Below are 57,671 nucleotides of genomic sequence, written 5' to 3' on the forward strand. Positions count from 1 at the left end.
GTTGATAGGCCGGATATGGAAGCTCGGTGACGGGTGGAGTTGACCGGTACTAATAGGCCGAGGGCTTGTCCTCAGTTGCTCGCGTCCACTGTGTTGGTTCTGAAACCACGAACAGCCCCGCCTACTTGTGTGGGTGGTGTGGCGGTTTGAGTTTCGTAGTGTTTCGGTGGTTATAGCGTGAGGGAAACGCCCGGTTACATTCCGAACCCGGAAGCTAAGCCTTACAGCGCCGATGGTACTGCAGGGGGGACCCTGTGGGAGAGTAGGACGCCGCCGAACTAATTGTGGGGAATCCCCCGTGCTCTTGGGCACGGGGGATTTCTGCGTTTAGGGGTCGGAGCTGACCGTGCCCGTTCTCTGGGTGGATTTCTGGCACGGTACTTGGTCAGAGTCGGCCAGCCGCCTTCAAAGCGAGGTATGCATCCGCCAGTGCCGGGGCCAAGTCGTCCGGTGTGGCGTCGACGATCGTCACGCCGTGACGACGCAGTTGTTCCGCTGTGCGGTGCCGTTCGGCCTGTTCCTGAGCCGCCGCAGCGGCCTCGTAGACCGCGTCGGTGTCTCCCCGGGCGGTCGCCATCTCGGCGATACGGGGATCGGCGACCGAGGCCACCACGACCGTGTGCCGTTGGGTGAGCTGCGCGAGCACGGGAAGCAGGCCCTCCTCGACCGGCGCCGCGTCCAGGGACGTGAGCAGGACGAGCAAGGAACGGCGAGGCGCCGTACGGAGCGCCGTGGCGGCCAGCCCTCGGGCATCCGTTTCGACGAGTTCGGGTTCGAGCGTGGCCAACGCGGCCACCAGGGACGGGAGGGCATCGCTTGCCTTACGTCCCTGGACCAGAGCCCGTACCCGGCGGTCGTAGGCGAGGAGGTCCACACGGTCGCCGGCGCGGGACGCGAGCGCCGCGAGGAGCAGGGCGGCGTCCATGGAGGCGTCCAGGCGCGGGGCGTCGCCGACCCGGCCGGCCGAGGTACGGCCGGTGTCCAGCACCAGCAGGATGTGGCGGTCCCGTTCCGGGCGCCAGGTGCGGACGGCCACGGCTGTGTGGCGTGCCGTCGCCCGCCAGTCGATGGAGCGGGTGTCATCGCCGGGGACGTATTCGCGCAGGCTGTCGAACTCGGTGCCCTCACCGCGGGTCAGGACGCTGGTGCGGCCGTCGAGTTCGCGTAGTCGCGCGAGCTTCGACGGGAGGTGCTTGCGGCTGGTGAAGGGCGGCAGGACCCGCACCGTCCACGGCACACTGTGGGTTCCCTGGCGGGAGAACAGGCCGAGGGGGCCGTAGGAGCGGATCGTGACGCGGTCGGCCTGGCGGTCGCCGCGGCGGGTGGGGCGCAGCCGGGTCGTGATGCGCCGGCGTTCACCCGGGGGCACGGTGAGGCGGTGGCGGGAGGCCGTGATCTCCGTGCCCGGCTGCCAGCTGCTGGGTGGCCAGGCGTCCCTCAGCCGGGCCCGGAGCGGACGGCGCGAGGGGTTGGTGACGGTCAGCGTCACATCAGCGGTCTCGCCCAGACGCGCGGACGTGTCTCCGGAGCGGCTCAGGATCAGGCGTCGTACGGGTGCTGCAAGGGCGAAGTCGCAGGCGCAGGCCACGGCGAGCGGGCCGTTGACCGCGAGGATGCCCGTCCAGCCGGGATCCCAGATACCGACGGGGACGGAGCCGAGGGCCGCCAGCAGGGCGGCGCGTCCGGTGAGCGGCATCAGCGGGGAACCGGGACGTGGGCGAGGATGGCGTTGATGACGGAGTCGGCCGTCACTCCCTCCATCTCGGCCTCCGGGCGTAGCTGCACACGGTGCCTGAGGGTCGGCAGGGCGAGGGCCTTCACGTCGTCGGGGATGACGTAGTCGCGGCCCGTCAGCCACGCCCACGCGCGTGCGGTGGCGAGCAGGGCGGTGGCGCCGCGCGGGGACACGCCCAGGGTGAGGGAGGGCGATTCACGGGTGGCACGGCAGACATCCACCACGTAGGCGATGATCTCGGGGGAGACGGTCGTCTTGGCGACCGCCGCGCGGGCGGCTTCGAGGGCTGCGGGGCCCGCCACGGGGCGCAGGCCGGCGGCGCGCAGGTCGCGCGGGTTGAAGCCGGCCGCGTGGCGGGTGAGGACGTCGATCTCGTCCTGCCGGGCGGGCAGCGGGATCGTCAGCTTCAGCAGGAAGCGGTCGAGCTGGGCTTCGGGGAGGGGGTAGGTGCCCTCGTACTCGACGGGGTTCTGGGTGGCCGCGACCAGGAACGGCTCCGGGAGTGGCCGGGGGGTGCCGTCGACGGTCACCTGGCGTTCCTCCATCGCCTCCAGCAGGGAGGACTGGGTCTTCGGAGGCGTGCGGTTGATCTCGTCGGCGAGCAGGAGGTTGGTGAAGACCGGGCCGGGCTGGAAGGAGAACTCGGCAGTGCGGGTGTCGTAGACGAGGGAGCCGGTGACATCGCTCGGCATGAGGTCGGGGGTGAACTGGACGCGCTTGGTCTCCAGTTCGAGCACGGAGGCGAGGGCGCGGACCAGGAGTGTCTTGGCGACTCCGGGGACGCCTTCCAGCAGGACGTGTCCACGGCACAGCAGGGCGACGACGAGACCGGTCACGGCGGGATCCTGGCCGACCACGGCTTTGGCGATCTCGGCGCGCAGGGTTTCCAGGGTGGCGCGGGCGTCGCCCGGATCCCCGGTGCTCCCGGCGTTGTCAGTGGTCGGGTCCATCATGGACGGCGTACCTCTCTTTCGAGGGCGTCGAGTCGGTCGGTGAGGGCGATGAGGGCTGCGTCGTCGCCGGGCGGGGGCCCGAAGAGGAGGGGGTGCAGGTCCTGTGCGTCGCCGTGGAGGTGGGCGGACAGGGCGGGCAGCAGAGCTTCGGGCGCGTGCGCCTGGGCGACGGGGACGCCGACGAGGGGGGCGAGGCGGGTGCGGGTGGTGAAGCGGAGAGCTGCGGCGGCGCGGTCACGGGCGTCGGCCTTGCGGTAGAGGCGGGCGCGGCCTTCGACGGTCTCGGAGGCACGGATCGCGACCGGAAGTCTTTCGGGTACGAGGGGGCCGAGCCGGCGTGCCCGCCAGAAGGCGGCGAGGACCGCCGCGATGAACAGTTGCAGCGTGCCCCAGAGCCAGCCGGAGGGAAGCAGGTCCAGGAAGTCCTTCTGGTCGCCCGTGCCGGTGGCCGAGGCGTCGGAGAGCGAGGGGAGGTACCAGACCAGATGGGGGCGGGAGCCGAGGAGTTGAAGGGCGAGCGAGGCGTTGCCCTGCTCGTCGAGGCGGTCGTTGTAGAGGATGTCGGGCGCGCCGAGAACGACGGTGTCGCCGCTCCCGGAAGCGGCGGGGACACGTACCAAGGTGGCCAGGCGCCGGCTGGGGTAGCACGTGTCGGCGTCGAGGTGCGTGGTGGTGTAGCGGACGCCGCCCGTGTCGGCCGCGCCGGCGCGGGCGGCGGCGGGCAGGGCGCACTCGGGGGTGAGGGTCGAGCCGAAGCTGGTGGCGGGGTCCGCGGTCACGCCGGGCGCGAGGCGTTCCACGGACGGACTGCCGGCGGCGACGAGGAGGGTGCGCCCGCCGGACCCCGCGGTGGCGGAGTACAGCGCGGTCTGCTGGCCGGGCGTGAGCAGGTCGGGCACGGCGACCAGGAGGGTGGTGTCCGGGCCGGCCGCGGTGCGGGCCTCGTCCAGTGTGGTCACCACCCGCGTGGACACGCCGTGGTCGGCGAGCAGCTCGGCGATCGCGCGGCTGCCGTAGGGGTCGGCGGAGCGGGGGTCGAGGGCGCCGTGCCGGGCATCGGAGCGGACGACGGCGATCACGACGGCGCCCGCGAGCAGCAGGACGAGCGCGAGGACGATGCCCCGCGTGCGGGTCCACACCTGGCGGGTGGTGAGCGAGGCCGAGGTGGACGGGAAGGTGGCCCCGGTGGTCATCCGGCGGCCCCCTGGCGGCTGCTGTGGGCCGTGTTGTGGCTGCTGGTGGCGAGGGCGGGCTTGGTGCGCTCCAGGTCACGGTCGAGTTCGACGAGGCGGTCGTACGTCTGCCGGTGTGCCCGGCGGCCGCCGTACGTGACGTCGTCGAACTCCCGCGCGGCGGCGTGCAGTCGGTCCGTGTGCGCGGGCAGGGCACGACCGGCCTCCGCGGCCGCCTCGTCGGCGGTGCGGCCGGGCCGGGCGTCGAGCAGGGCGCGTTCTTCGAGGGCGCGGACGACGGCCCGCATGCGTTCCTGGACGGCCTGGTTCCAGTGGCCCTGGGCGGCTTGCGCCTCGGCGGCGGCGCGGTGTTCGGCGGCGCTGCGGGGACGGTCGTCGAAGAGGGCGGGGACGGAGACCGGGCGGCGGCGCGGGGTGCCCAGGCGCCACCACAGGGCGGCCAGTACGGCGACGACGGCCAGTACGACCACGACCAGGCCGATCGTCCCTCCCGGTGTCGCCGAGGCGGCGGCGTCGAGCACCCTGCCGAGCCAGTCCCAGAAGGCGTTCAGGGCCCGTTGGAGCAGACTGGGATCGTTCTCGTGGTACATCCCCTTGGACAGTTCGCGCCGGGCGGCCTCCCGCGCCGGATCGCGCGGGGTGGTCACCGGCGGCCCGTCGCCCGAGCCCGCCAGTGACAGCAGGGCCGGGTCGCCCGCTCGCAGCAGGCTGCGGACGGCGGGCCCGGCGGCGTGCGGCACGACCGGCACGGTGCTCGGTACTCCCCCCGGCAGGCTCACCGCGTCAGCTCCCCGGAATGGGGCCCGGCGCGGGCGCGCCGTAGTCCTGGACCCCGGCGGCGCGGGCCAGTTCGAGGTCGAGGGCCTCCCGGCGGATGCGCTGGTCGATGTAGAGGAGGACGCTGACGCCGCCGCTGATCGGGAACGTGACCATGGAGCCGATCACCGAGCCGATGCCGCTGATGATGAGGAACGTCCAGCCGACGCCGCCGGTCCCGCCGAGGAAACCGGAGAGGCCGTCGTCGCTCAGCGCGGAGCCGATCAGGGCGAAGGGGATGATGACGATCGACGCGATGATGTTCGCGATGATCCCGCCGAGCAGTTGGATGCCGAGGACCCGCCACCAGGAGCCGCGGACCAGCTTTGTGGAGCGGCTCATCGACTTCAGGACGCCTTGCCGCTCCAGCATCAGCGCGGGCGAGGCCAGCGAGAAGCGGACCATGAGCCAGATCACGACGACGAGCGCCGCGAGCAGGCCGAGGACGAGGAGCGGGAAGACGGCGGTGTCCCCCGCGCCGGCGATGCCCACGAGTATGCCCGGCAGCGCCCCGCAGAGCATGATGCCGAGGGAGATGAGCGGCAGCAGGAAGATCAGGCCGATCAGCCTGCCGATCCGCGGGCGGGCCTCCCGCCAGGCTTCGCCGGTGGTCACGGGCCTGCCCAGGACGGCCCGGCTGGTCACGGTCGTCAGCAGAGCGGTGGCGACGACGGTGCCGATGGAGGAGATCAGCAGGACGGCGGTGGAGCTGAGCATGGTCTCGCCCATGGCGCGGGAGAGTTCGTCGAAGCTGGCGCTCGGGTCGTTGAGAGTGTCGGTGGTCGCGGTGTCGTTGAGGACGAAGCCCTGGAGGAGGATGACGACGATCTCCGTGACGACCGCGACGGTCAGCGAGATCCCCAGGACGGTGCGCCAGTAGGTGCGCATGGTGGAGACGGCGCCGTCGAGGATCTCGCCCACACCGAGTGGGCGCAGCGGGATGACGCCGGGCTTGGCCGCGGGCGGGGGGCCGCCCCAGCCCACGCCCCAGCCTCCGTAGCCGCCGGCTCCTCCGTACCCTCCGTAGCCCCCCGGGCCTCCGTAGCCGCCGTGACCTCCCTGGCCGCCCGGGTGCGGGGCGCCCCAGCCCGGGCCGGCCGGTGGGGGCGGCGGTGCCTGGCCCGGGGCCGGGGCGCCGGCGGGCGCGGACCACTGGCCGGGTGGCGGCTGCTCCTCGGACCACTTCGAGCCGGGGGCCTGTGGGTCCGCGCCCGGCTGGTCGGCGGGCGGTGCGGGCACCGGCCGGCCGGCGGGGTCGACAGGACCGGACGCGCCCGGTTCCTGCCCGTTGGACGGGGTGGATCCGGGCGAGGCCCAGCCCGGAGTGTCGTTCATCGGTGCTCCTTCTCGGTGCCCGTCCGCGGTCGCGGCGGCAGGTTGGCAGCCATCGTGCCATGGGGCGGAGGCCAGGGGACCGGCTGCGGTACGGGCTGCACACCTTCAATTGTCCGTGGGATACGGGGCAGACTGACCGCATGGCTGATCAGGACGCGCACACCGGCGAGGGCAGGCACGCGACCGAGATACCGGTGATCCGCTGGGAGGAGCCGCCTGAAGGGCCCGTACTGGTCCTTCTCGACCAGACCAGACTGCCGACCGAGGAGGTCGAGCTGGTGTGCACCGACGCGCCGGCTCTGGTCGAGGCGATCCGTACGCTCGCCGTGCGCGGGGCGCCGCTGCTCGGCATCGCGGGGGCGTACGGCGTCGCGCTCGCCGCCGTACGGGGTTTCGACGTGGACGAGGCCGCGGGCGCGCTCCAGGCCGCCCGGCCCACCGCGGTGAACCTGTCCGTCGGGGTGCGCAGGGCACAGGCCGCCCACCGGGCTGCGCTCGCCGAGGGCGGGGACCCGCAGCGGGCGGCGGCGGCCGCGCTGGCCGCCGCGCGGGCGATGCACCGGGAGGACGCCGAGGCATCCGCCCGGATGGCCGGGTACGGGCTGGCCTTGCTCGACGAGCTGCTGCCCGGCGGGGGACACCGGATCCTCACGCACTGCAACACCGGGTCACTGGTGTCGGGCGGGGAGGGGACCGCGTTCGCCGTGGCGCTCGCCGCGCACCGGGAAGGGCGGCTGCGCCGGCTGTGGGTGGACGAGACGCGTCCGCTGTTGCAGGGCGCGCGGCTGACGGCGTACGAGGCGGCCCGCACCGGCATGGCGTACTCCTTGCTCACCGACAGCGCGGCCGGATCGCTGTTCGCGGCGGGAGAGGTGGACGCGGTGCTGGTCGGTGCCGATCGCATCGCGGCCGACGGGTCGGTGGCGAACAAGGTGGGCAGCTATCCGCTCGCGGTGCTGGCGCGGTACCACCACGTGCCGTTCATCGTGGTGGCGCCGGTGACGACGGTGGATCCGGACACGCCGGACGGGGCGTCCATCGAGGTCGAGCAGCGGCCCGGATACGAGGTGACAGAGCTCACTGCGCCGCGGGCACCGGTCGGCGGAGCGGGCGGCGGGGTTGTGGTGGCGCCGTTGGGAACGCAGGCGTACAACCCGGCGTTCGATGTGACGCCGCCCGAACTGGTGACGGCGATCGTCACCGACGCGGGCGTCGTCTCGCCCGTGACGGGCGCCGTGCTCGCGGAGCTGATCTCCGGCTCGGTCGGTCAGCGGACCGGGGCGTGAGAAAGGAGGGGGAGCCGTAGGCGGCGGGGACGGTGGTGACGGTGGTGACTGAGGGGACTGAGGGGATGACGGGGGCGGAACAGGCGGGGTGTCGTGCGGTCGTGCGGTCGTGCGCTGGGTTCGCCGAAGTGGTCCTGCTCGGTCGGCCGAAGTGGGCTGCCGTCTTTCAGCGAAGCGGGGCTGCTCCGGCCGCCGGTACGAGTGGGGCCGTAGCCGTATGACGTCCGTGGCGCGCCGTCGTGGGGGGAGGGCCGCCACCGCCTGTGACCACCGCGCCGCGGCGGCCGGCCGGAGCGGCACGCGCTCCGCCGCTGCCGCGGCGACATCCGCCGTTGCCAGGGGCGGTGTCCGTCGCTGACACCGGTGTCGAAGGACAGGGGCAGACAGTGACGGTCCCGTACGACTATCGTCACTGGCCGGTGAGCCTGCTCACCTGCGCCACCTTCGCCGTTATGAGAATGGGATGATGTCGTTTATGAAGGGACGAGTCCTCGTCGTCGATGACGACACCGCGCTGGCCGAGATGCTCGGCATCGTGCTGCGAGGTGAAGGTTTCGAGCCGTCTTTCGTGGCCGACGGCGACAAGGCGCTCGCCGCTTTCCGCGAGACCAAGCCCGATCTGGTGCTGCTCGACCTCATGCTGCCCGGCCGGGACGGCATCGAGGTGTGCCGGCTGATCCGCGCGGAGTCCGGTGTGCCGATCGTGATGCTCACCGCCAAGAGCGACACCGTGGATGTGGTCGTGGGCCTGGAGTCGGGCGCCGACGACTACATCGTCAAGCCGTTCAAGCCGAAGGAGCTGGTGGCCCGGATCCGCGCGCGGCTGCGCAGGTCGGAGGAGCCGGCTCCGGAGCAGCTCACCATAGGTGACCTGGTCATCGACGTGGCCGGGCACTCCGTGAAGCGGGACGGGCAGTCGATCGCGCTGACGCCGCTGGAGTTCGATCTGCTGGTGGCGCTGGCCCGCAAGCCGTGGCAGGTGTTCACCCGCGAGGTGCTGCTGGAACAGGTGTGGGGCTACCGGCACGCGGCGGACACGCGGCTGGTGAACGTGCACGTGCAGCGGCTGCGGTCCAAGGTCGAGAAGGATCCGGAGCGGCCGGAGATCGTGGTGACCGTCCGTGGCGTCGGTTACAAGGCCGGACCGAGCTGACGTGTCGGGAGACAGTGCCGCTTCGGCTCCCGGCCGTCCCGGGGAGAGCCCGGGGCGGCCTGTCGGCCGGAAGACGGCCGGGTCGGGCTGGGGACGCCTCCTCGAAGGCGGGCTGTTGCAGGGCGGAGTGCGGGGCAGCCCGGTGCTGCGCCTGTTCGTGCGCTGGGTGCGTCGGCCGCTGCTGCCGGTCATGCGGCTGTGGCGGCGCAACATCCAGCTCAAGGTCGTCGTCACGACGCTGCTGATGTCGCTGGGCGTCGTCCTGCTGCTCGGTTTCGTCGTCATCGGGCAGGTGCGCAACGGCCTGCTGGACGCCAAGGTGAAGGCGTCGCAGAGCCAGGCCACCGGCGGGTTCGCGGTGGCCAAGCAGCAGGCCGACGAGGCATCGAGCAGCACCGGGGACGACACCTCGGCGGTCGACGGCCGGCAGTCGCAGAACGTCATCCAGTGGATGAGCGACCTCGTGGAGTCGCTGTCCAGCGGTGGCCAGGGCGCCTTCGACGTGGTGACGCTCCCCGCGGGCGACGACAGCGGCGGCGGGCGCAGCCCGCGCGGCTCCGGATACGTCGACCCGTCCGCCAGCGTGCCCGTGGACCTGCGCGCGCGGGTCCACACCAGTACGACGGCGGCCCAGAGCTACACCCGTGTCGTCTACAGCAACGGCAAGGCGTCCCAGCCCGCGCTGGTCATCGGCAAGCAGGTGAACGACCCGAACGGGGACCCGTACGAGCTGTACTACCTCTTCCCGCTGACGCAGGAGGAGAAGTCGCTGAGCCTGGTCAAGGGCACGCTCGCGACCGCCGGGCTGTTCGTCGTCGTACTCCTCGGGGCCATCGCGTGGCTGGTGGTGCGGCAGGTCGTGACGCCCGTGCGGATGGCGGCCGGGATCGCGGAGCGACTGTCGGCGGGCCGTCTGCAGGAACGGATGAAGGTCACCGGCGAGGACGACATCGCGCGTCTCGGCGAGGCGTTCAACAAGATGGCGCAGAACCTGCAGCTGAAGATCCAGCAGTTGGAGGACCTGTCGCGGATGCAGCGGAGGTTCGTCTCCGACGTGTCGCACGAACTGCGCACCCCGCTGACGACGGTGCGTATGGCCGCCGACGTGATCCATGAGGCACGCGAGGACTTCGATCCGGTGACCGCCCGTTCGGCGGAGCTGCTCGCCGACCAGCTGGACCGCTTCGAGTCGCTCCTCGCCGACCTGCTGGAGATCAGCCGGTTCGACGCGGGCGCGGCGGCGCTGGAGGCCGAGGCGATAGACCTGCGGGAGGTCGTACGGCGGGTGGTCAGCGGGGCCGAGCCGCTGGCCGAGCGGAAGGGCAGCCGGATACGTGTCGTCGGCGACCAGCAGCCCGTGGTCGCGGAGGCGGACGCCCGGCGTGTGGAGCGGGTGCTGCGCAACCTCGTCGTCAACGCGGTGGAGCACGGCGAGGGCAGGGACGTCGTGGTCAGGATGGCCGCGGCCGGCGGCGCCGTCGCGGTCGCGGTGCGCGACTACGGCGTCGGGCTCAAGCCCGGCGAGGCGACCCGGGTCTTCAGCCGTTTCTGGCGGGCCGATCCGGCACGCGCGCGTACCACGGGCGGTACGGGTCTGGGGCTGTCCATCGCCCTGGAGGACGCGCGGCTGCACGGCGGCTGGCTCCAGGCGTGGGGCGAGCCGGGCGGCGGATCGCAGTTCCGGCTGACGCTGCCGCGGACCGCGGACGAGCCGCTTCGGGGCTCGCCGATACCGCTGGAGCCGAAGGACTCGCGGCGCAACGCGGAACAGGGCGGGGCCGGTGTGCCGCACGGTGGCGCGGACAAGCGGGCCATGGTGCCGGCGCAGCCCTCGGGCGGGCAGGCGCCGTCGCTGTCGTCGCGCGCCCCGATCGCGCAGCGGCCGGCCACCGTGGTTCCGGCCGCCGATCCGACGGCGCTGCCCGGCAACGGGGCGCGCGTCGTGCCCCGGCAGTCCGGAACCGTCCGGCGCATGGACGACGCGCCCGCACCCGCGGAGGCCGCGTCGGACGCGAGCCGGGACACGGCGACGGCAGCGGGGGATTCGCACACCTCAGGGGAGGCATTTCGTGGGCGCTGACCGCGAGGGGGGCGTCCGGCGTCGGCCGGTGCGCGCGGTGGCGTACGCCGCCTGTGGTGCCGTACTGCTGGCCGGGTGCGCCTCGATGCCGGACAGCGGTGACCTGCGGGACGTCGAGTCGACGCCCCGGCAGGACACACAGGTGCGCGTGTTCGCCATGCCGCCCCAGGAGAACGCCGCGCCCGGCGAGATCGTGCAGGGCTTCCTGGAGGCGCTGACCAGTGACGACCCGAGCTATGACACGGCCCGCAAGTATCTGACCCCGGCCGCGGCGGGGAAGTGGCGGCCGGAGCAGGGGACCACGGTGCTCGCCGACGGGCCGAGCACCGAGTCCGACCAGGGGGCCGCCGCGCGGGAGGATCCCGGCAGCCTCACCTACGTACTGGCCGGGACCAGGGTCGCCACCGTCGACGCGCAGCAGGCGTACGCGCCCGCCAAGGGGGCGTACGCCAAGCGGCTGCACCTGAGCCGGGACACCAAGACCGGGCAGTGGCGCATCGACACGTTGCCGCAGGGCGTCGTGATGGGCAAGTCCGACTTCCAGCGGAACTACACCCCGGTCAACAAGTACTACTTCGCGTCGCACAGCTCGGTCGGGCCCGGCGGGGAGCCGGTGGCCGTCGCCGATCCGGTCTTCCTGCGCACCCGGGTGGATCCGATGACCCAGGTGGTGCGCTCGCTGCTGAACGGGCCCACGAACTGGCTCGGACCTGTGGTGCGGTCGAGTTTCCCGACGGGGACGGCGTTGCAGAAGGGCGCGAGCGCGCTGACGCCCGACGACCAGAACAGGCTCACGGTCCCGTTGAACGGGCAGGCGGCCCGGGCCGGCGAGCCGCAGTGCGCCGAGATGGCGACGCAACTGCTGTTCACACTGCGGAACCTGACGCCCACCGTGGACTCGGTCGAGTTGCAGGGGCCGGACGACAGGACGCTGTGCGAGCTGAGCGCCGACCGGGCCGAGACCGTCGCCTGGCACGGCGCCGCGAAGGGCCCCGGCTACCTGTACTTCTTCGACAGCAAGCACCGGCTGGTGCGGATCGCGGGCGGCAGCACGAGTACCACCGCCGTGCCGGTGCCGGGCGCCTTCGGCCAGGGCGACAAGGAATTCGGGTCCGTGGCGGTCTCGCGCGACGAGCACACCGCCGCCGGGGTCAGCAGCGACGGGACATCGCTGTACGTCACGGCGCTGACGCCCGGGGGTTCGCTCGGTTCCGCCGTCGTGACCAGTAACGGCACCACCAAGGACGACCGGCTCGCCACGCCGACCTGGGACGCACAGGGTGATCTGTGGGTGGCCGACCGGAACCACCGGGATCCACGGCTGCTCCTGCTGAAGCAGGGCTCCGGGAAACCGGAGTCGGTGCGGGTCCCGGGGCTGTCCGGTCGGATCAAGGACATCCGGGTGGCCGCCGACGGGGCGCGGATGGCGCTGGTCGTGGAGAAGGACGGCCGGCAGTCGCTGCTCATCGGGCGGATCGAGCGCGACGACACCTCGGGCGAGGGACCGGCGGTCGTCGAACTGCGGTCCGCGGCGCCGGGGTTGGAGGAGGTCACCACCATGTCGTGGGCCGGTGACAGCCGCCTGGTGGTGGTCGGGCGCGAGCAGGGGGGTGTGCAGCAGATGTCCTACGTCCAGGTCGACGGCTCCGTGCCGGAGGGCCAGGCGCCCGCGGCGCTGACCGGGGTGAGGGCGATCACCGCGTCCGAGGACGAGCGGGTGCCGCTGGTGGCGTACTCGGAGGACGGGATCGTGCGGCTGCCGTCAGGGGCGCAGTGGCAGAAGGTCGTCAAGGACGGGACGGCGCCGATCTATCCGGGGTGAGGGGGCGGCGCTGTAACTCGTGTGGGTGACCGCCGTTACGGCCTGCGCAGAGTTGTCCACAGGGAGTTTTCCACAGGGGTGGCCGGGTGGCTCCCGCGTTGGCACAGTGGTGCGCATGCCGGGATGGTTGCAGGACCTCACCGACCTGGTGCTGCCGGCCGAGTGCGCGGGCTGCGGCAGGTCTCGCACGGTGCTCTGCCCGGAGTGCCGTGCCGCCCTCACCGGGGCCGCGCCGAGCCGGGTGCGGCCGGTACCGGAACCGCCCGGCCTGCCGGTCGTGCACGCGGCGGCTCCCTACGCGGACGAGGTACGGGCGACCCTCCTCGCGCACAAGGAACGCGGCGCGCTGGCACTGGCACGGCCCCTCGGTGCCGCCCTCGCTCGGGCGGTGCGCGCGGGGTGCGGGCGGCAGGACGCGCCCGTGCTGCTCGTCCCGGTGCCGTCCGCGCGGCGGGCCGTGCGGGCGCGTGGTCACGATCCGGTGCGCCGGATCGCCCTCGCCGCCGCCGGTGAGCTGCGGCGGAGCGGACGGCGGGCGCGGGTGGCCGGCGTACTGCGGCAGCGGCGGGCCGTGGCCGACCAGTCGGGGCTCAACTCCCGGCAGCGTCAGCGCAATCTCGCGGGCGCGCTGGAGGTCATGGCGGGCGGTGCCCGGCTGCTCGCCGGCGGTCACCCGGTGCTGGTCGACGATCTGCTGACGACCGGCGCGTCGCTGACGGAGGCGGCGCGGGCCGTGCGGGACGCGCCGGCTGAGGAGATAGGGAGAAGGATTGTGTACGAGCGCGCAACTCGGGAAGGAAGGGAGGAACGGATCGGCGGATCGCAGGAAGAGAGACGTAACGCGACCTACGAAGGAGCGGGAATGGCGGACACGAACGGCGCCGGACGGTTGATCCGCGCGGCAGTGATCGCAGCCCCGCCGGATTCCTTCGAAATAATCCGGTACTGACTCCAAACTTACGTTGTTGCAGGTAGTAAGAGGGTCTATTCACTTGATCGGAGGTACGCCGCAGTAGAGGGTGACGACATCCGTACGGGCGAGATATGTTCGGTTGTGAGGGAAAGCCGCAGGCTATGCCTCCGATATCCGATTGCCGTGGCTGCGGTTATCCGTAATGAGCCGCGCCGGCCAGGCGGAGATCTTGCCCATGGGGGAGGAGGTGGACGTCACCGAGTCCGAAGTTCCGGGGTTCCGGGTCGACCGGAGCCTGGTGCAAAAGGGAGAAGCTCCGCCCTCGCAGCGGAGCGATCCGGGAACGGAGTTCTGCGTGGACATCGTCGTCAAGGGCCGCAAGACCGAGGTGCCCGAGCGGTTCCGCAAGCACGTGGCCGAGAAGCTGAAGCTGGAGAAGATCCAGAAGCTCGACGGCAAGGTGATCAGCCTCGACGTCGAGGTGTCCAAGGAGCCCAACCCCCGACAGGCCGACCGCTGTGACCGAGTGGAGATCACGCTCCGCTCCCGCGGTCCGGTGATCCGGGCGGAGGCAGCGGCCAGCGACCCGTACGCGGCACTCGACCTGGCGGCGGAGAAGCTGGGCGCCCGGCTGCGAAAGCAGCACGACAAGCGGTTCTCGCGTCGCGGCGCCCGCCGGGTCCCGGCCGCCGAGGTCCCCGACCACGTCCCGGGAGCGGCGACGCTCAACGGGAACGGCCACCCCGTCCACGAGGAAGAGACGGACGGAGTGCTCACGAAGAAGATCGGCCCGCTGGAAGTGAAGGGTGAAGGCCCCCTCGTCGTCCGCGAGAAGACCCACGTCGCCTCCCCGATGAGCCTCGACCAGGCCCTCTACGAGATGGAGCTGGTCGGCCACGACTTCTATCTGTTCATCGACTCCGAGACCAAGGAACCGAGCGTCGTCTACCGGCGGCACGCCTACGACTACGGAGTCATCCACCTCAGCACGGACCCGATGATCGCGCGGGCGGAATTCCCCGCGGCTGGTGGCACGCTGGGCGGCTGACGACCCGGCCGATGGTTGAGCGGGTGCCCCTGGAGCGCGTGTGCGCCCCCAGGGGCACCGGTGTGCGACCACTTCGCGCCCCGCTCGTCACCGCGGCGTCGTCCAGGCATGAAATCATGACCGGACCGGCCCAACCGGTGGGCCGTTGCCTTGGGTTGGCGATGGCACAGGACCACAGGCCACAGCCTCAGGGGGAGGAACGATGGCGGACAGCTTCGGACCGATGCGGGACGCGGACGCCGACGGCGTCGTCGGTACGGGCCCGGAGGCGGGCTCCTTGCGCAAGGAGCCGATCAGAGTCCTGGTCGTGGACGACCACGCCCTCTTCCGCCGTGGTCTGGAGATCGTGCTCGCCGCCGAGGAGGACATCCAGGTCGTGGGAGAGGCGGGCGACGGCGCCGAGGCCGTCGACAAGGCCGCCGACCTGCTGCCCGACATCGTGCTCATGGACGTGCGGATGCCCAAGCGCGGCGGGATCGAGGCGTGCACCTCCATCAAGGAGGTGGCACCCAGCGCCAAGATCATCATGCTGACGATCAGCGACGAGGAGGCCGACCTCTACGACGCGATCAAGGCGGGCGCGACCGGATACCTGCTCAAGGAGATCTCCACGGACGAGGTGGCCACGGCCATCCGTGCCGTGGCGGACGGGCAGTCGCAGATCAGCCCGTCCATGGCGTCGAAACTGCTCACCGAGTTCAAGTCGATGATCCAGCGCACCGACGAGCGCCGGCTGGTGCCGGCACCGCGGCTGACCGACCGCGAACTCGAAGTGCTCAAGCTCGTGGCCACGGGGATGAACAACCGCGACATCGCCAAGGAGTTGTACATCTCCGAGAACACCGTGAAGAACCACGTGCGCAACATCCTGGAGAAGCTGCAACTGCACTCCAGGATGGAGGCCGTGGTCTACGCGATGCGGGAGAAGATCCTGGAGATCCGCTGACGCTCAGCCGAGCAGGCGGGCGAGTTCGCCGACGAGCGGTTCGCGCAGCTCGGCCGCGTCCACCCGTTCCACCCGGACGTCCGTGCAGTCCACCCAGCTCGCCGCCTCCACCAGGGCCTGGGCCACGCCCGGGACCGCCTTGGCGCCGTCCAGGGTGACCTGCTTGGCGACCAGGGTGCGGCCCTCGCGGGCCGGGTCGACGCGGCCGACGAGCCGGCCGCCGGCCAGCACCGGCATGGCGAAGTAGCCGTACACACGCTTGGGCTTGGGGACGTACGCCTCCAGGCGGTGGGTGAAGCCGAAGATCCTTTCCGTCCGGGCGCGCTCCCAGACCAGAGAGTCGAACGGCGACAGCAGTGTGGTGCGGTGACGGCCGCGCGGCGGTGTCGCCAGCGCCGCCGGGTCGGCCCAGGCCGGCTTGGACCAGCCCTCCACCGCGACCGGGACCAGGCCGGAGTCGGCGATCACCGCGTCCACCTGTTCGCCCTTGAGGCGGTGGTAGTCGGCGATGTCGGCGCGGGTGCCGACGCCCAGGGACTCGCCGGCCAGGCGGACCAGGCGGCGCACGCACTCCGTGTCGTCCAGTTCGTCGTGCAGGAGGGGGCCCGGGATCGCGCGCTCGGCCAGGTCGTACACCCGCTTCCAGCCGCGGCGCTCCACGCACACCACCTCCCCGTACATCAGCGCGCGCTCGACGGCGACCTTCGAGCCGGACCAGTCCCACCACTCGCTGGTGCGTTTCGCGCCGCCCAGTTCCGTGGCCGTCAGCGGACCCTCGGCACGCAACTGCTTGATGACCTGTTCGTAGGTGCCGTCGGGGAGTTCGTGGTTCCAGTGCGGGCGGCCGCGGTAGGCGCGGCGGCGGAAGGCGAAGTGCGGCCACTCCTCGACGGGGAGGACACAGGCCGCGTGGGACCAGTACTCGAAGGCGTGCGTGTCGCTCCAGTAGGCCCGCTCCACGGTCTTGCGGCCGACCGCGCCGAGGCGGGCGTACGGAACGAGCTCATGGGAGCGGGCGAGGACGGAGATCGTGTCGAGCTGGACCGCACCCAGATGACGGAGGACACCACGGACGCCTGCTCTGCGGTCGGGGGAGCCGAGGAAGCCCTGTGCGCGCAGGGCGATGCGGCGGGCGTCGTCCGCGGAGAGCTCAGCGGTGGGGGGCGGGAGGGTCGTCATGCTTCCGCACCCTAGACGGCGGCACTGACAACGCGGGCTGACCTGCGCTTTCGCGGCTCTGAGGGCCAACGCCACACTGAGGACCGTCGCCACGCCTGCGCATCGTCGCCACGCCTGCGCATCGTCGCCCCGGCTGCGTTGCTGTGCTGCGCGTCATCGCCGTGCCTGCGCCACGGGTCATCGCCACGGCTGTGGGCCGCCCGCCGCGGTCGCGTCGGCGGATCAGTCCCGCGTCGGCAGGTACGGCGCCGTCGACGGCAGGCCCAGGTCCGAGGGCAGCAGCGAGCCCACCCAGCAGTCGCGGCGTACGCCCTTGTTGTTGATCGCGGAGCGCAGGGTGCCCTCGACGGTGAAGCCGGTGCGTTCGGCCACCGCGCGGGAGGCGTGGTTGCCGACCTCGGCGCGCCATTCGACACGGTCGACGTGGAGGTCGGTGAAGGCCCAGCGGGCGACGGCGGCGGTGGCCTCGGTGATGTAGCCGCGGCCCCGGTGTTCCCTGCTCGCCCAGAAGCCGATCTCGGTCGTGCCCAGGGACCGCATGGTCAGACCGAGCATCCCCACCAGGTCACCGGCGGGGAGGAAGACACCGAAGGTGTACATGGAACCGGTCGCCCAGCCCTCGGGGACCTGCTGCTCCGTGAAGCCGCGGGCGTGCTCGGGGAGGTACGGCGAGGGGATCGTGGTCCAGCGCTGGATGTCGGGGTCCTGCGCGGCGGCGTGGACGGCGTCGTTGTCCCGCGGTCCGACGGTGCGCAGCAGCAGGCGGGCGGTGGTGAGGGTGACGGGGTCCATCGGGTGATTCTGGTCGCGGGGCCCGCCGAAAGCCATCGGTTTGCGGTGCGTGAGCGCGTGATCACAATTCGCGCAATTCACTGACCGGGTACGGCACCATCCACGACCTCCGACCGTTGTTCCTAATTGAAGGCGTTGCCCCACGACAGGGCTCCCGGCTCGACGGGGTCCTCGCATACGATGGCCGTTGCTCAGTTCAAATGGAAACCGACCGTCCCAGGCCCGACCGGCAAGGAGACCAACCCAGTGTCCGTCCTCACGAAGATCATGCGTGCAGGCGAAGGCAAGATCCTGCGCAAGCTGCACCGCATCGCGGACCAGGTCAACTCCATCGAAGAGGACTTCGTCGACCTCTCCGACGCCGAGCTGCGGGCCCTCACCGATGAGTACAAGCAGCGGTATGCCGACGGGGAGAGCCTGGACGACCTGCTTCCCGAGGCGTTCGCCACCGTGCGTGAGGCCGCCAAGCGCGTCCTCGGCCAGCGGCACTACGACGTGCAGATCATGGGTGGCGCCGCCCTCCACCTCGGCTACGTGGCCGAGATGAAGACCGGTGAGGGCAAGACGCTCGTCGGCACCCTGCCCGCGTACCTCAACGCCCTCTCCGCGGACGGCGTCCACATCGTCACGGTCAACGACTACCTGGCCGAGCGCGACTCCGAGATGATGGGCCGCGTCCACAAGTTCCTGGGCCTGTCCGTCGGCTGCATCCTGGCGAGCATGACGCCGGCCGAGCGCCGCGAGCAGTACCTCTCCGACATCACGTACGGCACGAACAACGAGTTCGGCTTCGACTACCTGCGCGACAACATGGCGTGGTCCAAGGACGAGCTGGTCCAGCGCGGCCACAACTACGCCATCGTCGACGAGGTCGACTCCATCCTCGTGGACGAGGCCCGTACGCCGCTGATCATCTCCGGCCCCGCCGACCAGGCCACCAAGTGGTACAGCGACTTCGCCAAGCTGGTCACGCGCCTCAAGCGCGGCGAGGCGGGCAACCCCCTCAAGGGCGTCGAGGAGACCGGCGACTACGACGTCGACGAGAAGAAGCGCACGGTCGCCATCCACGAGTCCGGGGTCACCAAGGTCGAGGACTGGCTGGGCATCGACAACCTCTACGAGTCGGTGAACACCCCGCTGGTGGGCTACCTGAACAACGCCATCAAGGCCAAGGAACTGTTCAAGAACGACAAGGACTACGTCGTCATCGACGGCGAGGTCATGATCGTCGACGAGCACACCGGCCGTATCCTCGCCGGCCGCCGCTACAACGAGGGCATGCACCAGGCGATCGAGGCGAAGGAAGGGGTGGACATCAAGGACGAGAACCAGACGCTCGCCACGATCACCCTGCAGAACTTCTTCCGCCTCTACGAGAAGCTGTCCGGCATGACCGGTACGGCGATGACCGAGGCCGCCGAGTTCCACCAGATCTACAAGCTCGGCGTGGTGCCGATCCCGACCAACAAGCCGATGATCCGCAAGGACCAGTCGGACCTGATCTACCGCACCGAGGTCGCCAAGTTCGAGGCGGTCGTCGACGACATCGCCGAGAAGCACGAGAAGGGCCAGCCGATCCTGGTCGGCACCACCTCGGTCGAGAAGTCCGAGTACCTCTCGCAGCAGCTCAGCAAGCGCGGCATCCAGCACGAGGTGCTGAACGCGAAGCAGCACGACCGCGAGGCCATCATCGTCGCCCAGGCCGGCCGCAAGGGCGCCGTCACCGTGGCCACCAACATGGCCGGCCGTGGCACGGACATCAAGCTCGGCGGCAACCCCGCGGACCTGGCCGAGGCGGAGCTGCGGCAGCGCGGCCTCGACCCCGAGGAGCACATCGAGGAGTGGGCCGCGGCGCTGCCCACCGCCCTGGCCAAGGCCGAGGAGGCCGTCAAGGCGGAGAAGGACGAGGTCGAGGAGACCGGCGGCCTCTATGTGCTGGGCACCGAGCGGCACGAGTCGCGCCGCATCGACAACCAGCTGCGCGGACGCAGCGGCCGACAGGGCGACCCGGGCGAGTCCCGCTTCTACCTGTCGCTCGGTGACGACCTGATGCGCCTGTTCAAGGCCCAGATGGTCGAGCGCGTGATGTCGATGGCGAACGTGCCCGACGACGTGCCGATCGAGAACAAGATGGTCACGCGCGCGATCGCGTCCGCCCAGTCGCAGGTCGAGACGCAGAACTTCGAGACCCGTAAGAACGTCCTGAAGTACGACGAGGTCCTCAACCGCCAGCGCGAGGTCATCTACGGCGAGCGGCGCCGCGTCCTGGAGGGCGAGGACCTGCGCGAGCAGGTGCAGCACTTCATGGACGACACGATCGCGGCCTACGTCGGCGCGGAGACCGCCGAGGGCTTCCCCGAGGACTGGGACCTGGACCGGCTGTGGGGCGCCTTCAAGCAGCTCTACCCGGTGAAGGTCACCGTCGACGAGCTGGAGGAGGCGGCCGGCGACCGGGCCGGGCTGACCGCCGAGTTCATCATCGAGTCCATCAAGGACGACATCAACGAGCAGTACGAGTCGCGTGAGGAGCAGCTCGGCTCCGAGATCATGCGCGAGCTGGAGCGCCGGGTCGTGCTGTCGGTCCTCGACCGCAAGTGGCGCGAGCACCTCTACGAGATGGACTACCTCCAGGAGGGCATCGGCCTGCGCGCGATGGCGCAGAAGGACCCGCTGGTCGAGTACCAGCGCGAGGGCTTCGACATGTTCACCGCGATGATGGACGGCATCAAGGAGGAGTCCGTCGGCTATCTGTTCAACCTGGAGGTCCAGGTCGAGCAGCAGGTCGAGGAGGTCCCGGTCGAGGACGCCCAGCCGGAGGAAGAGGGCGGCGGCGTCCAGGACGCGGTGCCGGCGCAGGCGGGCTCCCGTCCCGAGATCCGCGCCAAGGGCCTCGACGCGCCGCAGCGACGGGACCTGCACTTCTCCGCGGCGACGGTGGACGGCGAGGGCGGCATCGTCGAGGGCGACTTCACCTATGACGACGACGAGCGGGTGCGCTCCGAGTCCGACGGTCTGACCCGTGCGGAGCGCCGCCGCCAGGCTAAGGGCGGCCGACGCCGCAAGAAGTGACGGCGCCCGGAACGCCGTAGCGTCCGGTCCGGAGGGCCGGTCCACCCAGCTTGGGCGGACCGGCCCTCCGGCGTTTGCGGAGGCGGAGTGCTCAGCCGTCGGTGTGCGGGGCGCGGGGGCCGCCCAGTTCCACCGCCGTGCAGCGCCAGCGCAGGTCGGGGCCCCGCTCCAGACGGAAGGCCATGGCGCGCAGCTGGTCGCCGGCGCCGATGCGCGCGAACGCCTCGATGGCGCCCCGGCGAGGGACGTAATAGCCGATGTCCCGGACGACCGGGCGGGTGCCGCGGGTGCGCAGCTGACCGCGCTCCGCGAGCCGGGCCAGCTCGTCGTAGGCGCGGCCCGCGGTGTGCCGGAGCATCCAGTGGACGGGGCGCTGGCCGCTCAGCACGGCCAGGAGCCGGTCTGCGAAGAGATCGGTGGGGCGCGGGGGAGTGGCCGGGACGGGCGTCGTACGGCTCGTGGGCGGGCCGGGAACGGCTGGGGCGGGGGCGACAGGGACGGAGGCGACAGGGGCGGGGGCGGGGGCGGCAGGGACCGCGGGAGTCGGGGCGTGCGGCGTCGCGGCGCGGCCGGCCGGGGTGCGGGTGGCCGCGGTGCCGGCGGTCGCTGCGCGGGGCGAGGGGGTGCGGGGCGGGGCGGTGCCGGGGCGGCGGGAGTCGTGGCGGCCTGGCGGGCGGGTGCCGGGGCGGCGCTGGGCGGTCCTGGTCATGACCTTGTTCATGGGGCTCCCCGTTCGGCGGGCCCGGTGGATACCGGGCGGTAACTTGCTGCTGGGGATCTTGTACGGGGCCCCGGCCGGTACGGGCAAGGCGCCGCGGGCCCGCGGCGAGGGCCCGCGGAATTCACCTATCCGGGTGATCGAGGGGGTGGAGACCCAGCAGTGACGGGGTGGCGCCGGGTGATCCGACGGGCACCGGGTGGACGCGTTCGCGGGCCCCGACGGGGACCCGAAAGGGGACCCGGACGGTGACCCCCACGTATCCTGAAGGCGCTCCGGGAGGCGCGGGACCGCCCTCCTCGGTGCCCCAGCGGAGCGTCCACCACGAAAAGAGCGGCCGGCCATGCGCGTCTACGTCCCCCTGACCCTCCCCGGTCTCGCCGAGGCGCACAGGACGGGTGAACTGGGCAGCGGACCGTTCGTCGCGTACGCCGTGACGCCCGCGCTGCGCGAGTGGTACCTCTCCGACGACATCGAGGAACTGGAGTACGCGGCGCTCAGCCGCGCCGCGCTGGCCTCGCTGCGACAACTGGCGGCGGGGGAGCCGGGGGCCGGGCGGCGCCGGGTCGTGGTCGCCGTGGACGTGCCCGACGGCACCGCCATGCCCGACCCGGACCGCGGGCTCGATCCGGCGGCCCTGGGCGAGGTGCGGGTGACCGGGCCGGTGCCGCTGGCCAAGGCGGCGGCGGTGCACGTCGACGCGGCCGACGCGGAGGCGGACGTGGCCGCGGCGGTCACGGCGCTCCCGGCGGCGGACGACGGGGACGACGACGCGCAGTTCGTCGTGGACGGGGCCGAGGACCACGAGCTGCTCTGGTACGCGACCCAGGAGATTCCCGCTCTGGTGGGGCTCTCCTGACCACGGTGACCGGGGGTGACCTGGCGTTCAGCTGATTGTCAGTGGCGCGCGGTACGTTTTTCGGCATGGGGACGCACGGGAGCACACACATCGTCTGGGACTGGAACGGCACGCTGTTCCACGACAACGAGGCGATCATCGGGGCGACGAACGCCGCCTCCGCCGAGCTGGGCCTTGAGCCGATCACACTGGAGCAGTACCGGGCGATGTACTGCGTGCCGGTGCCGAAGTTCTACGAGCGGCTGATGGGACGGCTGCCCACCGAGGCGGAGTGGCAGGTCATGGATGTGGTCTTCCACCAGTACTACAGCGAGCACCGGACGCGGTGCTCGCTCACCGAGGGGGCGGCGGACCTGCTGGCGGGCTGGCGGTCGGCGGGCCGCAGCCAGTCGCTGTTGAGCATGTACGGCCATGAGGAACTGGTACCGCTGGTCCGCGGGTTCGGCATCGAGACGCACTTCATACGCGTCGAGGGCCGCACCGGCCCGTCCGGGGGCAGCAAGGCCGAGCACATGGTCCGGCACCTGGAGGCGCTCACCGGTGTGGAGCCCGCGTGCACGGTGGTGATCGGGGACGCCGCCGACGACGCGGTGGCGGCACGGCACGTGGGGGCGCGGGCCGTGCTCTACACCGGGGGTTCGCACAGCCGGGCCAGCCTGGAGGAGGTGGGCGTGCCCGTGGTGGACACGCTGGCCGAGGCCGTGGCGGAAGCGGAACGGCCGGCGGCCTGACCGGGCCGGTCCCGAAGCCCGAGCCGAGCCGGGGAACCGGGCGCCGGGGACCGGCGTCCGCGGATCCGGGGGCGGGACGCGCTTCCCGGGCCCCGGGACCGGCAGTCCGTGGGCCCGTGGGTCCGGGGTCGCCGTCCCGTGGACCGCGGGCGGGGCTCAGGTCACCGGGGCCTTCGAGCGCAGCACGGTCAGGAACTCCCGCATCCAGCGGGAGTGGTCCGGCCAGGCGCGGGCGGAGACCAGTGTGCCGTCCACGACGGTCTCGGCGTCCTGGAAGACGGCCCCGGCGGACTGCATGTCGAGTTCCAGGGCGGGGTAGGCCGTGACGCGCCGGCCGCGGAGGCTGTCGATCGCGGCCGTCAGCAGGGGACCGTGGCAGATCTGGGCGACCGGCTTGTCCGCGTCGAAGAACGATTTGAGGATCTTGCGGAGTTCGGGATCGTTGCGGAGGTATTCGGGCGCCCGGCCGCCGGGGATCACCAGGGCCGCGTACTGGCCGGGGTCGACCTCGGCGAAGGCCAGGTCGGCGGGCCAGGTGTAGCCGGGCTTCTCGGTGTAGGTGTCGAAGCCGGGTTCGAAGTCGTGGACGACGAACTGGAGCTTCTTGCGGGTGGGGGCGGCGATGTCGACGTCGTAGCCCTCCTCGCGGAGGCGCTGGTAGGGGTACATGACCTCCAGTGACTCCGCTGCGTCGCCGGTCACGATGAGGATCTTCGGGGGCATGGCGGGCGGCTCCTCTCGGGTGTGCACCGGTCCCGTGGGCGGTGCGCTCTCCGTGGTCGCTGGCGCGCTGTTCCTGGTCAACGTGGATCCAGCCTGCCGCGCGGGCAAGGGGTTGCGCCACTTTCACCCGCCGCGGGTTTCTGTTCCGGCCGTGGGCGGGCGTTTCGTCCGCGGGCCTGCGTGCGGTCGGCTCCCGCCTCGGCTCCCGCACCACGCCGCGGACCGCGTCCGCCTCCGCATCCATCCTGCCCCCGGACTCCACCGCGGGCTCGGGCCGCCGCCCCGTGTCGTCGTGCCGGGTCGTAGCGGCGTCGGCCCGCGGCCGTGCCGGACCACGGTCATGTCGGCCCGCGGCGGTGTCGCCGTGTCGCCGTGTCGCCGTGCCGGGGCATGGCGGTGTCGCCGTGTCCTGTCGTGGTCATGGCTGGTGTGGCCGGTTCGGGGCTGTGCAGAACGTCAAAGTTCGCCCCCCGGATTTGTACACATACGGCTCATGACGGGCCCTGGGTGAGGAGCGATAGCCTTGGGTCGTGATCAGCGCGATAGTTCGCGGGGGCGCAGTCGCTGCCCCTGCCCTGCGCCCGGTGAGCACGGAGGACATCCGTGTCCGGGTGGCGGTCGCTGGTCCTTGTGGGCGGAGCCGGGGCGCAAGGAGCCCCGAAGCGCCACGCGCATCCCGGGTCAGGTCGCCGCGGAGAGCAGCGTCACACCCGTCGAGCGCGTGGACATTGGCGAAAATCACCCCGCTCATCTCACCTCGCGGCATAGCGTCGAAGCGAACCGGACACCCCGGGCCGTGGCGTTACGCCGGAGGGGAGGAGACCGTACTTCCTTCTACGTCACGCAACGGCGCGCGACAGGAGCCAGAGGACAATGCAGACCAAGCTGGACGAAGCCAAGGCCGAGCTGCTCGAACGGGCCGCCCGGGTAGCTGAGAACAGCCCGGTCGGGGGGTACCTACCGACCGGGACGACGGACGAGGGCACGACGGACCACGAGTCCGTGCTCGCGTTCCTCCAGCGCTACTACCTGCACACCGCACCGGAGGACCTCGGCGACCGTGACCCGGTCGACGTCTTCGGAGCCGCGTTCTCCCACTACCGACTCGCCGAGACCCGTCCCCAGGGCACGGCCAACGTCCGGGTGCACACCCCGACCGTGGAGGAGAACGGGTGGACCTGCAGCCACACCGTCGTGGAAGTCGTCACCGACGACATGCCCTTCCTCGTCGACTCCGTCACCAATGAGCTGAGCCGTCAGGGGCGCGGCATCCACGTCGTCATCCACCCGCAGTTCGTCGTCCGGCGGGACCTCACCGGGAAGCTCATCGAGGTGCTGCCCGGCCCGTACACCGGCGGCGACCTCCCGCACGACGCGCACATCGAGTCCTTCATCCACGTGGAGATCGACCGCGAGACCGACCGCGCCGATCTGAAGCAGATCACCGCCGATCTGCTGCGCGTCCTGTCCGACGTCCGCGAGGCCGTCGAGGACTGGGAGAAGATGCGGGACGCGGCGCTGCGCATCGCCGAGGGGCTGGCCGACGAGCCGCTCCCGGCCGATCTGCCCCGGCCGGACGTGGAGGAGGCCCGCGAGCTGCTGCGCTGGCTGTCCGCCGATCACTTCACCTTCCTCGGCTTCCGCGAGTACCAGCTGTACGGGGACGACTCGTTGGCCGCCGTGCCCGGCACCGGCCTCGGCATCCTGCGTTCCGACCCGCAGCACTCCGGTGAGGACAGCCACCCCGTCAGCCCCTCGTTCGAGCGGCTTCCGACCGACGCGCGGGCCAAGGCCCGTGAGCACAAGCTGCTGGTGCTGACCAAGGCCAACAGCCGGGCCACCGTGCACCGGCCGTCGTACCTCGACTACGTCGGCGTCAAGAAGTTCGACAAGGACGGAAACGTCGTCGGCGAGCGCCGCTTCCTCGGGCTGTTCTCCTCGGCCGCGTACACCGAGTCCGTGCGCCGCGTGCCCGTGATCCGGCGCAAGGTGGCCCAGGTGCTCAAGGGCGCCGGGTTCTCACCCGACAGCCACGACGGCCGTGACCTGCTCCAGATCCTGGAGACCTACCCGCGCGACGAGCTGTTCCAGACGCGCGTGGACGAACTGCGCTCCATCGCCACCTCCGTGCTGTACCTCCAGGAGCGCCGGCGGCTGCGGCTGTACCTGCGGCAGGACGAGTACGGACGCTATTACTCCGCCCTCGTCTACCTCCCCCGGGACCGCTACACCACCGGCGTCCGGCTGCGGATCATCGACATCCTCAAGGAGGAACTGGGCGGCACCAGCGTCGACTTCACCGCCTGGAACACCGAATCCGTCCTCTCCCGGCTGCACTTCGTCGTCCGGGTCGCACCCGGCACCGAGCTGCCCGAGCTGTCCGACACGGACCGGGAGCGCATCGAGGCCCGGCTGGTCGAGGCCGCCCGCTCCTGGGCCGACGGATTCGCCGAGGCACTGACCGCGGAGTGCGGCGAGGAACGCGCCGCCGGACTGCTGCGCCGCTACACCAACGCCTTCCCCGAGGGCTACAAGGCCGACCACACCCCGCGCGCGGCCGTCGCCGACCTGGTCCACCTGGAGCGGCTCGACGAGGAGGCGGGCAAGGACTTCGCGCTCAGCCTGTACGAGCCGGTGGGCGCCGCCCCCGACGAACGCCGCTTCAAGATCTACCGCCATGGCGCCGCGATCTCGCTGTCCGCGGTGCTGCCGGTCCTCAACCGGCTCGGCGTGGAGGTGATCGACGAGCGGCCGTACGAGCTGCGCTGCGCGGACCGGACGACCTCCTGGATCTACGACTTCGGCCTGCGCATCCCCAAGTCGCTGGGCGGCGGCAACGGCGACTACCTGGGCGACGACGGCCGTGAGCGCTTCCAGGAGGCGTTCGCCGCGACCTGGACCGGCAAGGCGGAGAACGACGGCTTCAACGCCCTCGTGCTCGGCGCCGGACTGACCTGGCGGCAGGCGATGGTGCTGCGCGCGTACGCCAAGTACCTGCGGCAGGCCGGGTCCACCTTCAGCCAGGACTACATGGAGGACACCCTCCGGACGAACGTCCACACCACCCGGCTGCTCGTCTCCCTCTTCGAGGCCCGGATGGCGCCCGAGCGCCAGCGGGCCGGGCACGAACTCGTCGACGCCCTGCTCGAAGAGGTCGAGGCCGCCCTCGACCAGGTCGCCAGCCTCGACGAGGACCGCATCCTGCGCTCCTTCCTCACCGTCATCAAGGCGACACTGCGGACGAACTTCTTCCAGGACGCCTCCCGGGGCCGGCCGCACGACTACGTGTCCATGAAGTTCGACCCGCAGGCCATCCCGGACCTGCCGGCGCCGCGCCCGGCGTACGAGATCTGGGTGTACTCGCCGCGGGTGGAGGGCGTCCACCTGCGCTTCGGCAAGGTCGCGCGCGGCGGTCTGCGCTGGTCCGACCGGCGTGAGGACTTCCGCACGGAGATCCTCGGCCTGGTCAAGGCGCAGATGGTGAAGAACACCGTGATCGTGCCGGTGGGCGCCAAGGGCGGCTTCGTCGCCAAGCAGCTGCCCGATCCGAGCGCGGACCGGGACGCGTGGCTGGCCGAGGGCGTCGCCAGCTACCAGACGTTCATCTCGGCGCTGCTCGACATCACCGACAACATGGTCGCGGGCGCGGTCGTGCCCCCGCCGGACGTGGTGCGCCACGACGAGGACGACACCTATCTGGTGGTGGCGGCCGACAAGGGCACCGCGACGTTCTCCGACATCGCCAACGAGGTCGCCCAGTCGTACAACTTCTGGCTCGGCGACGCCTTCGCCTCCGGCGGCAGCGCGGGCTACGACCACAAGGGCATGGGCATCACCGCGCGCGGCGCCTGGGAGTCGGTGAAACGACACTTCCGCGAGCTGGACGTGGACACGCAGGCCGAGGACTTCACGGTCGTCGGCATCGGCGACATGTCCGGTGACGTGTTCGGCAACGGCATGCTGCTGAGCGAACACATCCGCCTGGTCGCCGCCTTCGACCATCGGCACATCTTCATCGACCCGGAACCGGACGCCGCCGCCTCCTACGCCGAGCGCCGCCGGCTGTTCGAGCTGCCCCGCTCCAGCTGGGCCGACTACGACACCGGGCTGCTGTCGGCGGGCGGCGGGGTCTTCCCGCGCACCGCCAAGTCGATCCCGGTGGGCGCGCACATCCGCGAGGCCCTCGGCATCGAGCCCGGCGTGGTCAAGCTGACCCCGGCCGACCTGATGAAGGCGGTCCTGAAGGCGCCGGTCGACCTGTTGTGGAACGGCGGCATCGGGACGTACGTCAAGGCGAGCAGCGAGACCGACGCGAACGTCGGCGACAAGGCCAACGACGCCATCCGGGTGGACGGCAGGGACCTGCGGGTCAAGGTGGTCGGCGAGGGCGGCAACCTGGGCCTGACCCAGCTGGGCCGGATCGAGTTCGCCACCCAGGGCGGCAAGATCAACAACGACGCGATCGACAACAGCGCGGGCGTGGACACCTCGGACCACGAGGTCAACATCAAGATCCTGCTCAACGGCTCGGTCACGGACGGCGACATGACCGTCAAGCAGCGCAACAAGCTGCTCGCCGAGATGACCGACGAGGTCGGCGCCCTGGTGCTGCGCAACAACTACGCGCAGAACACGGCGATCGGCAACGCGCTGGCCCAGTCCAAGGACATGCTCAACGCCCAGCAGCGGTTCATCCGCCACCTGGTGCGCGCGGGCCATCTCGACCGAGCGCTGGAGTTCCTGCCCACCGACCGTCAGATCCGTGAACGGCTGGCCCAGGGACAGGGGCTGACCGGCCCGGAGACCGCGGTCCTGCTGGCGTACACGAAGATCACGGTCGCCGAGGAGCTGCTGCGCACCTCGCTGCCGGACGACCCGTATCTGCGTGGCCTGCTGGACACCTACTTCCCGAAGGCGCTGCGCGAGCGGTTCCCCGAGCGGATCGACAGTCACCCGCTGCGCCGTGAGATCACCACGACCGTGCTGGTCAACGACACGGTCAACACGGGCGGTACGACCTATCTGCACCGGCTGCGGGAGGAGACCGGCGCCTCGCTGGAGGAGATCGTCCGGGCGCAGACCGCGGCCCGCACGATCTTCCGGTCGGCGCTTGTGTGGGACGCGGTGGAGGATCTGGACAACAAGGTCGAGGCGGCCGTGCAGACCCGGATCCGGCTGCACTCGCGCCGTCTGGTCGAGCGCGGCACGCGCTGGCTGCTGAACAACCGGCCGCAGCCGCTCCAGCTCGCCGAGACCGTCGAGTTCTTCGCCGAGCGGGCCGGGAAGGTCTGGCAGCAGCTGCCGAACCTGCTGCGCGGCGCGGACCTGGAGTGGTACCAGCACATCTACGACGAGCTGACCGGCGCGGGCGTCCCGGGCGAACTGGCCACGCCGGTGGCCGGGTTCTCCGCCGCGTTCCCGACGCTCGACATCGTCTCGGTCGCCGACCGCATGGGCCGGGATCCGCTGGAGGTCGCCGACGTGTACTACGACCTCGCCGACCGGCTCGCCATCACCGAGCTGATGGACCGGATCATCGAGCTGCCCCGCGCCGACCGCTGGCAGTCCATGGCCCGCGCCTCCATCCGCGAGGACCTGTACTCGACCCACGCCGAGCTGACCGCGGAGGTGCTGGCCGTCGGTGAGGCGGGCGCGACGCCCGAGGAGCGGTTCAAGGCGTGGGAGGAGAAGAACACGGCGATCCTGAGCCGGGCCCGCACCACCCTGGAGGAGATCCGCGGTTCGGACTCCTTCGACCTCGCCAACCTGTCGGTGGCGATGCGGACGATGCGGACGCTGCTGCGCTCGCATTCGTAGGACGCGGCGCGGCGGCCGGAAAGCCGCCGCCGTACGGCGCACCGGGCGTCCCGGGCCGGAAACGGCGCGGGGCGCCCGCTTTCTTTCCGTCGTCTGGTCAAAACCGTCCGGTGAATTTACCGTTTCCTGCTAATCGGGGCGTTTCGGATATGGTCTGCGGTGTGACAGCGAACCTCGCTCATCTCACCGGAACGCGTCCGGCGGAGGCCGCCCCCACCCGGTCCCGGCCGGTCGCACGCGTCGTCCTCGAAGTCGTGAAGTTCGGGATCGTCGGCGGCAGCGGTGTCCTGGTGAATCTGCTGGTCTTCAACCTGCTGCTGCATGGGCTCGGTTGGCCGGCGATGATCGCGACGGTGCTGGCCAGCTGTGTCGCCATGGCCACGAATTACGTCGGCTTCCGCTATTTCACCTATCGCGACCGGGAGCGGCGCACCCGTCGGCAAATCGTACTGTTCTTCGTCTTCAGCGGGCTCGGCGTGGTCATGGAAAGCGGCCTGTTCTGGCTCGGATATCACGGTCTCGGACTGCACAGCCCGCTGGAATCGAATGCCGTCAAAGCGCTGTCGATCGTCCTCGCCTCCGTCTTCCGTTTCCTCGTCTACCGCACCTGGGTGTTCCAGCAGGATGCGCGTCGCGCGGCCTAGCGGCGGCGCTGCGGCGGCAGTCGGCCGGGCCGTCGCGCCGGCCGCCGTCGCGCTCGTCCTGGCCCTCCTGCTCCTGGTGATCGTCCGCCTGCCCTGGGCGGGCGATCTCGGCATGCACGCGGCGACCTTGCAACGGCTGCGGCACAGCCTGCCGCACCCCGGCAGTCCGCTGGTCGACGCGGACACCCCGAGCCCCTACTACTCGCCGTGGATGCTGGTGCTGGGCATCGTCGCCAAGGTCACCGGTCCGTCGGTGTTCGTCGTGCTGCGCGTCGGCGCGCTCGCCGGGCTCGCGCTGCTGGTGACGGGCGTGTGGCGGTACGTCCGCACGCTGAGCGACCGGCCGGTGGCGCCCGCCGTGGCACTGCTGTGCCTGCTGTTCCTGTGGGGGCCGCTGCTGTTCGAGTGGAGTGGCTTCCTCGGGCTGAACTCGCTCGCGCTGACGGTGTCGTATCCGAGCGTGTTCGCGCTCGGGCTGGCCTTCCACTTCTGGGCGTTGCTGGGCCGGGCGCTGCGCCGGGGCGCCGGCTGGGGGGCGTGGCTGGGGCTCGGGGCGCTGTGGGCGGTGATCCTGCTGGTCCATCAGTTCTCGGGGGTGGTGGCCTCGCTCGGCGCGCTCGCCACCGTCGTCGCGGCGCGGCCCGCGCGGGAGGTGCTGCCGAGGCTCGGCGCGGCCGTGCTGCTGGGGCTCGTGGTGCTGTGGGCGTGGCCGTACTACGACTTCTACGCGCTGTTCTTCGCCGGGGCCGGTCTGGAGGCCGTGCACCGGCCGCTGTACCGGGATCTGCTCGGCCGGTTCGGGCTGGTGTTGCTCGGGGTGGTGGCGCTGGGGCTGCGCCTGCGGCGGGACCGGCGGGACCCGTTGGTGGTCTTCTTCGTGCTGGGGGCGGCGGTGTTCGCGGCGGGCGGGGTGAGCGGGCACTACTCGTGGGGCCGGGCGCTGCCCGCCGCGCTGATCCCGGCACAGCTCGCGGCGGCGCTCGAAGTCGTCTCGGCCGGACGGCGGTCCGTGCGGACGGCGTGGGCGTGCGTGCTCGGCGCCGCCCTGCTGGCGGGGGCCTGGACGCAGGCGGGGACCTTGGGCTACGTGGTCGGGCGGGCGGCGCTGCCCGGGGCGGTCGCCGCGAAGTACCGGGCGCCCTGGACGGGATACCGGTGGATCACCCCGTGGGTGAAGTACGGGGACGTGGTCATGGCGCGCACCTTCCCGGCCCGGCAGATCCCGGCGTACGGGCCGTACACGGTCGCGCCCGGCTACCCCGATGTGTTCCTGCCGGACGAGGGCCGGCGGGACGCGGCGGTGCGCCGGTACTTCGCCGCCGGGACCCCGGTCGGCGAGCGGCGCGGGATCGCCCGGGAGTACGGGGTGCGCTGGGTGGTGGACCGGGCGGGCGACGCACCGGACCCGGGCCTGCGGAAGGTGGCCGACGGGCCGGGCGGACAGGTGCTGTACGCGGTGCGCTGAGCTTGAGCGGCGGGGGTGTGACGGGAGCCCCGGACCAGCGGTGGGCGGGATGACAGGCGGTGGGCGGCGGTGGGCCGGGCCCGGGTGTCGGCGGGTGCCGGGGCCGGGCCCGAGTGCCGGTGGCGCGGCCCGGGTCGAGGCGCGGGCGGGTGCGTGGAGCCGGGCGGGTGCGTGGAGCCGGGCGGGTGTCAGCGCCGCGGGCTTGCCAGGAGCCGGGTCGCCCGGCGTACGGCCGGGCGGGCCAGCCCTCGTGCCAGCGGCCGGGTCAGCCGGGCCGTCACGCCCGCCGGCCGCCAGCGGATCTGCAACCGGCCCGGATTGCGGCCCTCCGGCTCGACCGTGAGGACGTGCGGGGCGGCGCCGGAGCGGTAGCCGACGCGCGTGGTCAGCGCGGGGAAGGACAGGGGGGCCAGGAGCACGGACGCGTTGGCCGTGCCCTGGTGTTCGATGCGCAGCACCGGGTGGCGGACGCCGGCGAAGCCGTGCAGCGGGACCGGGGCCGTCGCCAGGTCGAGCCGGACCCGGCCCTCGAAGACGCCCGGACGGACCGGGGTGAGCCGGAAGGGGACCGTGAGCCGGCGCCGGCCCGGAGTCAGCAGCAGCGCGGCCCGCTGCGGGCCGACCGGCAGCCGTAGCCCGGGGTCGTAGGTACGGATCCGCAGGTTCAGACAGGCGCCCGCTCCGGGCGTCAACTCGGTTATCTCGTGGCGGAGCCGGGCGCTCGGGAACGGGTGGGTGGCCAGCTCCAGGTCGGTCACCTCCAGTTCGCGCCGGGCCCAGCCGGTGGACGGGATCCGCTCGCCCCAGTAGGTGCCGCCGCCCGCCGCGTCCGTCGTCACGCGCCGCGGCGCCACCCCGTGCCCCAGACCGCGCGCGGCCAGTTGCGCCTCGGCCAGCCGCCCCTCGCGGACCAGTTGGAGCACCACCCGTTCCGGGCGGGGCAGCCGGGCGAACGCGCCGGGGGCGAGCGCCGAGACGTACGGGACGGTGAGCTGCGCGAAGGCCCGCAGCCATTCCTCGTCCCGGTAGGGCAGGTCACCGGCGTACAGCCGGAAGTCGTGCTTGAGGAACTTGTAGTCCTTGTCCTCCCGCAGCGCCGCGTGCCCGCTGTCGGTCAGGAAGGCGTCGATCAGCCGCTGCACGTGGATGCGGTCGCGGACGTTGTCCAGCCGGTCCCGCTGATTGGAGATGGACGCCGCGTCGGCTGTCGCGTACGGGGCTATGTACCAGTGGTACACCGGCTCCGGGATGATGGTGAACGCCTTCGCCAGGCAGTACGCCTGCGCGGTGAACAACTGGTCCTCGTAGTGGATGCCTTCGGGGAAGCGCAGGTCGTGGCGGTCCAGGAAGGTGCGGGCGTACATCTTGCTCGTGGACAGGTGCTCGAAGAAGAGGCGCGGGTCGTCCTCGATGCCGGCCAGCGTGCGGCGTTCGGCGACCAGGTGCGGCATCCAGGTCGAGCGGCGGCCGTCGTCCGCGCGTATCCGGCGCACCGCGCCCATCGTGAAGTCGACCTCGCGTTCGCGGTGCGCGGCGAGCAGCGACCCGACGGCGGTCGCCGGGAGTTCGTCGTCGCTGTCGAGGAACATCAGGTAGGGCGCTCGGGCGGTCTCCAGGGCCCGGTTGCGCGGGGCGCTGCAACCGCCGCTGTTGCGGGCCAGCCGCAGACAGCGGACGCGGTCGTCCTGCGCGGCCAGCGCACGGGCCACGAACGGGGTCTCGTCGGTGGAGTGGTCGTCGCTGATGATGATCTCGATGTTCCGGTGGGTCTGCCGGCGCAGGGACGCCACCGCTCTCGGGAGCCGTGCCGCGTCGTTGTGGACGATCACCGTCACCGTGACGTCGGGGGTCATGCCGTGGCCTCCTCGGGGCTCGGTGCCGGGGTGCGGTCGGCCGGCGGGACCACCGGGGGCAGCGCCTGGTCGTTCTCGCCGAGGAACACCCGGCGTACGACGCGTTCGGCGGCGTGCCCGTCGTCGAACTCGCAGAACCGGCGCCGGAAGACGGCGCGTGCCTTCGCCGCGGCCTCGTCCCGCCAGGCGCCCGAGGCGAACACCTCGGCCAGGTCCTCCTGGGTGCGGGCGACCTGGCCCGGCGCCTCGGCCGGCAGGTCGAAGTACACGCCCCGGGTTCTCGCGTACGTCTCCCAGTCGTCGGCGTAGATCACGATCGGGCGGTCGAGGTTGGCGTAGTCGAACATGATCGACGAGTAGTCCGTGACCAGGGCGTCGGCGGCGAGGCACAGGTCCTCGACGGGGGTGTACGACGAGACGTCGATGATCCGGCCGGTGCGGCGCAGGCCGGTCAGGGCGGTGGCGGCCGTGCCGTAGAAGTAGTGGGCGCGCACCAGCAGCACCGTGTTCTCGCCGAGCCGGTCGGCGAGGGCGGCGAGGTCGAGGCGGGGGGTCCAGCCGGCCTCGTAGTCGCGGTGGGTGGGGGCGTACAGGACGGCGGTGCGGCCCGGGGCGATGCCCAGGCGGTCGCGGACCGCGCGGACCTCGGCGGCGCCTGCGCGGTAGTAGACGTCGTTGCGCGGATAGCCGTAGTCGAGGGAGGTGTAGCGGGACGGGTAGGCGTGCTGCCACCTGCGGGTGGAGTGGCTGTTGGCGGAGACGCTGTAGTCCCACTTGTCGACGCGGGCCAGCAGCTTGGCGAAGTCCATGCCGCGGGCGGCGGTCGGATACCGCGTCTGGTCCAGGCCCATCCGCTTGAGCGGGGTGCCGTGGTGGGTCTGGAGATGGATCGCGTCCGGGCGTTTGACCACCGCGTCGGGGAAGTTGACGTTGCTGGTCAGGTACTTGGCGGTGGCCAGCACCTCCCAGTAGCGGCGGGTGCCGGGGAGCACGTGGTCGGTGCCGGGCGGCAGCAGCGGGGCGTTGTCCTTCGTCACCACCCACACCGGGTGGATCCAGGGGGCGCGGCGGGCCAGTTCGGCGGCGACGGCGGCCGGGTTGCAGGCGACCCCGCGGTTCCAGTAGGCGGAGAAGACGGCGAGGTCGGGGTCCACCCGGCGGCCGAGGGCCCGGCGGTACTGCTGGTCGCGGACCTTCGTACCCAGCCGGCGCTTGCCGGTGCGTGCCGCCGATCCGGCCGCCCGGCGGGTGCGGCCCGCGGCCTGCAAGGCGCGGTACCTGGTGTACGCGCCCTCTTCGAGCAGGCCGTGGCGGACGCCGTCGAGCCCGCCGGGACGGCGGTGTCCCGCGGGGCGGTGGCGGACCGCCGCGAGGGAGGCCCGGCGGAAGAACTCACGGGCCACCTGGTCGGGCATGTCCTCCCGGGCGAAGGTGCGCAGCAGGTCGCGGACCATGACGTCGTAGAGGACCGCGCGGACGGCGGGGCGGTCCTTCACGAGCGCGAGGAGGGTTTCGTAGCGGTCGACGAGGGCGTAGCGCCGCTCGGCGGTGACCGGCGGCAGGCTCTCGGGGCGCGGTGGGCGGCTGTCGTACCCGACCTGGTTCAGACAGGCGACGCGGTGGGCGTGCAGGAGGGCGGCGAGCGCGGTGAACGCCTCGTCGCCCGCGGCGAGCCGGTCCTGGTGGGCCCGCCAGAAGGCGGCGCGCAGGACGCGGTTGCCGAGCAGCGGGGCGAGCCGCAGCAGGTCCGGGGCGGTGTCGAGGGCCGGCTCGGCGCGGCCGGCGCGGGCCAGCAGCGGGCCGTCGGCGGAGCGGACGCCGCTGGTCCGCCAGGTGCTGGAGGTGTGGTCGAGGAGCAGCACGTCCACGGTGTCGGGCAGTTCCGCGGCGCGTTCGGCGACCAGACGCGGGGCGCCCGCGGGCAGGCCGTCCGCGGCCGGTACGAAGTGCAGCCAGCGGCCGGTCGCCCGCGCGGCCCCCGCCGACCGGGCCGCCGCGTCGCCCGTGCCGTCCGGCAGGGGCAGCACCACCGCGCGGGCGGCGTGCTCCTCGGCCGTCTCGCGGGCCCAGTCGCCGACCGCGGCCACGATCACCTCGGTGTCCGGCAGGGGGCGGGCGGCGAGGGAGTCGAGCAGTTCCGTCAGGTGCCCCTGGGTGTCGGGCCCGTGGACGATGATGCTCAGCTCGGGCATCGCGTGGACTCCTTCGCCTCGTCGTCTCCAGGCCGCACCTCTTCAGGTCATGGTGTCACCGACCGGAGGAATGGGGCGGCCCGGGTTGCGCCGGTCGTGGGTCAGGAGGGCTGGGCGACCTTCGTGTCCTTGGGCTTGTCCTGCGGCGGCACGGACGCCTTCGGCTGCGGCTTCGGCGCGGGCCTGGCCGGCTTCTTGTCGCCGGTGAACGCCTCGTATTCCTTCATGACGTCCTCCGTCGGCCCGTCCATGCGCAGCTCGCCGCGCTCCAGCCACAGGACCCGCTCGCAGGTGTCGCGGATCGACTTGTTGTTGTGGCTGACCAGGAACACCGTGCCCGCGCTCTTGCGCAGCTCGCGGATGCGGGCCTCGGAGCGCTTCTGGAAGGACCGGTCGCCGGTCGCCAGGGCCTCGTCGATCAGCAGGACGTCGTGGTCCTTGGCGGCGGCGATGGAGAAGCGCAGCCGGGCGCCCATGCCCGAGGAGTACGTCCGCATGGGCAGGGTGATGAAGTCGCCCTTCTCGTTGATGCCGGAGAAGTCGACGATGTCCTGGTAGCGCTCCTTGATCTGCTCGCGGGTCATGCCCATGGCGAGGCCGCCGAGGTAGACGTTGCGCTCGCCGGTCAGGTCGCCCATCAGGGCCGCGTTGACCCCGAGGAGGGAGGGCTGGCCGTCGGTGTAGATGTGGCCGTTCTCTACCGGGAGCAGGCCCGCGACGGCCTTCAGCAGCGTCGACTTGCCGGAGCCGTTGGTGCCGATGAGGCCGACGGCCTCGCCCTTGTACGCGACGAACGAGACGCTCTTGACCGCGTGCACCCTGCGCACGCCGGCCGCCTTCTCGGCGTTCTTGCGGCGCAGCATCCGGTTGAGGGCGGCGGTCGCGGTGCCGCGGCCGGCGCCGGTGCCGTTGACCCGGTAGACGATGTCGACGCGGTCGGCGACGACGGTGGGGATGTTCGTGTCGTTCAGGTTCTCAGCCACGGCCGTACGTCTCCTCAGCCTTCCAGAAGTAGATGAAGCCGCCGACGCCCGCGAGCAGGGCCCAGCCGATCGCCGCCGCCCACACGTGCGGGGGCAGCTGGCTCGCGTGGAAGCTGTCGATCAGCGCGAACCGCATGAGGTCGATGTAGACGGCGGCGGGGTTGGTCTCCAGCGCGACCGTCACCGCGTGCGGCAGGTCGTCCTTGCTGGTCAGCCGGTCGATGCTCCACATCACGCCGGACACGTACATCCAGGTGCGCAGGACGAACGGCATCAGCTGGGCGATGTCCGGGGTCTTCGCGCCCATCCGGGCCATGATCATCGAGACGCCGGCGTTGAACGTGAACTGGAGGACCAGGGCCGGGATCGCCAGCAGCCAGGAGACGGAGACCGGGACGCCGAAGCACAGCAGGATGACGACCAGCGCGGCCATCGAGAACAGCAGCTGCTGGAGCTGCTGGAGGCAGAAGGAGATCGGCAGCGCGGCCCGCGGGAAGTGCAGGGCGCGCACCAGGCCGAGGTTGCCGGAGATCGCCCGGGTGCCCGCCATGATCGAACTCTGTGTGAACGTCCACACGAACACGCCCGTGACCAGGAACGGGATGTAGTCGGGCACGCCGTGCTTGGTGCCGAGCAGCACACCGAAGATGAAGTAGTAGACCGCCGCGTTCAGCAGCGGGGTCATGACCTGCCAGACCTGGCCGAGCTTCGCCTGGCTGTACTGCGCGGTGAGCTTGGCGGTGGAGAAGGCGGTGATGAAGTGGCGCCGGTCCCACAGCTCGCGGACGTACTCGGGCAGGGTGGGTCGGGCACCGCTGACCGTGAGCCCGTGCCGGGCGGCGAGCGCCGCCAGGTCGTCGTCGGCCGGGGCGGTCGTCGGGGGCGGTGTGTGGAGGACCTGGCTCACATCCGCTGCTTTCGCTCGGGGGGAGGGGGGTGCGTGCGTCCGGCCGGTGGTCCGTCTCTCCGTGTTTCCCCGTACGTCTCTTCACGTTCTCTTACGTCGGGACGGGACCGTATCGTCGCAACGGGAGCGTAAGCCGAGTTGACGTCGGAACGCAACCGTTTCGTCGTAACGCCCTATGCTGGACGGCATGACGACGAATGCCGACGAGCCCGGCGCGCGGCCCCGCCGACGGCCCCCCGCCGGGGCGGCCGTCCTGAGGGAGGACGTGACCGAGGCCATCCGCGCCGCCGTCTTCGCGGAACTCGCGTCCGTCGGCTACGCCCGGATGTCCATCGAGGGCATCGCGCGCCGCGCCGGTGTCGGCAAGACCGCCGTCTACCGCCGCTGGCGGTCCAAGCTGCACCTGGTCCTCGACGTCGTCTCCGCGCTCGCGGTGATGGGCCTGCCCACGCCCGACACCGGCAGCCTGGAGGGCGACCTGCGGCTGCTGTACGAGGTGACCTCGCGCGCACTGCGCCATCCCGTCGCCTCCCAGGTCATCCCGGACCTCCAGGCCGAGGCCGCGCGCAACCCGGACATCGCCGAGGCCATGCAGAAGGCCCTGCGCGACGGGCAGGAGGGCGTCGCCAGCACGATCCTCGCGGCGGCCGAGAAGCGGGGCGAGATCCGGGCCGGAGCCGACCGCCAACTGGCCCTCGACCTGATCTCCGGCCCCCTGTACTGGCGCTCGGTGGTCATCCGCGGCCCGAAGCTCCCGAAGGGGTATCTGGCGTCCTTGACGCGGGCGACCACCGAGGCCCTGCGGGCGCTGTGAACCGGGCGCGGGCGCCGGGCCGGTCTACCTTTCCGGGACGCTGCGGACGCTGCGTTCGCTGACGTCGGGCAGGAAGCGCGCCATGGTCACGAAGTCGGCGTCGTCGTGCAGCACGATCAGTCCGTGGTGTGCGGCGGTCGCGCAGATCATGAGGTCCAACGGGCTCGCCGCGCTGACGGCCCCGTTCCCGGCAAGGGTGTACTGGGCGGCGTCGACCCAGTCCCAGAGCCTCTTGGGGAGCGGCACGTCCGGGTAGAGGTCCGTGAACATCTCACCCATGGATTCGTACTCGGCAGCGTTGCGGGCCGAGCGTCGGAACTCGGCCCGCTGGGGGGCGCACGAACCCATGGCCCGAAGGACGGTTGTCTCCAGCCAGGCGTCCCTCAGATGTTCCTCACGCTGGAGGCGCCACAGAGCCGAGGAGTCGAGCAGATAGTGGATCAACCCGCGTCCCGCTTGTCCTCGGCGCGCAGGCGCTGCCACCCCTCGTAGTCCCACTCCTGGGCGGCTCGGAAATGCTTGGCGACGAGAGCGGCCCGCTCGTGGCGTTCGGCGTACTCGCGAAGCGCGGCGTTGACCACGTCTTTCTTGGTGCCTCCGCCGGCCACGCGCATGGCCTTTTCCAGTGCGTCGTCGTCGAGGTCGATCGTCGTCACACTCATACTGGACCCCTTTATTCAAAGACAACAGCCAGTATAAACATTCGGGGCCGTGTGTGCCCCCGCGCACGGTCCCGCCGCGGTGCCCCTCCGGCCCCTCCGGCCCCTCCGGCCCCTCCGGCCCCTCCGGCCCGTCGGCCTCAGCGCCCGTCCGGATGGTGGTGCTGCCAACCTGCCCAGGCCGAGGTGAGCATGGACTCGACGTCGTGCCGGGCCTTCCAGCCGAGTTCCGCGGCGGCGCGGTCCGCGCAGGCCACGACCCGGGCCGGGTCGCCGGGGCGGCGCGGGGCGAGCACCGGCGGGCGGTCGTGACCGGTGACGGCGTTGATCCGGTCGATCATCTCGCGCACCGAGACGCCCTCCCCGCGGCCGATGTTGAGGGTCAGCGCACGGCCGGGCGCGGCCCGCAGGGCGTGGGCCGCGGCCACATGCGCCTCGGCCAGGTCCACCACGTGGATGTAGTCGCGCACACAGGTGCCGTCCGGCGTCGGGTAGTCGTCCCCGAAGACGCGCGGCGCCGCGCCCTCGGTGAGCTTCTCGAAGACCATCGGGACCAGGTTGAAGACACCGGTGTCCGCCAGTTCGGGGGCCGCCGCGCCCGCCACGTTGAAGTAGCGCAGCGACGCCGTCGACAGCCCCGTCGCCCGGCCCGTCGCGCGCACCAGCCACTCGCCGGCCAGCTTGGTCTCGCCGTACGGGGACATCGGCGCGCACGGCGTCTCCTCCGTCACCAGGGCGTCGTCCCCGGCCCCGGCGGGCATGCCGTACACGGCCGCGGAGGACGAGAACACGAACGACGGGACCCCGGCCGCCGTCACCGCCTCCAGCAGGACCCGCAGGCCCTCGACGTTCTCCCGGTAGTAGTGCAGCGGACGCGCCACCGACTCGCCCACCTGCTTCTTGGCCGCCAGATGGACGACACCGGTGACGGCGTGCTCGGACAGGGTGCGCGCCACCAGGTCGCCGTCCAGGACGGAGCCCACGACCAGCGGGACCCCCTCCGGCAGCCGCGCGGAACGGCCGGTGGACAGGTCGTCGTAGGCCACCGTCCGCTCTCCCGCCTCGGTCATCGCCCGTACGACGTGCGCCCCGATGTAGCCGGCGCCTCCGGTGATCAGCCAGGTCATCTGCGGTAGTCCCCTCCTCGGTCGGAACGCCTCCAGTGAAGCAGGCGGCGCAGCCGTGCGCCGATCACGGGCACGGCGCCGCGGACTCCGGGCGCCACCCGCAGCGCCAGCGCGCCGGAGTGGGTGGCGTACGGGTGGACGAGCAGCAGTCCGTGCCGGGCGCTCGGCAGGGCACGGCGGCGCAGCCGTCCGGCGCCCTTGACGGCGTGCGCGGTCAGGTCGCGGTGCGCGCCGTCGGCGAAGCGGACCCGCAGTCGCAGATCCCAGGTGCCCGCGCCCGGCCCGCCCAGCGCGTCCAGGTCGACGGAGACGGCGGCCGACCAGGTGCCGTCGGCGGCGGCCGTGAGGGCGGCGGTACGGCGCTGCACCGGGTGCCCGTCCGCCCGGGACCGCCACTCCGTCGCCACCTCCGTGGGGTCCGCCCGCGCCACCCGCCCGTACAGCTCGTGCAGGCGCAGCCGCAGCCGGGTGGCACGCGCGCGTGGGCGCAGTTCCGCGTCGACGGCGAGCGGCAGGAGCCGGACCGGGCGGGTCAGCAGCGGGGCGAGGGTGACCCGGGGCAGGTCCTCGGACCAGACGGGGGTGCCGTCCGGGGTGCGGGCGTAGGGCGGGCACAGCCGGGCCGGGCGGGCGGCGAGTTCCCCGAGGCGGCCCAGGTCGCGCGGCCCGGGGGAGGCCAGGACGACCCGCGCCAGCAGCGGGCCGGGCGCGGCCGGGTCGACCTCGAAGTCGGCCACGTCGTACTGCTCCAGGTACGCCCGGGTGTGCGCCCACCACGCGCGCCGGTACGACGCGTCGCGCAACGCCAGCTCGCGCGCGTACATCCGCAGGTCGTGGTCGAGGAACTTGGCCCGTGCCGCGCGCGCCAGCTCCTTGTGCCCGGCGCCCAGCAGGATGGCGTGGGCCAGCGCGCAGGCCCGGGTGCGGGCCCGCCAGTTGCCGATGTCCGCCCGGTCGAGGGAGAGCGAGAGCCGGTCGGCGGCGCGGCGCACCTGCCACACGTACACCGTCTCGGGCACCAGGGCGACGCGCGGCGCGGCGGCCAGCACGCGCGCGGTGAAGACGAAGTCCTCGTAGCGGAAGGGCCCTTCGGGGAAGCGGATGCCGTGCTCGTGCAGGAAACCGGTGCGGTAGAGCTTGTTGACGCAGAGCGTGTCGTGGACGAGACGCGGGCGCCGGGCGGGGTGCGCCACGACGGCGTGCGCCGCGTACAGGTCCGGCTGCCAGGGGTGTTCGCGGCCCGACGGCAGTTCGCGGCGCACGCACCGGCCGGCCGCCACCTCGGCGCCCGTCCGGGCCGCCGCGGCGAGCAGCGCGGCCACCGCGCCGGCGGGCAGTACGTCGTCGCTGTCCAGGAACATCACGTACGGGGACGTCACCGCGGCCAGGCCGTCGTTGCGCGGGCTGCCGCAGCCCCCGCTGTTGGCCGCCCGGCGCAGCACCGTCAGCCGTGGCTCGCCGGCGGCCAGCCGCGCCAGCACCTTCGGGCTGCGGTCCGTGGAGCCGTCGTCCACGGCGACCACCTGCCGTACGGCGGGTCCCTGGGCGAGTGCCGAGCGGACCGCTTCCGCGACATGGGCGGCGTCGTTGTGACCGATGACGACGACGCTCGCCGCCGGCGGCTTCGGTGTCGTGGGAATGTCCGTGCGCTCCCGTCAGGAGGTGTGTGCTCAGTGCCCTACGGGGAGCGCCGTCGCGGCCGGCCGGGGTGTCGAGGGCGGGTGCTGCCGTGCGGGCCGCGGCCGGGTGGAGCGCCACAGCCGGACGAGGGAGAGCCCGGCGGCGGTCACCAGCAGGCCGTTGCGCAGGACCATCAGCAGGGAGCCGGTCCAGGTGCAGTGGACGACCTCGCCGTACAGCGTGGGATAGACCACGGAGCTGACCGCGGCCGCCGCCACCACCAGTGCCGCGACCGGGCGCTGGGCGGTGTGGCGCGAGGTCAGGCAGACGGCGGCCAGGCCGAGCAGCCAGATCAGGTACTGCGGGCTGATGACCCGGCTGGTGACCGTGAACAGCAGGACGGCGCACAGGGCGGCGTCGAAGGGCGTCGCCTCGTTCCAGCGCCGGGCCCGCACGCGCCACAGCAGCAGGACGCAGCAGGCGGCGGCCGAGAGCGCGAGGGAGGCGCCGGCGACCGTGGAGACATAGGGGCCGGTGAACTCCATCGCGCCGTACCGGTAGTGGACGCGTCCCGGCCAGCCGGCGTGCCGGGCCAGGCTGAGCGCTGTACCGCCCAGGGACTCGATCTGCACGCCCCGGCCGCTCTGCTGCCGCAGGAAGGAGAGGGGATCGCTGAACCAGAGCGCGAACAGCGCCAGGGCCAGCGTGCCGGTCACGGCCGCCCAGGGCCACGCGGAGCGCGTCGGCCGCCCCCGCGGGGTGCCCAGCAGCGCCAGCGCGGGCCACACCTTCACCAGCGCGCCCAGCGCCGCGAACACCCCGCACGCGCGCGTGGAGCGCGACAGCGTCAGCAGGGAGAGCACGGCGAGGGCGGTGACCTGCACGTCGTACCGGGCCAGCGGGAGGTGCAGCAGCAGCGGCAGGCCGCCGGTCCACAGCCACGCCCCGCGCGGGCTGCGGCCCGGCCGGGTGCCCGCGCGGGCCAGCGCCAGCGCGATCACCGCGTCGGCGGCCAGCGTCAGGGCCACGAACGCCTGGAAGTAGGTCAGGCCGGGCAGCAGCGCCGGGGACAGCAGCACGGCGCCCGCGCCCGGCGGGTACTGCCACAGCGTGTCGTGGGCCGGGAAGGTGCCGTGCGACAGCAGCCCGTACCAGTGCTGGTAGAGGCGCCACACCTCACGGGCCACCGCGCCCCGGCCCAGGAGCGGCGCGGCGTCGTGGGCGAGCAGCCACAGCATCAGCGCGCGGGTGGCCAGCCAGAGGGCGGCGAGCGGGGCGTGGGGCGGGGCGTGGGGCGGGAGGGGGAACTGACGGCGGTTCATCATCCGGGAGCGTAAGCCGCGCGGATGGTGTATTCATGCCGATACGCCGTCAATGCCCGGCAAAGGTTGGCTAATCGCAAAAGATCGGGACCGTGGTGAACACCGTGGCGAACATCGGGCGCCTGCTGATCCGGCCGTCGAACCGTGTCCGGCGTGCCGGGGTCGTGGCCGCCCCCGCGGCTGTCATGCTCGCGCTCGGGCTGTGGGGGCTCGACCGCGGCGGCATGTGGCGCGACGAGGCCGTCACCTTCCAGGTCGCGCGGCGCTCGGTGCCGCAGATCTGGCGGCTGCTGCACGACGTGGACGCGGTGCACGGCCTGTACTACCTGGCCATGCACGTCGTCCTCGCCCCCCGTCCGGGCGAGGTCCTGCTGCGGCTGCCCTCGGTGTGCGCCGCGGCGGCGACCGCGGCCCTGGTCGCCGCGCTCGGCGCCCGGCTGGTGCGGCCGCGCGCCGGGCTGTGGGCCGGACTGCTGTACGCGGTGACGCCGATGGCCGGTCACTACGCCCAGGAGGGCCGCTCGTACGCCCTGGTCGCGGCCGGCGCCGCGGGCGCGACGCTGCTGCTCGTGCGGGCGGTCCGCGAAACCCCCGATTCGGGTGAACTCCGGTGGCGGGCGCCGGCTGGCCGTCTCTGGTGGGCGTACGCCGCGGTCCTGGGCGTCACCTGCCTGCTGCACGAGTTCGCGGTCCTGCTGCTGCTCGCCCACGCCGGCACGCTGGCGCTCGCACGGGTGGCGGGCCGGATGTGGCGCCACTGGGCCTGCGCGGCCGGGGGTGTCGTCCTCGCGGTGCTGCCCATGGCGCTCGTCTCGCACGCCCAGTCGGCGCAGGTCGCCTGGTTGCGGGAGCCCGGTCTGCACAGCGTCGGCACCCTGCTGCACGAGTTCGCGGGGCCGGCGCCCGCGGTGTTCTGGACCTGTCTGGCGCTCGCCGTGCTGGGCCTGACCCGGCCGGTGGGCCGGCCCGGCGAGCTGACCTGCGCGGCGGTCGCGCTGCCGCTCGCGGTGCTGCCACCGGCGGTGCTGATGCTCGTCTCCCGCCTCTCGCCGCTGTACGTCGACCGCTATGTGCTGTACGCGCTGGCCGGTTTCCCACTGCTGGTGGCCGCCGGGGCGGACCGGCTCGCCGGGCTGCTGGGGCGTGCGCGGTCCGGCTCGCCGCTGCTCACCGCCGCCGGTGTCCTGGCGGTCGCCGCCGCGCTCGTCCACCAGCTCCCGCTGCTGCGCGCGGACCGCTCGCCGGACCACCGCCCCGACAACCTGGCCGCCGTCTCGCGCGTGGCCGCCCGCGAACTGCGCCCCGGGGACGCCGTGTTGTTCCTGCCGGGACCCGCCCGCGCCACCGCGCTGGCGTATCCGGCCGGGTTCCGCGGGATGCGGGACGTGGCGCTGGCGGCGGGGGCGCCGGTGTCGGGCACGCTCTACGGCACGGAGGTGGACCCGCGGGTCCTGCGGCACCGGCTCGCCGCGCTCGACCGGGTGTGGGTGGTCGCCGACCGGCGGGTCGTGGAGTCGCCCGGCTCCCCGCGCAATCCCGTCGACCGGCTCAAACTCGCCGTCGTCAACGACCAGTTCGCGCTGCGCGAGCAGTCGGCGGGCAAGCGGGTGCTGCTGCGGCTGTACGTCCGCCGCACGCGCGCCACCGGGTCTCCGGTTGCCACGGGGTCTCCGGTTGCTACCGGGTCTCCGATCGCCACCGGGCCTCCGGTCGCCGCTGCTCCTCGTGTCGCTACTGCTCCTCGTGTCGCTACTGCTCCTCGGGCCGCTCCCGCGACATCGTCGCCGCCGCGGCGTCCAGTGCGCTGGTGAGCCGGTCCAGGCGCGCGCGCAGTTCGTCGATCTCGGCGAGGTCGAAGCCGGTGGCGGCGCCGATGCGGCGCGGTACCCGGAACGCCTGTTCGCGCAGCGCGGTGCCCCCCTCGGTCAGCCGCACCTGGACCGACCGCTCGTCGCGCGTGCTGCGCTCGCGCCGGACCAGACCGGCCCCCTCCAGCCGCTTGACCAGGGGGGACAGCGTGCCGGAGTCGAGCCGCAGCAGTTCGCCCAGCCTTTTGACGGGCAGGTCGCCGTGTTCCCACAGCACCAGCATCACCAGGTACTGCGGGTAGGTGAGCCCGAGGTCCTTCAGGACCACCCGGTAGACGCCGTTGAAGGCGCGGGACGCGGCGTGCAGGGAGAAGCAGATCTGGCGGTCCAGCCGGAGCCAGTCCGCCTCGTCGGCCCCGGTGGCGGGGGTGTCGATGGCGGTCATGACACCAGGATAGCCCCAGTGGGCCATTTAGTTGTGCGCAATTGAATCGTGTGCTCTACTTGTGGTCGTGAGGGCGGCCGGACAGGAGTCGCCGGAACACACGAACGTCACTTCGAGAGGGATGGTCTTCCATGGACGCGCTCTACACCGCCGTCGCCACCGCAACCCACGGCCGTGAGGGCCGCGCCGTCTCCTCCGACGGCCGGATCGACCTGCCCCTGGCCTTCCCGGTGGAGATGGGCGGCAACGGCCAGGGCACCAACCCGGAGCAGCTGTTCGCCGCCGGGTACGCCGCCTGTTTCGGCAGCGCCCTCGGCGCCGTCGGCCGCCAGGCCAAGGTGGACGTCAGCGACGCCGCGGTGACCGCCGAGGTCGGCATCGGCAAGCAGGGCGAGGGCTTCGCCCTGAAGGTGACCCTGCGCGTCGAACTGCCCGACACCGTGGACGCGGAGACCGGCCGCACGCTCGTCGAACAGGCCCACCAGGTCTGCCCGTACTCCAACGCCACCCGGGGGAACGTGCCGGTGGAGCTCGTCGTCGAGTGACCGACGGGGTGGCGCCTGTCCGGGTTCGGTGAAGCGGCCGTCACTGGGCGTTATCCGGACAGGCGTCAATCGGCTCGGCATCCCGCCATTTGTGTCGCCGGCATTGCGATCACATGGCAGGAGCCTTGGAAAGCTGGCGTGAAAACGACTATGGCCTAAAAATCGTTCCTCGGCCCCGAATTTCTCCACGGAAAGCAACGGGGCCTTGGAACGAGTGCACCACTGCCTCAACAGGCGCGCGCACTCCCGCCTGTCAGAAAGCAGTTCGACGATGTCCAGATCCGGTGCACACCCGCCGACCCGCCGCGCGGCAACCGCCGTCGCATCCCGCTCCCGCGGGAAGGCGGGCCCGTGCTCCGCCATGTGACACGCAAGGCCGTGGGGTGGCTGGCGATGATCGTGGTCGCCACCAATGTGACCTACGTGCTGGCCTCGTGGTTCCTCGACCCGCGGTCCAACTACCAGGGACTGCGCCCGGTCCGCACCCAGGAGCAGATCGACCGCGCCCTCGCGCCGTACAACCTGGATCCGCGGGTGCCGCTGGCGGACCGGTGGTGGCACTGGTTCAGCGACGTGGTCCTGCACTTCGACTGGGGAAAGTCCCCGGTCGGGGTGTCGGTCGACTCGGAGATGGGTTTCCGGGTCCTGGTCAGCGGCCAGTTGGTCACCGCGGCCACGCTGCTGTCCGTGGTGGCGGGTGTCGCGCTGAGCGTGTTCACCGCTTCCCGGCAGTACGGCTGGTGGGACCGGATCACCCAGCTCGTCTCGGTGTTCCTGTTCAACGTACCGGCGGCCGTCGCCGCGCTGGCGGTCGTCTTCGCCGGGATCTGGCTGAACCAGCACCTCGGATGGCGTTTCCTGTACGTCGCCGGGGAGAAGTCGCCGACCGTCACCGGGCTGTGGCCGACGGTCGCGGACCGGTTGCAGCACCTCATCCTGCCGACGCTGAGCCTGACCCTGCTGGGCTATGTCGGCTACCACCTGACCCAGCGTTCGCTGCTCCTGGACAACATCAACTCGGACTTCGTACGCACCGCACGCGCCACCGGACTGACGCGCGCGCAGGCGATCCGCCGACACGCGCTGCGTGTCTCGCTGATCCCCACAGCCACATCGGTGGCCTTCAGCATCCCGGCGATCTTCACGGGTGCGGTGATCACCGAGACCGTTTTCGGCTGGAACGGCATGGGCCAGTACTTCATCCAGACGATCAGCAAGAACGACGTGCACGGTGCCGTCGCCGTAGCCGCCTTCGGCGCGGCCATGACCGCGATCGGCGCGGTCCTGGCCGACATCGCCGTCGTCCTCCTCGACCCCCGGGTGCGGGTGAGCTGACATGGCGATGACGGTGACCCCCCGGCCCGAACCGCCCGCTCCCGGCGCCACGAACGGCCCTCCCGCGCCCCGGCTCGGCAGCGGCCGGCTCTACCTGCGACGGTTCGCCCGCAACCGCGGGGCCCTGATCGGAGTGGCGATCTTCGTGCTCCTGGTCCTGTTCACCGTGTTCGGCGGTCTGTTCACGCACTACGCGTACACCGACACCGACTTCACTGCGCTCACCCAGCCGCCCGGCGCGACGCACTACTTCGGCACCAACCAGGGTGGCAACGATGTCTACGCCGAGGCCGTGCACGGCCTCCAGCGCTCCCTGGTGATCGCGGTCACCGTCTCGGTGCTGACGATCGTGCTCGCCGCCGTGATCGGCGCGGGCGCCGCCTACTTCGGCGGCCGGGTGGAGAAGCTGACCCTGACGGTCATCCATTTCCTGCTCGTCGTGCCGTCGTTCCTGATCCTGGCCCTGGTCTCGCACCGCCTCGCCGGCGACTGGCGGGTGCTCGTCCTGGTGCTGACCGTGTTCGGCTGGATGTCGACGGCACGGGTCATCTGGGCGGTCTCCACCTCCCTGCGCGAACGGGACTACGTGCGGGCCGCCGAGTTCATGGGCGTACGGCCGTGGCGGATCGTCCTGCGGCACATCATCCCCAACCTCGGGTCCCTGCTCATCGTCAACCTGACCCTCGGAGTCGTCGCCACCGTGCTCAGCGAAACAGCCCTGTCCTTCCTCGGCTTCGGGGTGCAGACGCCGGACGTGTCGCTGGGCACCATGCTCGCCGACGGAACCGGCACCATCACCAGCGCCCCGTGGCTGTTCGGCTTCCCGGCCGGGCTGGTGGTGCTGCTGACGGTGTCGATGACGCTCATCGGCGACGGACTGCGCGACGCGTTCGACCCGACGTCGACCACCGCGGCCCTGGGAGGCCGGCGATGACGTCCACCGCCACGGGGACACACCCGGCGGCGGCACCGACGGCTCCCGCTCCGGTGCTGTCGGTGCGGGACCTGACCGTCTCCTTCCCCTCCGAGGCCGGTCTGGTCCGAGCCGTGCGCGGGGTGAGCTTCGACGTCCTGCCCGGACGGACACTCGGCATCGTCGGCGAATCGGGGTCGGGCAAGTCCGCGACCGCGATGGGCGTCATGGGACTGCTGCCGGACGCCGCCCGGGTGTCGGGCCGGGTACTGCTGGGCGGCCGGGACCTGGTCGGGCTGAACGACCGACAGCTGTCCGCGGTGCGCGGCAACGACATCGGCATGGTCTTCCAGGACCCGCTGTCCGCGCTCACCCCGATCTTCTCGGTCGGCAGGCTGCTGTCCGACGCGCTGCGGGTGCACCAGGACCTGACGAAGCAGGCCGCCCGGAACCGCGCGCTCGAACTGCTGGACCTGGTCGGCATCCCCGAACCGCCCCGCAGCGCACGCTCGTTCCCGCACGAGTTCTCCGGGGGCATGCGCCAGCGCGTCGTGATCGCCCTGGCGATGGCGAACTCGCCGAAGGTCATCGTCGCCGACGAGCCCACGACCGCCCTCGACGTGACCGTGCAGGCGCAGATCCTGGACGTACTGCGGACCGCGCAGGCCGAGACCGGCGCGGGCGTCGTGCTCATCACCCATGACCTGGGGGTGGTCGCCGGGTACGCCGACGACGTCGCCGTCATGTACGCGGGCCGGATCGTGGAACAGGCGGGCGTGCACGAGCTGTTCGAGCACCCGGCCATGCCCTACACGATCGGGCTGCTGGGCGCCGTGCCCCGGCCCGACGCACGCGCGGACCGGCCGCTGGTGCCGATCGGGGGCGAGCCCCCGACGCTGGTCGGACTCCCGCCGGGGTGCCCCTTCGCGGACCGCTGCCCCGCCGTCGTCGACCGCTGCCGCACGCGGGAACCGGCACTGGCCCCGGTCCCCGGGCACGGGCAGGTCGCCTGCCTGCGCGCCGCCGAGATCGCCGACGGCCGGCTGGCCGCGGACTCGATCTTCCCGGCTGCGGCGGACGCTTCCTGCCCCGCCGACCCTCTCGTCCCTGCCGCCGCGCCCGCCGAGGAGCGCAGCCGCGACACCGGCGCACCCGGCGAGGTGGTGCTCCGGGTCTCCGGCCTGGCCAAGTCGTTCCCGCTCACCCGGGGAGCGTTCCTCAAGCGCCGGGTCGGCACGCTGCACGCGGTCAGCGACGTCGGCTTCGAACTGCGGGCCGGCCAGACCCTCGGCCTGGTGGGCGAGTCCGGCAGCGGGAAGACCACGACGCTGCTGGAGATCATGCGGCTCAAGGAGCCCGAGTCCGGCCGGATCGAGGTCGCGGGCACGGACGTGGCCGCGCCGGGCTCTCCCGAGCGGGCACGGGAGCTGCGTCGCGCGGTGCAGATCGTCATGCAGGACCCCATGGGCTCCCTCGACCCGCGGCTGCCGGTCTTCCACCTGCTCGCCGAGCCGCTGCGGGCGATCGGCAGCGACCGGCCGGAGATCAGGGCGCGGGTGGCCGAACTCCTGGACCTGGTCGGACTGGACGCGTCGGTGGCGGACCGTTTCCCGGCGGCGCTCTCCGGCGGTCAGCGCCAGCGGGTCGGTATCGCTCGGGCACTGGCGACCGGGCCGCGGATCGTGGTCCTGGACGAGCCCGTGTCCGCGCTGGACGTCTCCGTACAGGCCGGCGTCGTCAACGTGCTCAAGAAGCTCCAGCGTGAACTGGGCCTGGCCTATCTGATCGTCGCGCACGACCTCGCGGTGATGCGGCACGTGTCCGACCGGATCGCGGTCATGTACCTCGGCCACGTCGTCGAGACCGGCGCCACCGAAGACCTCTTCACGGACCCGAGGCATCCGTACACCGAAGCCCTGCTCTCGGCCATCCCGGTGCCCGACCCGAGGCTTGAGCGCTCCCGGGAGCACATCGTGCTGGAGGGCGAACAGCCGAGTGCGGCGCGCCTGCCGCAGGGCTGCGTCTTCGTCGACCGCTGTCCGCTGTACCGGCTGCTCGACGACGGGCTGCGACAGCGCTGTCGCACCGAACGCCCCGTCCTCGGCCCGGCGGCACCCGGCTCCGGCCACCACCACGCCTGCCACGCCCGCTGACCGCGGGCTCCTGCCTCACCGACGCCGCACCGTACGGCGCCGCCCCACCCCGCGAAAGAACGGATCCACTCCATGGGATCGAGAATTGCCCCTGCCGCCGCGCTCACCGCGGCCCTGGCCCTCACCGTCACGGCCTGCGGTTCCTCCGGGTCCGGCTCGTCGGGCGGCGGAACGAGCGGCAAGGGCGCGACGCCGGCCGCGGCCTCGGCGAAGACCGACTACAACCCCCAGCCCTACGACGACATCAAGGACGGCGGCACCTACACCACCGCCGGAACCTTCGACGACCAGGGCAACCCGTTCAACGCCAACGCCACCCTCACCGCCTCCCGCATCTGGTTCTGGTACAACCCGGACGTCATCACCTATTCCCCCACCGGTGAGGTGCAGTACAACCCGGACTACCTCAGCGACGTCAAGGTCACCGACACCGGCGGCAACCAGCGGGTGGTCCTCACCATCAACCCGAAGGCCACCTACAACGACGGCACCCCGATCGACTGGACGGCCGTCAAGGCGACCTGGCAGACCAACAACGGCAAGAACAAGGACTACAACGCGAGCAGCACCGAGGGGTACAGCAACATCACCTCGGTGACCCGCGGCGCCGACGACAAGCAGGCCGTCATCGACTTCAAGGGCGTCGATCCCTGGTGGTCGAGCCTGTTCACGACGTTCCTGAACCCGAAGGCCGCCGCTGTCGACGCCTACAACGACGCCTACGTGAAGAAGGCCCACCCCGAGTGGGGCGCCGGTCCGTACACCGTCGGGACGTTCGACACCAAGACCGGCAACGTCACCTTCGTCCGCAACCCGAAGTGGTGGGGCAAGAAGGGCAAGCTGGACAAGCGGATCTACGTCAACCTGGACTCGGCCGCCGCGATCAACGCCTTCAAGAACGGCCAGATCGACTACGCCGCCACCGGCAGCGCCGAGGACCTGAAGCAGATCAGCGGCGTCAAGGGCACCGAGGTCCGCAGCGGCGGCAGCCCCTTCGAGTACTCGCTGTACGTCAACACGAAGTCGACCGTCCTCAAGGACCCCCAGGTACGCGAGGCACTGCTGGAGAGCGTCGACCGGGAGCAGATCGCCAAGATCCAGTTCCAGGGCCTGGACTACTCCGAGCCGCTTCCCGGGTCCGCCCTGCTCTACAGCTTCCAGAAGGGCTACTCGGACAACGTCTCGTCGGTGATCAAGCACGCGCCCGACGACGCGAAGAAGATCCTGGACGCCGCCGGCTGGAAGACCGGCGGTGACGGCATCCGGGAGAAGAACGGTACGAAGCTCACGGTGAGGTACACCCTCCTCGGCGACGACCCGCTGAACAAGGCCACGGCCAACGCCTTCGCCGCGATGCTCAAGCCGGTCGGCATCCAGGTCGACATCAAGAAGGCCGACGAGGCGGACTTCGCCAAGATCCTCAGCGAGCGGGACTTCGACCTCTTCCTGTCCGGAAACCGCTCCATGGACCCCTTCGGCGCCCGCTACCTGAACCAGTTCTACGGCACGGACAGCGACTCCAACCTCACCGGTGCCGGAACTCCCGAGCTGGACAAGGAGATCCACGCGGCGGCCCAGATCTCCGACCCCGACAAGCAGACCGCCGAGGCCAACGCCATCGAGCGCAAGGAACTGGCGCAGTACGCCTTCCTGCCGCTGTTCAGCGGCCCGTCCATCTACGGCGTCAAGGACGGCCTGGCCAACGTCGGCGCCACCATCTTCGGCACCCCCCTGCCGGAGACCGTCGGCTGGCAGAAGTAACCGCCGTTTCGCACCGGGCGGGAAGCGAGGCGGCCGGCGGCCCCGGAACCACCGGCAACGGGGCCGCCGGCCGGGCGTGTGCCCGCATGCCGTGACGTACGCACGGGCCGCCACGCCGGGCACCAGGTGACCGACCCACGCAGCGAGGACCGCAGGGCGGCCTTCTGAACCGGAGAACCGGGGGCCAGGGCAACAGGCCGGCTCCCGAGCGCGGCCGGTGACGGCTACTGCCTGGAGGTCGTTCACCGGCCGCCTGCGTCACGGTGTCACCGGTCGTGCGGGCCCTGGCCGCTTCGGCAGCGGAAGCAGCGGCACGGCGGCCAGCCGAGTGCGTCGACGAGCCGTTCCGGGTCGGGGGTGGGCTGGTAGGTGTGCCGCCGGGTCGGGCCGGTGCGTTCACCGTCCGGGCCGACCCGGTACGTCCCGATGGTCATACGGGACGCGCCCGGCTCGGGCGGGGTGCCGGCGTTCACGGTGCCATCCCTGTCCGGCGACCGTGTTCCCGACGTTCCCGACGTTCCCGATGTTCCCGACGTTCTCGATCCACCGCGCACGCTGTGCAGGCGTAGAAGGTGAAGCCCGGCCCGGAGTTCTGGTGCACCACCGAGATCACGACCGGCGTTTCGGTGATCACGCCGCAGCGCACGCACATCCGTTCCGGTGTGCGCGTCCCGTGCGGGTCCGTCGGCGAGGGCTCGCTCATCCGGCCACCGCCTCGGCGCCGACCACATGCCGGTCGAGATCGATCCCGGAGTCCGCCGCGAGGGCCATCGCGACCCGGCGGCGACGCTGCTGCGCCTGCTGGTGCAGCGGCTCCTGGTGCCGCTCGGCGAGAGAGACGTACGGCCGGACCAGGGCAGTCTGCTCGCCGCGTAACGGAGCCTCAAGTCCGTACGGCGACCGATGTGCCGGGGGCCATGGCGCGTCCGCACGGGACGTCCCGGCCCAGCGCGCGGGGCGCGCACCCGCACGGCGCCTGCCGGTGCCGGGCGCGAACACGCCCAGGACCCGCAGCGCGAAAGTATGGATAATGCTCACTGTCGTCAGCTCCTTGGAAGCTGGTGGCCACGCCCCCGGGCCGGTTGCACGGTCGCGGGGGTCTCCTGTGCTCACTCTCAGAGTGCCGACAGAAAAGAGCTGTGCCGTCCCTAAGGTAGGGACGGCACAGCTCTTGACTCAGTGTGATCGATGCGTTACACGCCGCTCCATTGGGCGAACTCGCGCAGCGGGTCGGGTGCGCGCCTGCGTGCTCGCAGCAGGGTTCCGACGGTCACGTGCACCTCCGGGTGGTAGCGCGTGAGCTGCGGGGCACTCAGGCGCGCCTTCTCCAGGGACTCCAGAGCATCATCGTGGTGTGCCGTCCACGCTTCCGCACTGGCCTTACGGATCAGGAATCCCGCTACGCGGGTCGGCTGATAGGAGTCCGGCAGACGCACTTCGGAGGCGACGCGCAGTGCCTCCTCGTGGTCGTCCCGGTTCATGGCCACATCGAGCCGTCCCAACGCGACGTTGAGGTCACCGAAGGCCAAGGCGTACCGCGTGCCGGGTGGGTCTGCCGCCGCATCGGTCGCCGCAGCGGTCTCGGCAAGCTCGTCCGCCTGACCCAGCCAGTCCGCGGCGGCGGAGTGCTCCCGCTGTACGGCGGACAGTGCCGAGGCGCGCAGCAGCAGCGTTCCCCGTACCGCCACGGTCGACGGGTCACCGTCGTCGTCGAGGTCGCGAAGAGCCTGCTTCACCAGCGCCACACCCCGGTCGGGGCGGGACGCCTCGGCATGAGTGATCATTGCCCGCTCATACCGCTCGACGGCAACCTGCCGGGGGTCCCCGGACTGCGGGGCGGCCACGGCCATACGGGCCAGCGCGAGCCGGGCGAGGTCCATGAAGCCGAGCCGGTACGCGATGATCGCCGTTGTACGCGCCACCTCTGCCTGCAAGTTGTGCGCCCGCTCACGATCCCGGCCGGGAGCGGTGTGCATCTGTAGGGCGACCGCCGTGTCGGTGATGAGTTCCGGCAGGGCTTCGGCGACGTCGCCGAACTCGCCCGCGGCACGGAGTTTCGCGATCTGCGCCGTTCGTGCCGCCACCTCGTCGAGAGGCCGCGGTGGGGCGTCGTCTTCCGGTGGGATGTCCCACGCGTCCAGAGCGCTGCTGATGGGTGCGAGCAGCCGGTCGAGCTGGTCTTTCTGGAGCATGTGGAGGTAGGGCTGGCCGTGCAGTACGGACAGCGTGACGCCGAGCGCACGGGCTACGGAAGCGAGGACGGACGGACTGGCCGGCTGCTCCCCGTTCTCGACTCGGCTGAGCTGACTGGTGGACACGTGGGCGAGGCGTCCCAGTTCGGCGAGGCTGAAGTCACGAATGGCGCGGAACTCGCGAATGCGGGTCCCCACGTGCCTCTCGGTGTGGTCGGGCATGCTGACTCCCATTGCGTGCTTGACACTTCGCAATGTACGCCTGGATCACCCGGGGTTGCACCGCTTCGGCCCCGGCCGACCGGACCGTGAACGCTCTTCAGGTGTCGGCGTCGGCGTCGGCTCCGGGATCGAGATCATGCAGCCATGCCTGCGCCGCAGCGAGGTCGGGAGCGGTGCCGACTGGTTCGTACGCGAATCCATTCCACTCTTCCAGGACCCTCGCTTCGCCGGGGTGGAGGTGGCCGCCACCGCCATGAAGCGGGCGGTGACGCCGGTATTGGTCCATGGGCGCACGCCGCCTCTTGACGTACGCTGCGAGCGGATCGTGGGGGTCGACGTGCGCGCTGGCGTTGGGACGGCTGGTTCGGTGGCCCGGGTCGGCGGTGCTTGCCCATGATTTCGATGGTCTCAGGCCGCGACTGCCGTCGGCCTCGCGGCGGCGAGGTCCCGGGCGGAGGCGGCACGGGCGCCGTGTCCGCCCATGTCCCGGCCCAAGTGGCCGGTCCACCCCGCCCGGTTCAGGCGTAAGCCGACGGCTGGGTCTCCAGGTGGAGTACGTGTTCGACGGTCCGGATCAGGATGTCCTTCACCGACGCCCGCCGACGCGCGTCGCACAGCAGCACCGGTACGTGCGGGCCCAGGGTCAGTGCCCGGCGTACGGTCTCCGCCGGGTACTGGCGGGCGCCCTCGAAGCAGTTGACGGCGACCACGAACGGCAGGCCGCTGCGCTCGAAGTAGTCGACCGCCGGGAAGCAGTCGGGCAGCCGGCGGGTGTCGGCCAGGACGACCGCGCAGAGCGCACCGGCGGCCAACTCGTCCCACATGAACCAGAAACGGTCCTGTCCGGGCGTGCCGAAGAGGAACAGCGCGAGACGGTTGTGGATGGTGATCCGGCCGAAGTCCAGGGCCACCGTGGTGGTCGCCTTCCGCTCCACTCCGGACAGGTCGTCCACGTCGATGCCACTGTGGGTGAGCGTCTCCTCGGTGTGGAAGGGGACGATCTCGCTGATTGTGGAGACGAGCGTGCTCTTCCCCACCCCGAAGCCGCCTGCCACCAGGATCTTCGCCGCCTCCGGCAGGTCGTTTCCCGGCGCGGGGCGTGTGCCGTTCCGCGGTGTCTCTGACATTGCGGGCATGCCTTTCCGTCTCCGTGCGGTCTCCGGCGGGGCCGGGCCGACCGTGTGCTTTCCCGCCGGGCCGCGGTGGTCGGGCGGGGCGCTCTCACAGTGCGCGCAGTCCTTCGAGTACTTCTCTGATCAACCGGACGCTGGGGCGCGCGGCCGGGTCGGCGGGCTGGCGTACCCGGATGGCACGCATCGAGAAGAGGTCGCCGAGCAGCACCCGTACGACGCCCACCGGCAGGTTCATCCGGGCCGCCACCTCTCCCACCGGACGCGGGGTGCGGCACAGCGCGAGAATCGCCCGGTGCTCCGGCTGCATGCCCACGTCCGGCGGGAGGGTGGCCACCGTGGCGACCACGTAGGCCACCAGATCGAACCAGTAGCCCTCGTTACGGGTCCGTCCCCGCACCATGGCGTACGGGCGGACGACCGGGCCGGCCGCGTCGTCCACCCATTCGGCGCTGGTCAACGCGGGTTCCCGGGCAGCGGTGAGGGCTCCCCGCGGGATTCGACCGACATGTGGAACCCGAGGCGTTTGACCAGCATGGCCATCTCGTAGGCGACGACGCCGATGTCCGCGCCCTGACGGGTCAGCGCGGTCAGGCAGGAGTTGTCGCCCGCCGCGCACACGAACAGGAAGCCGCCCTCCATCTCCACCATCGTCTGGAGCACGGCGCCGCCGCCGAAGTGCCGTCCGGCGCCCTTCGCCAGGCTGTGGAATCCGGAGGCGACCGCGGACAGCCGCTCGGCCTGGTCGCGGTCGAGGGCGTCGGAGGCGCCGAGCAGCAGACCGTCCGTGGACAGCAGGACCGCATGGCCGATCTCCGGCACGTTGCGCACCATGTCGCTCAGCAGCCAGTCGAGGTGGGAACCCGTCTCGGATGGGCCGACCTGGGTCATGTCAACCACGCTTTCTGGGAGTGGGGGTGGTGGGAGCGGGGGTGTGGGCCGGGAAGGCCGCGTGGGCGTCGTGGCTGAGGGCGTCGCCCCGCGGCCGGCCGGCCGGGTCGCCGGGTGCCGCGTACTGCTCCAACCGGGCGCGCGCCGCCCCCGCCTGCAAGGCGGACATCATCATGCGGACCTGGTCGGGGCGTTCGGCCGCGGGATGGGTCTGCGGCGGAGGGTCGGCCTGGGCCCGCGGGGGCACGGCCGCGTGGTGGTGTTCGGGCGGCAGCGGACCCGCCGGCCCCGCCGGGCCTCCGGCCGGCTGCCCCGGTGCCGCCGGGCTCCGGGTGCCGGGGAAGGACGGCGCGCCGGGGCCGACCCGCCGCTCGTGGTCGCCGCGTCCCCAGTCCATGAGCTGTCCCCGGTCGCCGGGCTCGTTCACGGTGGCCTCGCCCGCCAGACTCGCCTGGGGAACCCGGCAGGGCAGACCGTCGATCGTGGCGCCCGGTTGCGGAGGGGCGGGTGCGGGCGCGGGTCGTACGGGTGTTTGGCCGCCCGGAACATGATCCGGTCCGTCCGGTCCGTCCGGTCCGTAGCCACGCCGGGAGACCGGGGCGGGAGCGGGGCCAGGGGCCGGAGCGGGTGTGGATGCGGGTGTGGGCGGGGTGTGTGGGGCGTATGTGCTGTGCGGGGGGTCCTGGAAGTGGGCTTCGCGGGCGGGGTCGGCCGGGGCGATCGGGGCCGGACCGACCGCGGCGGGCGGGGCCGCACCCGGGGCGAGCAGGGCCGACGGCTGCTCGTCCGGCGCTCCGCCGGGCAGCCGGCCCGCGGCACCGGCCGCGGACACGGCCGGGCCCGCGGCGCCGGCCGGCCCCCATTCCAGCAGGCCGTCCGGTATGAGGACCACCACGTTGACACCGCCGTACGGCGAGCGGCGCAGCGTCACCTCGATACCGTGGCGCTGGGCCAGGCGGCCCACCGTGACCAGGCCGAGCCGGGTGCTGTCCAGGGCGGAGACGTGCAGCGGGGCGTTCAACTGTTCGTTCGCCGCGGCCAGTTCCTCGGGCGGCATGCCCAGACCACGGTCGTCGATCTCGACGATCAGGCCGCTGGCCGCGGTGCCCACGCTGACCCGCACCTCGCTGTCCGACGGCGAGAAGACCTGCGCGTTCTCGATGAGTTCGGCGAGCAGATGGATGACGTCGGCGACGGCGCGGCCCTGGATGCCCACGGTCGGTACGGGCAGCACCACGACCCGCGCGTACTGCTCGGTCTCCGCGATCCCGCCCCGCACCACGTCCACCACGGGCACCGCCCGGCGCCAGAACCGTCCCGGCGTGGCACCCGAGACGATGAGCAGACCCTCCGCGTAACGCCGCATCCGGGTGGCCAACTGGTCGAGTTCGAAGAGGCGGTCCAACGTGTTGGCGTCCTCCTCGTGCCGCTCCATCACGTCCAGCAGGCTCAGTTGCCGGTGCAGGAGTACCTGGCTGCGCCGCGCGAGGTTCACGTAGAGCTGGTTGATCCCCTGGTGCAG

At 72.0% G+C, this 57,671-nt stretch carries 47 protein-coding genes and 1 rRNA gene (1 of these 48 running past the window's edge); 21 read left to right on the forward strand and 27 right to left on the reverse strand.

Annotation, left to right across the window (positions count from 1 at the left end; all coding sequences use genetic code 11):
- The first annotated feature begins 162 nt into the window (after positions 1-162).
- Positions 163-279 (forward strand): 5S ribosomal RNA (gene rrf, locus ACFC09_RS03710).
- 106 nt (positions 280-385) lie between these two features.
- Here the strand turns inward: rrf and ACFC09_RS03715 are convergent.
- Genes ACFC09_RS03715 through ACFC09_RS03735 form a run of 5 tightly spaced genes read right to left on the reverse strand, consistent with a single transcriptional unit; the run spans position 386 to position 6,032 of the window.
- A complete protein-coding gene (locus ACFC09_RS03715; RefSeq protein WP_376523656.1) occupies positions 386-1,696 on the reverse strand; it encodes a DUF58 domain-containing protein in 1,311 nt (436 codons plus the stop codon).
- Positions 1,696-2,685 carry an AAA family ATPase gene (locus ACFC09_RS03720; RefSeq protein WP_376524097.1) on the reverse strand — a complete coding sequence of 330 codons (990 nt, stop codon included), beginning with the start codon at positions 2,683-2,685 and terminating at the stop codon, positions 1,696-1,698. The genes ACFC09_RS03715 and ACFC09_RS03720 overlap by 1 nt, the downstream gene beginning before the upstream one ends.
- Entirely contained in the window at positions 2,685-3,881 is a 1,197-nt protein-coding gene (locus ACFC09_RS03725; RefSeq protein ID WP_376523658.1) for a DUF4350 domain-containing protein, read from the reverse strand. Before ACFC09_RS03725 ends, ACFC09_RS03720 begins: the two co-directional genes overlap by 1 nt.
- Positions 3,878-4,660, reverse strand: coding sequence for a DUF4129 domain-containing protein (locus ACFC09_RS03730; RefSeq protein WP_376523660.1), 783 nt, complete (start codon positions 4,658-4,660; stop codon positions 3,878-3,880). Before ACFC09_RS03730 ends, ACFC09_RS03725 begins: the two co-directional genes overlap by 4 nt.
- 4 nt (positions 4,661-4,664) lie before the next feature.
- Positions 4,665-6,032 (reverse strand): hypothetical protein, encoded by a 1,368-nt coding sequence (locus tag ACFC09_RS03735; protein WP_376523662.1) that lies wholly within the window; start codon positions 6,030-6,032, stop codon positions 4,665-4,667.
- A gap of 140 nt (positions 6,033-6,172) precedes the next feature.
- On the opposite strand from ACFC09_RS03735, the gene mtnA reads away from it, so the two are divergent.
- The 7 genes from mtnA to ACFC09_RS03770 all read left to right on the forward strand — a co-directional run bounded on the left by mtnA (position 6,173) and on the right by ACFC09_RS03770 (position 15,280).
- Positions 6,173-7,318 carry an S-methyl-5-thioribose-1-phosphate isomerase gene (gene mtnA / locus ACFC09_RS03740; protein ID WP_376523665.1) on the forward strand — a complete coding sequence of 382 codons (1,146 nt, stop codon included), beginning with the start codon at positions 6,173-6,175 and terminating at the stop codon, positions 7,316-7,318.
- Between the two features lie 463 nt (positions 7,319-7,781).
- Positions 7,782-8,471: a two-component system response regulator MtrA gene (gene mtrA / locus ACFC09_RS03745; protein WP_191870552.1), complete on the forward strand. Its 690-nt coding sequence runs from the start codon at positions 7,782-7,784 to the stop codon at positions 8,469-8,471.
- 1 nt (position 8,472) lies between these two features.
- Positions 8,473-10,551: an MtrAB system histidine kinase MtrB gene (gene mtrB, locus ACFC09_RS03750; protein ID WP_376523668.1), complete on the forward strand. Its 2,079-nt coding sequence runs from the start codon at positions 8,473-8,475 to the stop codon at positions 10,549-10,551.
- Entirely contained in the window at positions 10,541-12,373 is a 1,833-nt protein-coding gene (locus ACFC09_RS03755; RefSeq protein WP_376523670.1) for an LpqB family beta-propeller domain-containing protein, read from the forward strand. Before mtrB ends, ACFC09_RS03755 begins: the two co-directional genes overlap by 11 nt.
- A gap of 115 nt (positions 12,374-12,488) precedes the next feature.
- Complete coding sequence (locus ACFC09_RS03760) at positions 12,489-13,322, forward strand: ComF family protein (protein ID WP_376523672.1); 834 nt, start codon at positions 12,489-12,491, stop codon at positions 13,320-13,322.
- A 319-nt stretch (positions 13,323-13,641) separates the two neighbouring features.
- Positions 13,642-14,334: a ribosome hibernation-promoting factor, HPF/YfiA family gene (gene hpf, locus ACFC09_RS03765; RefSeq protein ID WP_376523675.1), complete on the forward strand. Its 693-nt coding sequence runs from the start codon at positions 13,642-13,644 to the stop codon at positions 14,332-14,334.
- A gap of 202 nt (positions 14,335-14,536) precedes the next feature.
- The gene (locus ACFC09_RS03770; protein ID WP_376523677.1) at positions 14,537-15,280 is read left to right on the forward strand and encodes a response regulator; all 744 of its coding nucleotides are present in this window, start codon (positions 14,537-14,539) and stop codon (positions 15,278-15,280) included.
- 3 nt (positions 15,281-15,283) lie between these two features.
- Here ACFC09_RS03770 and ACFC09_RS03775 read toward each other — a convergent pair whose 3' ends face one another.
- Complete coding sequence (locus ACFC09_RS03775) at positions 15,284-16,459, reverse strand: winged helix-turn-helix domain-containing protein (protein WP_376523680.1); 1,176 nt, start codon at positions 16,457-16,459, stop codon at positions 15,284-15,286.
- A 222-nt stretch (positions 16,460-16,681) separates the two neighbouring features.
- Positions 16,682-17,251 (reverse strand): GNAT family N-acetyltransferase, encoded by a 570-nt coding sequence (locus ACFC09_RS03780; protein ID WP_376523682.1) that lies wholly within the window; start codon positions 17,249-17,251, stop codon positions 16,682-16,684.
- A gap of 246 nt (positions 17,252-17,497) precedes the next feature.
- Between ACFC09_RS03780 and secA the strand changes: the two genes are divergently transcribed.
- Positions 17,498-20,320 carry a preprotein translocase subunit SecA gene (secA, locus tag ACFC09_RS03785; RefSeq protein ID WP_376523685.1) on the forward strand — a complete coding sequence of 941 codons (2,823 nt, stop codon included), beginning with the start codon at positions 17,498-17,500 and terminating at the stop codon, positions 20,318-20,320.
- Between the two features lie 91 nt (positions 20,321-20,411).
- Here secA and ACFC09_RS03790 read toward each other — a convergent pair whose 3' ends face one another.
- Entirely contained in the window at positions 20,412-21,041 is a 630-nt protein-coding gene (locus ACFC09_RS03790) for an Rv3235 family protein (RefSeq protein ID WP_376523687.1), read from the reverse strand.
- Between the two features lie 340 nt (positions 21,042-21,381).
- Between ACFC09_RS03790 and ACFC09_RS03795 the strand changes: the two genes are divergently transcribed.
- Entirely contained in the window at positions 21,382-21,897 is a 516-nt protein-coding gene (locus ACFC09_RS03795; RefSeq protein ID WP_376523689.1) for a DUF6912 family protein, read from the forward strand.
- A gap of 65 nt (positions 21,898-21,962) precedes the next feature.
- Positions 21,963-22,628 (forward strand): HAD family hydrolase, encoded by a 666-nt coding sequence (locus ACFC09_RS03800; protein WP_376523692.1) that lies wholly within the window; start codon positions 21,963-21,965, stop codon positions 22,626-22,628.
- Positions 22,629-22,784: 156 nt separating this feature from the next.
- Here ACFC09_RS03800 and ACFC09_RS03805 read toward each other — a convergent pair whose 3' ends face one another.
- On the reverse strand, positions 22,785-23,351 hold the full coding sequence (locus ACFC09_RS03805) for a DJ-1/PfpI family protein (protein ID WP_376523695.1): 567 nt from the start codon (positions 23,349-23,351) through the stop codon (positions 22,785-22,787).
- Between the two features lie 873 nt (positions 23,352-24,224).
- Here ACFC09_RS03805 and ACFC09_RS03810 point away from each other — a divergent pair.
- The 3 genes from ACFC09_RS03810 to ACFC09_RS03820 all read left to right on the forward strand — a co-directional run bounded on the left by ACFC09_RS03810 (position 24,225) and on the right by ACFC09_RS03820 (position 31,277).
- A complete protein-coding gene (locus ACFC09_RS03810) occupies positions 24,225-29,168 on the forward strand; it encodes an NAD-glutamate dehydrogenase (RefSeq protein WP_376523698.1) in 4,944 nt (1,647 codons plus the stop codon).
- A gap of 254 nt (positions 29,169-29,422) precedes the next feature.
- Complete coding sequence (locus ACFC09_RS03815; protein WP_376523700.1) at positions 29,423-29,812, forward strand: GtrA family protein; 390 nt, start codon at positions 29,423-29,425, stop codon at positions 29,810-29,812.
- On the forward strand, positions 29,793-31,277 hold the full coding sequence (locus ACFC09_RS03820) for a hypothetical protein (RefSeq protein WP_376523702.1): 1,485 nt from the start codon (positions 29,793-29,795) through the stop codon (positions 31,275-31,277). The genes ACFC09_RS03815 and ACFC09_RS03820 overlap by 20 nt, the downstream gene beginning before the upstream one ends.
- Positions 31,278-31,465: 188 nt before the next feature.
- Here the strand turns inward: ACFC09_RS03820 and ACFC09_RS03825 are convergent, their stop codons facing one another.
- The 4 genes from ACFC09_RS03825 to ACFC09_RS03840 form a co-directional block, all read right to left on the reverse strand.
- The gene (locus ACFC09_RS03825; RefSeq protein WP_376523704.1) at positions 31,466-33,130 is read right to left on the reverse strand and encodes a glycosyltransferase; all 1,665 of its coding nucleotides are present in this window, start codon (positions 33,128-33,130) and stop codon (positions 31,466-31,468) included.
- Positions 33,127-35,322 carry a CDP-glycerol glycerophosphotransferase family protein gene (locus ACFC09_RS03830; protein WP_376523707.1) on the reverse strand — a complete coding sequence of 732 codons (2,196 nt, stop codon included), beginning with the start codon at positions 35,320-35,322 and terminating at the stop codon, positions 33,127-33,129. Before ACFC09_RS03830 ends, ACFC09_RS03825 begins: the two co-directional genes overlap by 4 nt.
- Positions 35,323-35,423: 101 nt before the next feature.
- On the reverse strand, positions 35,424-36,305 hold the full coding sequence (locus ACFC09_RS03835; RefSeq protein WP_376523709.1) for an ABC transporter ATP-binding protein: 882 nt from the start codon (positions 36,303-36,305) through the stop codon (positions 35,424-35,426).
- Positions 36,298-37,212: an ABC transporter permease gene (locus tag ACFC09_RS03840; protein ID WP_376523710.1), complete on the reverse strand. Its 915-nt coding sequence runs from the start codon at positions 37,210-37,212 to the stop codon at positions 36,298-36,300. The genes ACFC09_RS03835 and ACFC09_RS03840 overlap by 8 nt, the downstream gene beginning before the upstream one ends.
- A gap of 187 nt (positions 37,213-37,399) precedes the next feature.
- Here ACFC09_RS03840 and ACFC09_RS03845 point away from each other — a divergent pair, with 187 nt between their 5' ends.
- On the forward strand, positions 37,400-38,026 hold the full coding sequence (locus ACFC09_RS03845) for a TetR/AcrR family transcriptional regulator (protein ID WP_376523713.1): 627 nt from the start codon (positions 37,400-37,402) through the stop codon (positions 38,024-38,026).
- 24 nt (positions 38,027-38,050) lie between these two features.
- Here ACFC09_RS03845 and ACFC09_RS03850 read toward each other — a convergent pair whose 3' ends face one another.
- From ACFC09_RS03850 to ACFC09_RS03870, 5 genes are all read right to left on the reverse strand, one after another.
- Positions 38,051-38,470, reverse strand: coding sequence for a PIN domain-containing protein (locus ACFC09_RS03850; protein WP_376523715.1), 420 nt, complete (start codon positions 38,468-38,470; stop codon positions 38,051-38,053).
- Entirely contained in the window at positions 38,467-38,688 is a 222-nt protein-coding gene (locus ACFC09_RS03855) for a type II toxin-antitoxin system VapB family antitoxin (RefSeq protein ID WP_376523717.1), read from the reverse strand. The genes ACFC09_RS03850 and ACFC09_RS03855 overlap by 4 nt, the downstream gene beginning before the upstream one ends.
- Positions 38,689-38,825: 137 nt before the next feature.
- Positions 38,826-39,812: a UDP-glucose 4-epimerase GalE gene (gene galE, locus ACFC09_RS03860; RefSeq protein WP_376523719.1), complete on the reverse strand. Its 987-nt coding sequence runs from the start codon at positions 39,810-39,812 to the stop codon at positions 38,826-38,828.
- The gene (locus tag ACFC09_RS03865; RefSeq protein WP_376524099.1) at positions 39,809-41,452 is read right to left on the reverse strand and encodes a glycosyltransferase family 2 protein; all 1,644 of its coding nucleotides are present in this window, start codon (positions 41,450-41,452) and stop codon (positions 39,809-39,811) included. Before ACFC09_RS03865 ends, galE begins: the two co-directional genes overlap by 4 nt.
- A 30-nt stretch (positions 41,453-41,482) precedes the next feature.
- A complete protein-coding gene (locus ACFC09_RS03870; RefSeq protein ID WP_376523722.1) occupies positions 41,483-42,757 on the reverse strand; it encodes a glycosyltransferase 87 family protein in 1,275 nt (424 codons plus the stop codon).
- 89 nt (positions 42,758-42,846) lie between these two features.
- Here ACFC09_RS03870 and ACFC09_RS03875 point away from each other — a divergent pair, with 89 nt between their 5' ends.
- Positions 42,847-44,565, forward strand: a complete 1,719-nt coding sequence (locus ACFC09_RS03875; RefSeq protein WP_376523723.1) for a hypothetical protein — start codon at positions 42,847-42,849, stop codon at positions 44,563-44,565.
- Here ACFC09_RS03875 and ACFC09_RS03880 read toward each other — a convergent pair.
- Positions 44,504-45,007: a MarR family winged helix-turn-helix transcriptional regulator gene (locus ACFC09_RS03880; protein WP_376523725.1), complete on the reverse strand. Its 504-nt coding sequence runs from the start codon at positions 45,005-45,007 to the stop codon at positions 44,504-44,506. The two genes, ACFC09_RS03875 and ACFC09_RS03880, sit on opposite strands and share 62 nt — an antisense overlap.
- 131 nt (positions 45,008-45,138) lie before the next feature.
- Between ACFC09_RS03880 and ACFC09_RS03885 the strand changes: the two genes are divergently transcribed.
- The 5 genes from ACFC09_RS03885 to ACFC09_RS03905 all read left to right on the forward strand — a co-directional run bounded on the left by ACFC09_RS03885 (position 45,139) and on the right by ACFC09_RS03905 (position 51,714).
- Complete coding sequence (locus tag ACFC09_RS03885; protein WP_376523727.1) at positions 45,139-45,552, forward strand: organic hydroperoxide resistance protein; 414 nt, start codon at positions 45,139-45,141, stop codon at positions 45,550-45,552.
- 351 nt (positions 45,553-45,903) lie between these two features.
- Positions 45,904-46,887 (forward strand): ABC transporter permease, encoded by a 984-nt coding sequence (locus tag ACFC09_RS03890; RefSeq protein WP_376523728.1) that lies wholly within the window; start codon positions 45,904-45,906, stop codon positions 46,885-46,887.
- A gap of 1 nt (position 46,888) precedes the next feature.
- Positions 46,889-47,821, forward strand: a complete 933-nt coding sequence (locus ACFC09_RS03895; protein ID WP_376523730.1) for an ABC transporter permease — start codon at positions 46,889-46,891, stop codon at positions 47,819-47,821.
- Positions 47,818-49,953: a dipeptide ABC transporter ATP-binding protein gene (locus ACFC09_RS03900; RefSeq protein WP_376523731.1), complete on the forward strand. Its 2,136-nt coding sequence runs from the start codon at positions 47,818-47,820 to the stop codon at positions 49,951-49,953. The genes ACFC09_RS03895 and ACFC09_RS03900 overlap by 4 nt, the downstream gene beginning before the upstream one ends.
- Before the next feature lie 72 nt (positions 49,954-50,025).
- Positions 50,026-51,714 (forward strand): ABC transporter family substrate-binding protein, encoded by a 1,689-nt coding sequence (locus ACFC09_RS03905; RefSeq protein ID WP_376523733.1) that lies wholly within the window; start codon positions 50,026-50,028, stop codon positions 51,712-51,714.
- A 266-nt stretch (positions 51,715-51,980) separates the two neighbouring features.
- On the opposite strand, the gene ACFC09_RS03910 is transcribed toward ACFC09_RS03905, so the two are convergent.
- The 8 genes from ACFC09_RS03910 to ACFC09_RS03945 form a co-directional block, all read right to left on the reverse strand.
- Positions 51,981-52,187, reverse strand: coding sequence for a hypothetical protein (locus ACFC09_RS03910; protein ID WP_376523734.1), 207 nt, complete (start codon positions 52,185-52,187; stop codon positions 51,981-51,983).
- A gap of 226 nt (positions 52,188-52,413) precedes the next feature.
- Positions 52,414-52,752 (reverse strand): hypothetical protein, encoded by a 339-nt coding sequence (locus tag ACFC09_RS03915; RefSeq protein ID WP_376523736.1) that lies wholly within the window; start codon positions 52,750-52,752, stop codon positions 52,414-52,416.
- Positions 52,753-52,907: 155 nt separating this feature from the next.
- Positions 52,908-54,128 carry a helix-turn-helix domain-containing protein gene (locus ACFC09_RS03920; RefSeq protein ID WP_376523738.1) on the reverse strand — a complete coding sequence of 407 codons (1,221 nt, stop codon included), beginning with the start codon at positions 54,126-54,128 and terminating at the stop codon, positions 52,908-52,910.
- Positions 54,129-54,225: 97 nt separating this feature from the next.
- Entirely contained in the window at positions 54,226-54,414 is a 189-nt protein-coding gene (locus ACFC09_RS03925; RefSeq protein ID WP_376523739.1) for a DUF6087 family protein, read from the reverse strand.
- Positions 54,415-54,646: 232 nt separating this feature from the next.
- Complete coding sequence (locus ACFC09_RS03930) at positions 54,647-55,255, reverse strand: ATP/GTP-binding protein (RefSeq protein ID WP_376524101.1); 609 nt, start codon at positions 55,253-55,255, stop codon at positions 54,647-54,649.
- Between the two features lie 94 nt (positions 55,256-55,349).
- Complete coding sequence (locus ACFC09_RS03935) at positions 55,350-55,718, reverse strand: DUF742 domain-containing protein (protein WP_376523741.1); 369 nt, start codon at positions 55,716-55,718, stop codon at positions 55,350-55,352.
- Entirely contained in the window at positions 55,715-56,158 is a 444-nt protein-coding gene (locus ACFC09_RS03940) for a roadblock/LC7 domain-containing protein (RefSeq protein ID WP_376523742.1), read from the reverse strand. The genes ACFC09_RS03935 and ACFC09_RS03940 overlap by 4 nt, the downstream gene beginning before the upstream one ends.
- Positions 56,151-57,671: the 3' portion of a nitrate- and nitrite sensing domain-containing protein gene (locus ACFC09_RS03945; protein WP_376523744.1), read on the reverse strand. It continues 1,290 nt past the right edge of the window; 1,521 of the gene's 2,811 nt are visible here — the last part of the coding sequence; its start codon lies off the right edge, out of view — the gene reads right to left on this strand; it ends in the stop codon at positions 56,151-56,153. Before ACFC09_RS03945 ends, ACFC09_RS03940 begins: the two co-directional genes overlap by 8 nt.

The sequence above is a fragment of the Streptomyces sp. NPDC056161 genome (assembly GCF_042268025.1).
GTDB lineage: Bacteria > Actinomycetota > Actinomycetes > Streptomycetales > Streptomycetaceae > Streptomyces.

What these genes read in the sequence shown, in the direction of transcription:
- ACFC09_RS03735 (WP_376523662.1), bottom strand. Translation starts at nt 6,032, where the DNA reads ATGAACGACACTCCGGGCTGGGCCTCGCCCGGATCCACCCCGTCCAAC.
- ACFC09_RS03720 (WP_376524097.1), bottom strand. Translation starts at nt 2,685, where the DNA reads ATGGACCCGACCACTGACAACGCCGGGAGCACCGGGGATCCGGGCGAC.
- ACFC09_RS03930 (WP_376524101.1), bottom strand. Translation starts at nt 55,255, where the DNA reads ATGTCAGAGACACCGCGGAACGGCACACGCCCCGCGCCGGGAAACGAC.
- ACFC09_RS03715 (WP_376523656.1), bottom strand. Translation starts at nt 1,696, where the DNA reads ATGCCGCTCACCGGACGCGCCGCCCTGCTGGCGGCCCTCGGCTCCGTC.
- mtrA (WP_191870552.1), top strand. Translation starts at nt 7,782, where the DNA reads ATGATGTCGTTTATGAAGGGACGAGTCCTCGTCGTCGATGACGACACC.
- ACFC09_RS03920 (WP_376523738.1), bottom strand. Translation starts at nt 54,128, where the DNA reads ATGCCCGACCACACCGAGAGGCACGTGGGGACCCGCATTCGCGAGTTC.
- ACFC09_RS03830 (WP_376523707.1), bottom strand. Translation starts at nt 35,322, where the DNA reads ATGCCCGAGCTGAGCATCATCGTCCACGGGCCCGACACCCAGGGGCAC.
- ACFC09_RS03905 (WP_376523733.1), top strand. Translation starts at nt 50,026, where the DNA reads ATGGGATCGAGAATTGCCCCTGCCGCCGCGCTCACCGCGGCCCTGGCC.
- galE (WP_376523719.1), bottom strand. Translation starts at nt 39,812, where the DNA reads ATGACCTGGCTGATCACCGGAGGCGCCGGCTACATCGGGGCGCACGTC.
- ACFC09_RS03845 (WP_376523713.1), top strand. Translation starts at nt 37,400, where the DNA reads ATGACGACGAATGCCGACGAGCCCGGCGCGCGGCCCCGCCGACGGCCC.
- ACFC09_RS03825 (WP_376523704.1), bottom strand. Translation starts at nt 33,130, where the DNA reads ATGACCCCCGACGTCACGGTGACGGTGATCGTCCACAACGACGCGGCA.
- ACFC09_RS03880 (WP_376523725.1), bottom strand. Translation starts at nt 45,007, where the DNA reads ATGACCGCCATCGACACCCCCGCCACCGGGGCCGACGAGGCGGACTGG.
- ACFC09_RS03925 (WP_376523739.1), bottom strand. Translation starts at nt 54,414, where the DNA reads ATGGACCAATACCGGCGTCACCGCCCGCTTCATGGCGGTGGCGGCCAC.
- ACFC09_RS03780 (WP_376523682.1), bottom strand. Translation starts at nt 17,251, where the DNA reads ATGGACCCCGTCACCCTCACCACCGCCCGCCTGCTGCTGCGCACCGTC.
- ACFC09_RS03805 (WP_376523695.1), bottom strand. Translation starts at nt 23,351, where the DNA reads ATGCCCCCGAAGATCCTCATCGTGACCGGCGACGCAGCGGAGTCACTG.
- ACFC09_RS03810 (WP_376523698.1), top strand. Translation starts at nt 24,225, where the DNA reads ATGCAGACCAAGCTGGACGAAGCCAAGGCCGAGCTGCTCGAACGGGCC.
- ACFC09_RS03900 (WP_376523731.1), top strand. Translation starts at nt 47,818, where the DNA reads ATGACGTCCACCGCCACGGGGACACACCCGGCGGCGGCACCGACGGCT.
- mtnA (WP_376523665.1), top strand. Translation starts at nt 6,173, where the DNA reads ATGGCTGATCAGGACGCGCACACCGGCGAGGGCAGGCACGCGACCGAG.
- ACFC09_RS03770 (WP_376523677.1), top strand. Translation starts at nt 14,537, where the DNA reads ATGGCGGACAGCTTCGGACCGATGCGGGACGCGGACGCCGACGGCGTC.
- ACFC09_RS03820 (WP_376523702.1), top strand. Translation starts at nt 29,793, where the DNA reads ATGCGCGTCGCGCGGCCTAGCGGCGGCGCTGCGGCGGCAGTCGGCCGG.
- ACFC09_RS03895 (WP_376523730.1), top strand. Translation starts at nt 46,889, where the DNA reads ATGGCGATGACGGTGACCCCCCGGCCCGAACCGCCCGCTCCCGGCGCC.
- ACFC09_RS03855 (WP_376523717.1), bottom strand. Translation starts at nt 38,688, where the DNA reads ATGAGTGTGACGACGATCGACCTCGACGACGACGCACTGGAAAAGGCC.
- ACFC09_RS03725 (WP_376523658.1), bottom strand. Translation starts at nt 3,881, where the DNA reads ATGACCACCGGGGCCACCTTCCCGTCCACCTCGGCCTCGCTCACCACC.
- ACFC09_RS03885 (WP_376523727.1), top strand. Translation starts at nt 45,139, where the DNA reads ATGGACGCGCTCTACACCGCCGTCGCCACCGCAACCCACGGCCGTGAG.
- ACFC09_RS03760 (WP_376523672.1), top strand. Translation starts at nt 12,489, where the DNA reads ATGCCGGGATGGTTGCAGGACCTCACCGACCTGGTGCTGCCGGCCGAG.
- ACFC09_RS03800 (WP_376523692.1), top strand. Translation starts at nt 21,963, where the DNA reads ATGGGGACGCACGGGAGCACACACATCGTCTGGGACTGGAACGGCACG.
- ACFC09_RS03790 (WP_376523687.1), bottom strand. Translation starts at nt 21,041, where the DNA reads ATGAACAAGGTCATGACCAGGACCGCCCAGCGCCGCCCCGGCACCCGC.
- ACFC09_RS03795 (WP_376523689.1), top strand. Translation starts at nt 21,382, where the DNA reads ATGCGCGTCTACGTCCCCCTGACCCTCCCCGGTCTCGCCGAGGCGCAC.
- ACFC09_RS03775 (WP_376523680.1), bottom strand. Translation starts at nt 16,459, where the DNA reads ATGACGACCCTCCCGCCCCCCACCGCTGAGCTCTCCGCGGACGACGCC.
- ACFC09_RS03870 (WP_376523722.1), bottom strand. Translation starts at nt 42,757, where the DNA reads ATGATGAACCGCCGTCAGTTCCCCCTCCCGCCCCACGCCCCGCCCCAC.